The organism is Butyrivibrio sp. FCS006 (assembly GCF_000424525.1).
Taxonomy (GTDB): Bacteria; Bacillota; Clostridia; order Lachnospirales; family Lachnospiraceae; genus Butyrivibrio.
Genome location: NZ_AUKB01000013.1, coordinates 173,015 through 230,685 on the forward strand (window position 1 = coordinate 173,015; position 57,671 = coordinate 230,685).

Below are 57,671 nucleotides of genomic sequence, written 5' to 3' on the forward strand. Positions count from 1 at the left end.
ATCGGAAAATTTCTTTTGCGAAAAGCCTTTGAAAAAGATGAATTCATTCCAAGGTCGATCCTGATGAGAGAAAAAGCAGCTTTCTCCGATGCAGTCGGACATTCCCTCAGAGATGACCTCATGGAATATGCAGATAATACATATACTTACGCAGAGTATGAGACTAAGAGAAAAGCCTATACTCATGCGACACCATTTACAAAAGAGTCTCTCCTTTACAGAGAGATATTTGAGAAATACTACGAAGGCCAGTCACACATGGTTGTAGATTTCTGGATGCCAAACAAATCCTGGAAAGGATGTAATGTTAACGATCCATCCGCAAGAGTGCTGTCAAATTATGGCGCCAGCGGAGAGTAAATAAAAACGGAGGATAAGAAAATGGTAGAAGCGGGAAAACTTACAGAAGAATTTGGTTGTCTGGTCTTTAACGACAGAGTCATGAAGCAGCGCCTTCCAAAGGATATCTACAAGGCTGTTCACAAGACTATTGAGCAAGGTACACACCTTGAGCTGGATGTAGCAAATACGGTTGCTGCAGTCATGAAGGAATGGGCTGTTGAGAACGGAGCCACACACTTTACACACTGGTTCCAGCCTATGACAGGTCTTACAGCAGAGAAGCACGACAGCTTCATTTCACCAACTGATGACGGCTCGGTGATCATGGAGTTCTCAGGAAAAGAGCTTGTAAAGGGTGAACCTGATGCATCAAGCTTCCCTTCGGGAGGTCTTCGCGCAACCTTTGAGGCAAGAGGCTACACAGCCTGGGATCCTTCATCACCTGCATTTATTAAGGACGGATCCCTCTACATTCCTACAGCATTCTGCTCATACGGCGGAGAAGCCCTTGATAAAAAGACACCTCTTCTTCGTTCAATGGAGGCTCTTTCAGGGGAAGCTGTCAAGATGCTTCACCTTCTTGGATATGAGGATGTTAAGAGAGTAAATACAACAATCGGTTCAGAGCAGGAGTACTTCCTGATCGATAAGGACTACTACAAGAAGAGAAAAGACCTTCTGTTCACCGGAAGGACACTTATCGGCGCACCGGCTACCAAGGGCCAGGAGATGGAAGATCACTACTTTGGTGTAATTAAGCCCAAGGTATCAGCTTACATGCATGATCTTGACGAGGAGCTCTGGAAGCTTGGAATTCCTGCAAAGACCAAGCACAACGAGGTTGCTCCTTCGCAGCACGAGCTGGCGCCTGTATTTGAGACAGCAAACATCGCTGTAGATCACAACCAGCTCACTATGGAGGTTATGAAGAAGGTCGCAGACAAGCACAACTACGCATGTCTTCTTCATGAGAAGCCCTTCGAGGGAATCAACGGATCAGGAAAACATAACAACTGGTCTGTTTGCACAGATACAGGAATGAACCTTCTTGATCCCGGCAAAAAGCCCGGTGAGAACATTCCTTTCCTGGTATTCCTCATGGCAGTTATCGCAGCAGTTGATGAGTATGCACCGATCCTGAGACTCTCCGTAGCATCTGCAGGAAATGACCACAGACTCGGCGGAAACGAGGCACCACCTGCCATCATTTCAATTTTCGTCGGCGATGAGCTCGCAGGAGTACTTAAGAGTGTTGAGGAAGGCACAGCCTATGAGAGCCAGGGCAAGGTTCAGATGGCCATGGGAGCTACCGTTCTTCCGCACTTTACAAAGGACAACACAGACAGAAACAGAACATCACCTTTTGCTTTTACAGGCAACAAGTTCGAGTTCAGAATGCCCGGTTCAGCAGTTTCAGTAGCTAACGCAAACATCGTCCTCAACACAGCAGTTGCAGAGGAGATTGCCAAGATCTATGCAAAGCTTGAAGGAACACCTGCTGATGCTCTTAAAGAGAAGGTAATGGAGGTACTTAAGGAAGTGCTTTCAGCTCATAAGAAAGTTCTTTTCAACGGAAACGGATACACAGAGGAATGGGTCGCTGAGGCTGAAAAGAGAGGTCTTGCGAACCTCAAGTCACTTCCCGATGCAATGCCTTACTGGATCTCGGATGAGTCAATCGAGCTCTTTACAAAGCACGGAATCTTCACCAAGGAAGAGATCCACTCAAGATATGACATTCTTCTTGAGAACTACTCAAAGTCAATTCACATCGAGTCCCTGACAATGCAGGAGATGGTGAGAAAAGACCTGACAGAAGGAATCATCGCTTATGAGAAGGACCTTACAAAAGAGGTGATCCAGAAAAAGAGTGTTCTTGAGGGCGCAGCGTGTGAGCTGGAATGCGGACTTTTAAAGACCCTGGATGGAGCATCCGCAGGAATCAGCGGAGCGCTCAAGAAACTCTATGAGGACACCAAGAAAGCAGAAGGCATGGATGATCTTCTGGGACAGGCAAGCTTTTACCAGGAGACAATCCTTAAGGATATGGATGAGCTTAGAAAATATGCGGATGAAGCTGAGGCCGTTATCCCTGATGAATACTTAAGCTACCCTACATACGGCCAGATGCTCTTTTCACTTAGATAAAAAGACATAAAGAATACGATAGAGGTATAAAAGCAATGGAAAACTGGATGAACGAACATGATGCATGCGGAATAGGAGCGGTGATAAATATAAACGGAAAGCCTGATAACAAGGTGCTTGACGATGCCCTTTCCATCGTAGAAAAGCTTGAGCACAGAGCAGGAAAAGATGCCAGCGGAAAAGTCGGCGACGGCGTGGGAATTCTAGTTCAGATATCTCACAAGTTCTTTTCAAAAGAAGCCAAAAAGCTCGGGTTTAAGATTGGAGGCGCAGGGGACTACGGTATAGGAATGTTTTTCCTGCCGCAGGATTCCATGAAGCGCATGTTCGCAAAGCGAATGCTTGAAGTCATTGCAGAAAAAGAAAACCTTAAGGTCATCGGATGGAGGGATGTGGAAACACATCCCGAAATCCTTGGTGAGGTGGCAAGAAACTGCATGCCACACATCAGCCAGTGCTTCATTGAGAGGCCATCCGATGTGGAGAAGGGAATAGAGTTTGATAGAAAGTTATACTGCCTCAGAAGAGAGTACGAGAAATCTTCTGAGGATACTTATATTTGCTCATTTTCATCCAGAACCATTGTCTATAAAGGAATGTTTTTGGTGGGACAGCTCCGCAATTTCTACGAGGATCTGTTATCACCTGATTACCAGAGCGCTATCGCGCTGGTGCACAGCAGATTTTCCACTAATACCACACCTTCCTGGCAGAGGGCGCATCCATATCGCATGATCGCACACAACGGTGAGATCAATACCATAAAGGGTAACAGTGACAGGATGCTGGCCCGTGAGGAGACCATGTCGTCAGATGTATTTAAGGAGGAGCTTTCCAAGGTCTATCCCGTCATTGCATCCTCCGGATCTGATTCAGCCATGCTTGATAACACCTTGGAGTTCCTGTACATGAACGGCATGGATCTCCCTCTCGCCATGATGATCACAATACCTGAGCCCTGGAAGCACAACGATTTCATGTCTCAGGACAGAAAAGATTTTTATCACTACTACGCAACAATGATGGAGCCCTGGGACGGACCGGCTGCAGTTCCTTTCACGGACGGTGAGCTCTTTGGAGCAACGCTGGATCGTAACGGACTCAGACCATCAAGATATTATGTGACCAAGGATGGAAGACTGATTCTTGCATCCGAAGTTGGCGTTTTGGATATCCCGGAGGAGAATATCCTTGAGAAATCAAGGCTTTCACCGGGACACATGCTACTGGTCAATACAAAAGAAGGACGCATAATCTCCGACAAGGAGTGTAAGGACAGATATTCACTGGCAAAGCCCTATGGCGAGTGGCTCGACAGATATCTTCTGCACCTTAACAAGCTGTCGGTTCCAAATAAAAAGATACCTACCCATACCCAAGAGATGAGAGACAAGCTCTACAAGGTATTCGGGTATTCCTACGAGGACGTCAAACAGCAGATAATGCCAATGGCTACAAATGGCATAGAATCTACTGTTTCCATGGGAACTGACGTCCCTCTTGCCATGCTTTCAAAGCATCATCAGATGCTGTTTTGCTATTTCAAACAGCTCTTTGCCCAGGTTACTAATCCGCCAATCGACTCGCTTCGCGAGAAGGTAGTCACCGATACCACAGTTTATATCGGCTCTGACGGGAATCTCCTTGGGGAAAAGAGCGACAACTGCCGTGTTCTTGAGGTTAACAACCCGATCCTTACGGGCGTTGATCTCATGAAGATCGAAGCTCTGGATCAGCCGGGCTTTCATGTAAAAAAGATATCCCTTCTGTATTACAAGAACACTCCTATGGAGAGAGCTCTGGACCAGCTGAACATCTCAGTGGACAGGGCTACTGCAGAGGGCGTTAACATCATCGTTCTCTCAGACAGGGGTGTTGATGAAAACCACATGCCTATCCCTTCGCTCCTGGCTGTATCCAGCGTCGAGCAGCACCTGGTAAGGACCAAGCAGCGCACGGCAGTATCCCTTATTCTCGAGAGCGGAGAGCCGAGGGACGTCCATCAGATCGCAACACTTCTCGGTTTTGGTGCCCGTGCTATCCATCCGTATCTGGCTCATGAGTGCATCGCAGAGCTCATAGATATCGGAATCCTTGATAAGGATTATCACACAGCAATAGCTGACTACAACAAGGCGCTCCTGGGCGGAGTTGTTAAGATTGCAGCCAAGATGGGCATCTCAACCCTCCAGTCCTATCAGTCCGCCAAGATATTTGAGGCCATCGGCCTGTCAAAAGAGTTTGTTGATAAGTATTTCACCGGAACCACCAGCAGAGTGGGCGGAATCGGCATAAACGAGATCGGTGAGGATGTTGAGCTTCGTCACAACAAGGCCTTCGATCCCCTGGGACTTGCCACCGACACAAGCCTTGATTCCTTTGGATTCCACGGTCTTCGCAGCGGAAAAGACATGGAAGACCACATGTATAATCCAAAGACCATAGTTACTCTTCAGAGAGCTGTAAGGGAAGGGGACTACGAGAGATTTAAGGAATATACACAGCTTGTTGATGATGAGGACAGGCCACATACTCTGAGAGCTCTTTTATCCTTCGTTCCTGCAGGAGAGAAGGTGCCTCTTGAAGAGGTTGAGCCTGCTGAGGAGATCGTAAAACGCTTCCAGACGGGAGCTATGTCCTACGGTTCGCTTTCCAAGGAAGCCCATGAGACTCTTGCTACAGCCATGAACAGGCTTGGCGGAAAGAGTAACACCGGCGAAGGTGGAGAGGATATCGCAAGATTCGGAACAGAGAGAAACAGCGCAGTTAAGCAGGTTGCATCCGGAAGATTCGGCGTTACCAGCAGATATCTTCAGAGTGCAAAAGAGATACAGATAAAGATGGCACAGGGTGCAAAACCCGGTGAAGGCGGACATCTTCCGGGCAAAAAGGTTTACCCATGGGTTGCAAGTACACGTTTCTCAACCCCGGGCGTAGCCCTTATTTCACCGCCGCCTCACCATGACATCTACTCAATTGAGGACCTGGCACAGCTTATCTATGACCTTAAGAATGCCAACGACAAGGCAAGGATATCAGTAAAGCTGGTATCTGAGGCAGGTGTAGGTACCATCGCTTCAGGTGTTGCCAAGGCAGGAGCTCAGGTAATCCTGATCTCAGGCTACGATGGCGGAACAGGAGCAGCTCCATCGTCCTCTGTTCATCACGCAGGACTTCCCTGGGAGCTGGGAGTCAGTGAAGCTCATCAGTCTCTTCTGCATAACGGCCTTAGAAGCCGCGTAGTCCTTGAGACTGACGGTAAGCTCATGACAGGACGAGATGTTGCCATAGCAGCGCTTCTCGGAGCTGAGGAATTCGGATTCGCCACAGCGCCCCTTGTATGCATGGGCTGCATGATGATGCGTGTCTGCTCCAAGGATACATGCCCTGTGGGCATCGCAACCCAGAATGAGGAGCTCAGAAAGAGATTTAAGGGAAAACCCGAGCATGTCATGAACTTCATGCTCTTTGTAGCAAGGCAGCTTCGTGAGATCATGAGCGAGCTTGGCTTTAGAACTATCGAGGAGATGGTGGGAAGAACTGACTGCCTCAAGATGAGGACCATTCCGAATGCGCGCTGCAAGGATGCTGCGGACCTCTCAAGAATCCTTGATACAAGCTATGTGGGACAGGCCAAGAACCACTTTGATCCCAAGGATGTATATGATTTTGGTCTGGAAAAGACACTTGATCATAAGGCTCTTTTACCTGCATACGAGAAGTTTAAGAAAAAACCAGATACAAAGATGAGTGTAAAAGTGGATATTACCAGCACGGACAGAAGCTTTGGAACACTGCTTGGAAGCAGGGTAACGGAGGATTTTGCAGATTCACTTGCTGATGATTCCATCACTGTTGAGGCAACAGGAGGCGGCGGACAGTCATTTGGCGCATTCCTTCCAAAGGGAATAACGCTTAGGCTCTCAGGCGATGCCAACGATGGCTTCGGAAAGGGATTATCCGGCGGAAAGGTCATCGTTGCACCTCCTAAGGAAGCTACTTATAAGGCTCACGAGAACATCATCATCGGTAATGTTGCACTTTACGGCGCAACAGCAGGAAAAGCCTATGTTTGCGGAATAGCAGGAGAGAGGTTCTGTGTCAGAAATTCCGGTGCGCTGGCAGTTTCAGAGGGCTGCGGAGACCACGGCCTTGAGTATATGACCGGCGGAAGAGCAGTTATCCTTGGTATGACAGGCAAGAACTTTGCAGCGGGAATGAGCGGCGGAATCGCCTATGTTCTCGATAAGGAGCATACTCTTTACCTTCGCATGAACAAGGACATGGCAAGCCTTACCGAGCTCACAGAGAAATACGATATCGCTGAGCTTCAGACAATCCTTGAGGATTATGTAAAAGAGACAGGTTCACAGTTCGGAAAAGAGATCCTGGAAAACTTTGATAAATACATCCCTGATTTCAAGAAGATCGTGCCAAACGATTATCACCGTATGCTGTCGGCAATCAGCAAGTTTGAAGAACAGGGAATAGACCATGAAACCGCTGTATTAGAGGCTTTCAAGGAATTGGCATAACAAATGTTATCAATAATGGGAGAAGTTTAAGATGGGAAAAGAAACAGGATTTCTTGAATATAACAGGACAAATAATAAAGATGTTCCTCCAGAAGAAAGGATAAAAAACTTTGAGGAATTTCATGTTCCTCTTGATTCCGAAGAAAGGCGCAGACAGGCTTCAAGGTGTATGAACTGCGGAGTTCCATTCTGCCAGTCGGCCATGAACCTTGGCGGAATGGTTACAGGATGTCCCCTTCACAACCTCATTCCCGAGTGGAATGACGAGATCTACAGAGGACATGATAAACACGCATTTGCAAGGCTGCATAAGACCAGCAATTTCCCTGAGTTTACCGGAAGGGTCTGCCCAGCCCTTTGTGAAAAGGCCTGCATGTGCGGACAGAACGGAGACTCCGTGACCGTGCACGACAATGAGCTCTATCTTATAGAGCAGGCCTATGAAAAAGGATACATAACACCTGTTATACCGCAGATAAGAAGCGGTAAAAAGGTGGCAGTTATCGGAAGCGGACCATCAGGCCTTGCAGTTGCTGATGAGCTCAATCACAGAGGCCACAGCGTTGAGGTGTTTGAGAGGGAAGATGAGATCGGTGGTCTTCTCATGTACGGAATACCCAATATGAAGCTTGATAAGAGCGTTGTTCTTCGCAGAAAGCACCTTATGGAGCAGGAGGGAGTTGTTTTCCACACAGGAGTAAATATCGGACAGGACAAGCATTCCAAGGAATTTCTTGATAGTTTTGATGCAGTGGTTTTGTGCTGCGGAGCCAAGAAGGCAAGACCCCTTGCAGTTGCTGATCCCGGTAAGGTAAAGGGAGTGTATAATGCCGTTGATTTCCTTACAATGAATACAAAAGCTCTTTTAAAAGCAGGAGACAGGTCTGTAGCTGCTCTAAAAACTCAAAAAGGGTATATTGATGCAGAGGGCAGGAATGTTATTATAGTAGGTGGTGGCGATACGGGAAATGACTGTATCGGAACCGTTATAAGACATGGAGCAAAGAGCGTTACAGCTATCGAGATGATGCCAAAGCCGCCTGTAGAGAGGCTTTCTTCCAATCCGTGGCCTGAGTGGCCCAAGGTCCTTAAGACCGACTACGGCCATGAGGAAGCAATTTACCTCTATGGGGAGGATCCAAGAGTCTTTGAGACCACGATAAAGAGCGTAAAGACAGATAAAAAGGGACATATCAAGCAGGTGGAGACCGTGAAGGTACAGTTCAAGGACGGCAAACTTGTTGAAGTTCCCGGCACGGAGAAGACACTAAGGTGCGATCTTCTGCTTATTGCAGCCGGATTCATAGGATGTGAGAATTACGTGGCTGATGATTTTGGACTTGAGCTAAGCAAGAGAGGCACTGTAGTTACAGGCGCTGAGAGTTACCGTGTGGGTGAGAGCAAGGTCTTTTCCGCAGGTGATATGCACAGAGGCCAGTCGCTGGTTGTTTGGGCCATCTGCGAGGGCAGAGAGTGTGCAAAAGAGATAGATGAATATCTCATGGGATATACTAATCTTTGATTGGAGATAGAAACAATGGTTAAAGCTAATGAGAATTATTTAAAATTACCCGGAAATTACCTTTTTTCCACAATCGGAAAAAAGGTCAGGGATTTTCAGGACAAAAATCCTGAGGTTAAGGTGATAAGATTGGGAATCGGTGATGTGACACAGCCCATTGCACCTGCCATTATAAAGGCGCTTCATAGCGCGGTTGATGAGATGGGAAGCGCGGAGACTTTTAAGGGATATGCGCCTGATCTGGGCTACAGCTTCCTTAGAGAAAAGATTTCCGAGGTCGATTTTAAGGGCAGGGGATGCGATATTTCTCCCGATGAGATATTTGTTTCCGACGGCGCAAAGTGCGACTGCTCCAATATTCAGGAGATCTTCAGCCTTGATAACAAGGTTGCTGTCTGCGATCCGGTTTACCCGGTTTATGTGGATTCAAACGTTATGGCCGGAAGGACAGGAATTTATGATGAGATCGCACAGAGCTACAAAGATGTAGTATACATGCCTTGTACAGCAGATAATGGCTTCGTTCCCGAGTTTCCTGAGGAGACTCCGGACCTTATCTACCTGTGTTTTCCAAACAACCCTACAGGAGCTGTGATCAAAAAGGATCAGCTTCAGGCCTGGGTTGATTATGCAAACAAGAATAAGGCCATCATTCTCTATGATGCAGCCTATGAAGCATATATTTCGGAAGGAGACGTTCCACACAGCATCTATGAGTGCGAGGGAGCAAAAACCTGCGCTATCGAGTTCAGGTCTTTTTCCAAGACCGCAGGTTTCACTGGCTTAAGGCTCGGATTTACCGTTATTCCAAAAGAGCTTGAGGCAGGCGGCGTAAAGCTTTGGGACCTCTGGGCAAGAAGGCACGGAACAAAGTACAACGGAGCACCTTATATTGTTCAGAAGGCAGGAGAAGCTGTATATTCAGAAGAGGGAAGAGCGCAGATAAAGACCCAGATCGCATACTATATGGAGAATGCAAGATATATCTATGACGGTTTAAAGAGCGCCGGATACGAGGTATCAGGCGGTGTAAATGCGCCTTACATCTGGCTCCATACGCCGGATAACATGACCAGTTGGGAATTCTTTGATCATCTCCTTACAAAGGCTAATGTTGTAGGAACACCGGGATCGGGCTTTGGACCTCACGGTGAGCATTATTTCAGGCTTACAGCCTTTGGAAGCAGAGAGAATACATTAGAGGCAATAGAGAGAATAAAGAAGCTTTAAGGAGGACTCATGCAGTACACAGTTGAAGAGGTTCTTAAGTACGTTGAGGAGGAAGATGCCAAGTTTATCAGACTTGCGTTTTGCGATGCTTTTGGCGTGCAAAAAAATATTTCGGTAATGCCGGGGGAGCTCAAGAAGGCCTTTGAGGACGGGGCACCCATAAGTGCCAAGGAGATTGCGGGATTCAGGGGAAGCCCTTATGCCAAGCTGTACTTAAAGCCTGATCCTTCAACGCTGGCGGTTCTTCCATGGAGACCTGACAGCGGAAGAGTGCTGCGTATGTTCTGTGATGTTTATACCGCTGATGGAGAGGAGATTTTATCATCCACCAGAAATGTCCTCAAAAAGGCTGTCGATGCTGCCAAGGAAGCCGGAATTGAGTTCAGGTTCGGTTCTGAGACGGAGTTTTATCTCTTTAACAAGGATGAAAACGGAAATCCCACCAGAATTCCTTATGATACTGCAGGCTATATGGACATTGCTCCGGCTGACAGGTGTGAGAACATAAGGCGTGAGATCTGCCTCACCATAGAAAAGATGGGACTTACTCCTGAGAGAAGTCATCATGAGCATGGCCCGGGACAGAACGAGATAGATTTCCACTATGGAAAGCCCTTAAAGGCTGCAGATCAGATGACAACCTTCAAGATGGTAGTAAGTACCATAGCTGACAGATACGGACTGGTGTCGGATTTTTCGCCGGTACCACTTCCCGGAAAGCCCGGAAACGGCTATCATATCAACATTTATGCCGTTGATAAGGACGGCAATGATGTGGCAGGTTTTGCTGCGGCAGGAATAATGGAAAAGATAAGAGAGATCACTCTTTTCCTGAATCCAAGTAATGAATCCTATGCAAGATTTGGAAATAACATGGCTCCGGATAAAGTAAACTGGTCCGGTGCCGGAGAATCCGAGCTTATGTTTGTTGAGACCTACAAGGGCAGGACCCACGTGGAGCTGCGTTCACCGGATGCCTTAAGTAACCCCTATTTAGTGTATGCACTGCTGATAAGGGCAGGGCTTTACGGCATCAAAAATCGTATGGAATTGTCAGAGAAGACCAATGAGGAAGGACTTCTTTTGCCAAAGTCCAAGAAGGAAGCTGAAGAGCTTGCAAAGGAAAGCAGCTTTGTAAAAGAGTTTGTACCTGATGACCTGATGGGAGCGTACATGGGCCACTGATTGGAGGATTGTTATGCCGAGAAAGGATGACTTTCAACACTCCATATTAGTGGTGTCGGGCTCGGAGCAGTTTGACCCCGTGGTGAAAAGGTCGCTCCCGGAAGGGGACTACATGACGGTGGACTTCCTTAGGAGCGCAAGCTCGGCCAGAAGGAACATTTTAGAGAGGTATTACGACATTGTCGTTATAAATGCGCCTCTGCCGGATGATTCCGGAATTGATCTGGCTCTGGACATTGCCGAGGACACCAACATCAGCGTTCTGATCGTAACCACGCCGGATATATATGGAGATGTGCTGGAGAGAGTCACAGACATCGGGATTTTGGCTATTCAGAAGCCTTTTCAGAGAGGTCTTTTGAATAAATCCATAAGATACCTGATTTCTGTGCAGAATAAGCTGCAGAAGCTTTCAAAAGAGATTTTCCGGGCAAAAGAAAAGCTGGAGGAAATCAAGATAATAAGCCGTGCTAAAGTTCTTTTGATAGAAAAGAAGGGTATGACCGAGGATGAAGCCCACAGATTTATTGGAAGTGAGGCCATGAATGAGGGAATATCCAGGCGCAGAGCGGCAGAGAGAATAATGGACGACCTTGAATGAAGACATTTCGAGGGCGTCCATTTCTTAATTTATTCTAAACTGCAAGTTTGGGGCATTAATTGTGTTAAAATTTTATTGTCAAAAACAACCGCATGGGAGAAATAAAATTGCTAACAGCAGAAAACAGTGCTATTGACGTCTCACTAAGGCGCTATAAAAAAGAGCTCTCTACTTCGGGGGGTGGCTATATCCTTTTTGGAATATGGTCAGCCATCAAGGTTGTTATGAGCGTTTTTGTAGGGGAATTATCTGTCAAAAAAATCGTTGACACTTATGAAATAGAGCCGGAAGCTTTGGTGTTTTTCGAAGCCTTTTATTTCACCCTTATTGGTATTGCTGCTGTTGCTGTAGTTCTTTTGCATCTCTATGTAGGACTTGGAGCTATAAGAGCAAGCAGTGGAAGTAAGAAACGAGGATATCTCAGAGTGACGGTCGTTTTGTTGATCTTCGGCATAATCAATTCATTGGGATATGGTGGGCAGGCCGGAGATCTGTCGAATTTCAGCTTTGACGACACGACAATAGCAGCATTTATGGTTGATGTGACGGTAATCTTAATGCTGATTGGCATTTTGCGGTCAGCAAAAATGATAAAGAAACTGACTATGGAAAAAGAACAGGGGATTCAGGGCGCTTAAAGCCCTTTATATCTTACAGACAGGTAGAGTGAAAGAAGGAACAGTCCCAGGGTTTCAGTTATGTGATAGATAAGGGATGTCCACACTATGCCGATCTCTCTTCCCATCAGATATACAGTCTGCATCTGGATGGCCCCAAAAGAAACAAGGAACAGCAAAAGAATTGCCAGTGACCCCAGCTTGATATAGCGGTCATTTAAAAAAATACCGGTCATTACTACTCCGAGAAGTATGGCGGAGAGGATCTCCAGGTATTTAAAGCCGTGAGTCATGTTATAGAGCATGATAAAAGTACCATCGGTCATGCCTTCGCCTGAGGACAGGGCATCCATGAGCATTCCGATGAACCTTCTGTACATTATGGATGTAAACAGATAGATGAGCTCAGCGCCTACGAAAATAACGGCCCAGAGCTGAAGAAGCCTGTTTACTGAAGAAACAGACAAAGAAGCGATGTTATCGCCAAAAACTTCTTTCTGAAGATCGCCCATACTTCTGCGATCTTCCGGGGGAACAACGCTTACATAGCGATTGAGTCTGTCCCAGGTAACATAGAAAATAACTGCTGTTATTAAAATTTGAACTAAAGAAATCGCAAGCTGGCTGTGCCAGAGCTTAAGGTCCAGCATATCTGGGCTTGATGTATTGGCCCTTTGGATAAAGAAGCGCAAAACGCCTTCAACGACGGCGGCAATCAGCTTGATCACGGCCACGGACATTATTGCTTTAGATAAAATGTGTTTTTTGACACTTATATACATGTTAAGACTCCGAAAGTTCTTTTTCATTATCTTACCACAGTGTGACAAAACTGTGATAGAGCCTTTAGTAGAATAAAGTGAACCATGAAAATAACAGCTTAAAGAAGAGGTGGGAATTATGAAGAAAAGCGAGATTTTATTGAAGGTTTGTGCAGTGCTTTTAACTATCTGTTTTGTACTGACAAGCGCAACAGCAGTACAGATCGTAAAGGTCTTTGCTGAAGAAGATCAGAATGAGACATTTGAACAGGAAAGTACAGGTTTTGTAGTAGACCCTGATCCTGATATGAATCCTGAGCCGAATCCGGATCCCGATCCTGATCCCGATCCTGTACAGCCGGATCCTTTTGACTATAACCTTGTCTGTTACACTCCAAGTATAAATTTTGGCAAGGTAAATCAGGGTGATGTGGTTTATGCAAGACAGTTTGCAATCGTTAATATTGGAACCACAACATTCCCTCTTACATGGGAAGAAGTTGATCCCTACACAGCATTTGATGTTGGATCCATATCTCCAACCAATGTTATGAAACCTCAGGATTCAGTTCTTTTCTCGGTTTCACCAAATGAGGGACTTAAGCCCGGAACATATACAGCAAGATATACATTCTTTTCAGAGAACGACTATAGAAGACACCATACAGCAATTGTTGACGTAACAATCACAGTTGTTGACGCTGCGCCATATATCACAAGCGTTGACGTAGTTCCTGCTTCTGCTACAATTCCCGCAGGAAAGGGCTTTGACTTCGATGCAAATGTAAGCGGTGGAAATAATTATGATCCTTCCGTAATCTGGTCTTTGGCAGGAAATCAGAGCACCGGAACAACTGTTGACGGAAGCGGAACAGTATATGTAAGCCCCAATGAGACAGCATCTTCTTTCACAGTAGTTGCTACATCTGCTCAGGATCCTTCAAAATCTGACAGAGGAGTTATAACGGTAGCAACTGTTGATCACGTTATCAGCATTAAGGCAGATCCTGCTGAGGGCGGAGCAATTGCCGGAGGCGGAGCTGTAAGAGATGGCGGAAACTGCACAATTTCGGCTTCTCCTAATAACAACTATGTATTCAAGGGTTGGTACGAGGGTGGAAACCTTATTTCCAGCACCGGACAGACAACCATCAACAATATTACTTCAGATCACACTTTTGTTGCTAAGTTTGAGAGACAGTCCTGCTATGTAAAAACAGGCGTTAACAACGGCGACGGCGGAACGATCACAGCAAGTCAGAGCGTACCTTACGGCGGTAAAATAACCATCACAGCCAAGGCCAACAGTGGATACAGCTTTGCAGGATTTGTTGAGAACAACAAGACAATCAGCACCGCTTCTTCTATCGAGCTCAACAATATTACTACTGACAGAAACATAACAGCTGTTTTCAATCGTGAAAAGTGCACAGTTAACGTATCTGTATATCCTCAGGATACAGGTAAGTACGAAGGAGCCGGAACCTATAACAAGGGCGACAGGGTGGCTCTTACAGCAAAGGCCTATGACGGATACCAGTTTGTTGGATGGAGCGTTAACAGCCAGATAGTTTCAAAAGATGACAGGTATATAATTGAGCATATAAAGAGCGATCTCAACGTAGTTGCCAACTTTATGAAGATAAACACAACAACCTACAGGGTAACGGCAGGTATTGCAACTACAGGCGGAACAATCTCTCCAAGCGGTGATTTCAACATCCCCGAGGGAAGCAGTGTAACTTACAATATCATGGCTCAGGCAGGATACAGGATTACTGCAGTTATGGTAGACGGAAAGAACATCGGTGCTGTTACAAGCTACACCTTCAACAATGTAAGAGGCGGACACAGCATAACAGCAAGCTTTGAGAAGATTCCGGAAGCTCCTAAGAAATCAAATACATCCGGTCAGACCACCAAGAAGAACTCAGACAATAATCCGGCTGTAGCAGGGGCTCAGAAAAAGACTGAATTCAACGAAAAGACAGCAGCAGAAGGAGCCGTTACAGAGCAGAAAGTTGTTGAGGAGAAGATTCCTGAGCAGGTTGAGGTTCTTGATGATGAGCAGCATGCAGAAGATGTTTACACTGAGGCTACAGCGGCTGAAACTATGGAAGAGGCTTCAGAAGCAGTATCAAACAGCGTAATGGCAAAGCACAACATGGATGAGACTACACTTAGAATTCTCATCGAGGACGACGCTGTACTTCCGATGCTCAGAGAGGCATTTGAGGATGGAACTCTTCAGATCACAGTAAATAACACATATGCTGCAGATCAGCAGGAGACAGCAGTTCAGCTTTATTACAGCCAGCCGACACTTGTTAATTTTGAAGATGTAATTGCTGAGACTCTTACATCAGAGGAGAAATACCAGGTTCTCACAGGAACTCCTATTTCCTTCAATATCGACATTACTGAGAACACAGATACCGTTGATAAGGGAACAAAAGAGCTTATGCAGAAAAAGATCGGTTATAAGCCGGTAAGCTACTTTGACTTCCTCATCATGAAGACCAGCAATGGAACAACCACAGTGATCAACCAGACAAAGACAGATCTTGAAGTAGTAGTACCCATCCCTGAGCAGTACAAAAAGGATGGCAGAAAGTTCTTCGTGATTAGAAATCACAACGGCGTGGTTGATATTCTTGAAGATGTTGGAAATGACCCTGATACAATCACATTCAGAACAGACAGATTCTCTGAATATGCTATCGCTTATGAAGCAATAAATGTAAACAAGCTTGTACTCAGAGTTGTTATTGTGGCATTTATTTCATTTATTCTTGCGATAATTTGCTTCGTAAATCTTGTAAAATATAAGAGAAGAGCAAGAAGGGCAAACAGACCAAGAAGAGCATGATTTAAGTGTAGAAGAAATGATAAAAGAGATGTACAATTTAAAGTAAGTATCCATGTTAAGAGGAGGGGGAAATGCGTTTCGTTCAATCAGAGCAGATTAAAATTGCAAATCTCGAGTCTAAGATGGACGTAGCTCAGGAAGTTGTTGAGAACTACATCTTTGATACAGGGATAAAGGGCAAGGATGCCTTAAGACTTAAGCTTCTCTCGGAAGAAGTGCTTCGTCTGGCAAAATCAATAATAGGCTATGGAATCATGAATTTCTGGCTTGAGGGTAACTCAAGGGTAACCAAGATCTACCTCACAGCCGAGAACCATATGGATAAGAGCAAAGAGGATGAACTGATCTCTGTATCATCAACAGGAGAGAACAAGGTTGAACAGGGCTTCTTTGGAAAGCTCAGATCACTCTTTGTAGTAAATGCACCAACCACATCAAAGTGGTCACTGAAGGACTATCAGGAAGAGTTAAGGCGCAGGAAGGAAGAGGATAAATATTCTCAGGAAGCCTGGGATGATCTGGAGAGATCACTTGTAGCCAACCTTGCTGATGATATTGAAGTCGGTGTGGGCAAGGACAATATCGAGATGATAGTTACCAAGGACTTCTCAGAGGCTCTGGGAGCTATCGGATCAAGAGTTCCTGTTGCAAAGAGCGACTTTACCTTTGTTGACAGCAACAAGATCGATGAGGGCAAGGTATATGCAAGAGCAGACGAGCTCATCGAAGAGCTTGAAGTATCTGCCAAGGATGCAATTCACTTAAAACTCTTGTTTGAAGAGACCATCGGAATGCTCAAGGCAATGACAGCAGACTTCAGAGCAGAGCTCTGGTTTGAGAAATACAAGAACGTATGCTGCCTCAAGCTTACAGCCAAGACACTTATGGACGCAGGCAAGAAGAAAGACCTGATCCAGGTGGCTTCAGACAGAGACAACAGCGCTGTTAAGGGCTTTATGAGCAAGATCGGAGATGTCGTTGAGAACGGACTTTTGAACTACTCTGAGGTTATGAAGCTTCAACAGCAGTATGGAACCGGATATGTAAGCTTTGGTTCTATGGGTATTTATGGTATCATGGAAGGTAGCTCCGATCCCGGAGTTATGTGGTCACTGAGCGACTACAGGGAGTCACTTGGAAACGATCAGGAGAATGATCCCAGTGCAAAAGAGGCTTGGGATGAACTTGAAAAATCTATCGTTGCAAGTCTTGCCAAGGACGTACTTGTTGGCGTAAAAGGTGATAGAATAGATATTACAATGGTATATGGGCTCAATTCATGAGTTTCAAGAGAGGAGAAATAGCACAATGACAATTAACAAAGTAGCAAATGGAAAGGACCTCATTATTTCTTTAGCAGGAAGGCTTGATACTACAACCGCACCGCAGCTTGATGATGAGCTTAAGGGGGGGCTTGACGGAGTAGAGAAGCTTGAGTTCGATTTCACTGACCTCGAGTACATCTCATCTGCCGGACTCAGAGTGCTGCTTTCAGCTCAGAAGATCATGAATAAGCAGGGAAGCATGGTTATTAAGAACGTTAGCGAGGAGATCAACGAGATCTTTGAAGTAACAGGTTTCGTAGATATTCTTACAATCGAATAATTTTGTTGCATATGGTACAGGCAAAAGGCATGTTTATGCCTTTTGCCTATTTCTTATAGGATTACAATATGAAAGAAATCGTATTAGATGCAAAAGTCGATAACCTGCCTCAGGTCCTTTCATTTGTGGATGAGGAGCTTGAAAAAGCTGAATGTTCCATGAAGGGAATGATGCAGATTGATGTTGCCGTGGAGGAGATTTTCGTCAACGTTGCAAGCTATGCCTATGAAGGCAAAGAAGGCAACTGCAAGATTGAGGTGGATGCTGACCCTGGAAATCAGTATGTAACGATTACTTTTACCGATGAGGGAATCCCCTACAATCCTTTGGCAAAAGAGGATCCGGATGTAACCTTGTCCGCTGAGGAAAGAGAGATTGGCGGATTAGGTATATTTATCGTGAAAAAAAGTATGGACAAGACAGCCTATGAAAGAAAGGATAACAAGAATATCTTCAGCATGGGTTACTCTTGGGCATAAAGGGGGATAAAAAATGGCATCGATTGCAAAAGATCTTGATCCTAAGCTGTTTTATGATGCGATAGTTCACTTTGACGAGAGTGATGAAGCCAAAGAACTCTATTATCAAGTCATGGATACTCCGACCGGAAGGAAGAATAAGAGCGGAAGCGATGAGACTGTAAGAGACAGAATCTTAAAGGCTTACGGCGTTCTCTTTTGCGAAGAAGCAGGTCTTGAGCCCGGTGATAAAGCGGGGGTGGACGAGGTCGCTGATACAGCTGACAGGCTCTATATCGGAGGTACAGGCTACGATCCGGATCACTGGTATCGTATGAAGTACCATTTCCCGGTTATCGACGACGATAATTATGACAGATTCGCAGCACTGGTGCTGGCCGACATGAACTGTGGCCCGCTTCATGATGCTGCTCTTAATGATGGAGACACTCTGGTGGTTGGAGAGGCTGATCCTCTTCACATGACTGCTCAGCAGCGCAAGAACCAGAAGGTTAAATCAGTTTCATTTCCTTCAGGAGGTGCACAGTGACAATACTAGCAGTTGATGATGACAGCACCTCTTTAAAGAAGATCAAGGGTATTCTGGCCAAGGCTCTGCCCGAAGCTACATGTTATTTCTTCGACGAATCTCTGGCAGCGCTTGCCAAGGCTCGTGAGGAAGAGATAGATGTGGCTTTTTTGGATGTGGAAATGCCTGAGCTTTCAGGAATAGATCTCGGAAGGTATCTAAAAGAACTTAATCCTTATGTGAACCTGATATACCTCACTGAGGATACCAACTATGCGTATGAGGCTATGAAGCTTCATGCCAGTGGATACCTGAAAAAGCCCGGAAACGACAAGGATGTGAAGGGCGAGCTTGAATCCCTGCGTTATCCTGAGATGCGCAAGAAATTCAAGAGAGTTTTTGCTCAGACCTTCGGTAACTTTGAGTTTTTTGTTGATGGGCAGCCGGTAGAATTTAAGTATAAGAGGACAAAAGAGATTGTAGCGCTTCTTATCAACAATAGAGGAGCCCAGACCACAAACGGCGAGATCATCGCTTCCTTGTGGGAGGATGACGGTGATCCCGAAAAGAAACTTTCATACCTCTGCAATCTGCGTCAGGATCTTCAGAATACCTTTAATAAGCTTAAGCTTGACGGTATCCTTTTAAAGCAGCGCGGAAGCATGGCTATTGCCAAGGACAGGATAGAGTGCGATCTCTATGACTGGCTTGATAACGGCAATGATTCGAAATACAAATACATGGGTGATTACATGAACCAGTACAGCTGGTCGGAATTTTACCATGCTGAGCTGGATGAGATAAGCTACGACCTTGAAGAAGATGCTATGAAGTAAATGAACAGATTCTGCAAGCGTGGGGAGGATAAGAGATGGAAGGCTTATTAAGTTTAGCCGTATATGTAGTGATCATCGCTGTTGTGATCATAAGCAGGAAGAAAAAGTTTAATAAGATAAATACAAGTAACCCCGGCGCCATGCCCCATCAGCACAAGCCGGCCAATGTATATGAGACCTATAACAAGAAGTCTCCAAGAAATGATTCCGGTACAATGCCTCATAAGCATGAGAAGAATCATTATACTTCAATGGCTGATGCGTCCAAACTTCCAAAGGGATACATACTTCTTAACGGAGAACCTGTGAGAGTGGCTGATCTGGAGGGAAAATAAGGTGAGAGTTTGTCTTTTAAATGACTCTTTTCCGCCTATAATAGACGGAGTTGCAAACGTAGTAATGAATTATGCGAGGATAATGACAGAAAATCTGGGCGACCAGGTGATTGTCGGAACTCCGCGCTATCCGGATGTTGATTATACAGGCTACCCCTACGAGGTGGTAGCCTATTCTAGTGTAGATACCACTGATCTGGTAAAGGGCTATAGGACAGGAAATCCGCTTTCTGTAAGCGGAGTGGGCAGGCTTTCAGAATTTAAGCCGGAGATAATCCATACTCACTGTCCGGCTTCTTCTACAATCATGGCAAGAGTTCTTCAAAAAGAGCTGGATGTGCCGATTGTCTTTACTTACCACACAAAATTTGATGTTGATATCGCCAGAGCAGTGGGCGAAGGCTTTCTTAAGAAGGAGACCATAAAGGCTATGGTATCCAATATCTCTGCCTGCGATGATGTCTGGGTTGTTTCAAAAGGCGCCGGCGAGAATCTAAGATCCCTTGGCTATGAGGGCGATTACCGTGTTGTCTCCAACGGTGTGGATTTCCAGAAAGGAAAGACAAGTGATGCGCTGGTAAAAGAGACTACTGCCGGCTACGATCTCCCTGAGGGGGTTCCGGTATTTCTTTTCGTGGGAAGAATTATGAAATATAAGGGAATTCCCATTATCATCGACGCGCTGAAAGAGCTCTCGGATAAAGGCATAAAATATCGTATGGTATTTGTGGGAGGCGGAGCTGATGCGGAAGAGATGCAGGAGAAGGTATGCGAATATGGCATCTCGGACAGTGTCATTTTCACAGGTCCCATCCATGAGAGAGACAAACTAAGAGCCTGGAACACCAGGGCGGATCTGTTTCTGTTCCCTTCTGTCTATGACACCAACGGAATTGTTGTCAGAGAAGCTGCAGCCTGTGGTCTTGCTAGCGTCCTGATCAAGGATTCCTGCGCAGCCGAGGGCATAACACATGACAGAAACGGCTTTATCATCGAGGAAGATCCCCATTCCATGGCTGCATTACTGGAAGAGGCATCAAAAGACCTCTCTCACCTGGCTCAGGTCGGTCAAAACGCGATGGATGAGATCTATATTTCCTGGGATGAGAGTGTCAGGGATGCAAGAAACAGGTATGATGAGATCCTTCAGATGTTCAGGGACGGTAGTCTCCCAAGAAAGAAATGGTCCGGAACGGAGCTTCTTCTTGACTCTGCATCCAAGATAATAAGCGGAACAGGAGAGATATTTAACACCTCCAGAAGTATTCACGAGGGTATGAGAGAAAACTTTGAGGAATTCAAAGACGAAGTTCGGGATGGACTTCAGGAAATAAGGGAGAAGATCGATGAATTCATCGAAAGAGGTCAGGAATAGAGACTGGTATAAGAGAATGAGCTTCTATCAGATATGGATAAGGAGCTTTGCTGATGGTAACGGAGACGGTATTGGAGACCTGTACGGCGTATACGACAAGCTTGATTATATAAAGAGCCTGGGTGTGGACGGAATCTGGTTTTCGCCGATTTATCCTTCTCCCAATGCCGATTTTGGCTACGATATTTCAGACTACAAGAATATTCATCCGGAATACGGCGATCTGGATCAGTTTAAAAAGGTTCTGACAAGAGCCCATGAATTGGGACTTAAGGTAATAATGGACCTGGTGGTCAACCACACTTCCGATGAACATCCCTGGTTTATAGAAAGTCGCAAGGGTAAGGACAATCCCTACAGCGATTATTACATCTGGCGCGATAAGCCCAACAACTGGGACAGCCTCTTCGAGGGCGAAGCCTGGGAGTATGACAAGGTAAGAGGACAGTATTATCTGCATATTTTTGCCAAGAAGCAACCCGACCTGAACATGGATAATCCTAAGGTTAGGGAAGAAGTTAAATCTATAATGAAGTTCTGGCTGGACATGGGTGTTGATGGTTTCAGAGAGGATGTCATCAACTTCATTTCCAAAAAAGAGGGGCTTCCAAATGGTCTGCCATTTTTGCCGGCAGCAAAAGGTATGTCCCACTACAAAGATGGTCCTCATATCCATGAGTACCTTGCAGAGTTCAGAAAAGTCTGTGATGAGTATGATTGTTTCCAGCTTGGCGAAGGGCCAATGACAACTGTTAAATCTGCACTTAATTATTTGACGGGACCAACAAAGTCCCTCGACATGATGTTCTCATTTGACCATATGATGGCTGATTGTTTCTTTACAGAGTACATGCACAGGCCATTTTCATTGGTCAAACTAAAGAAAGCCTTTACCAAGTGGCAGAAAGCACTTGATGGAAAGGGCTGGAATGCGCTCTATATCGAGAATCACGATCATCCCAGGATCATCAGCCGCTACGGGAGCGAACACCACTGGCGTGAGAGCGGAACTATGCTGGCTGTGTCATATCTTTTCCAGCAGGGAACGCCCTTTATCTATCAGGGGCAGGAGATTGGAATGATGAACATCAGGCTGACCTCCATCGATCAGTACGTGGATGTTTCCAGCAAGACCAATTACAATACTTATCACTTAAAAGAGAGCGTAGAAAAGCGTCTTCAGAGGATCCATGTCTCCAGCAGAGACTCCTCAAGAACACCTATGCAATGGGATGACAGTCCACATGCCGGATTTTCTACAGTAGAGCCCTGGTTTTTTGTAAATTCCAACTATAAGAAGGTGAATGTTGCTGCAGAAGAAAAGGACGATGACAGCATCCTGAATTTCTACAGACGCTGCATCGCCCTCAGAAAGAGCTCTGAAACACTTATTTACGGTAAGTACAACGAGTACTTCCCTAAACACAAGGAGCTTTATACCTATGAGAGAGTTTTGGATAACGAGCGATATCTTATAATATGCTCATTTTCAAGGCTTCCGCACAGGATGAGGATCCCTGATTCCTACAAGGGATGCACCGGAGAGATGGTTCTTTGCAACTACTCCGATGAACCTCTTAAGGACAATTGGCTTAAACCCTACGAAGCGAGGGTCTATAAGTATTAACCGCCAAGCTTTGCCAAAAATGTATTTACAAAGCTGATACCAAGCTGGGTCAGGATGATTGTTCCGATCCAGTAGATAAAATACACTATCATTCCGGGATTGAGGACGGCAGTTTTAAATCTTTTGCCTTTCTCAATCTCTTCTTCGTGGTGATCAAACACAAACTTCTTATGCAGCAGAACTGTCAGGATCAGGCCTGTGAAAACGGCTATGATAACAAATAATCCTACAGTAGCCATGCCTGCCAGAGCAGCCAGATTCTCCTGAATAAAGTTCATATAGCCTTCTGTATCTCCGTTTAGAAGATATCCCTGCATCTCAGAGATGTTGACTCCGCTTAACATAAACTTGCTCAAATAGGTACTAAATCCGTTGACTATCATGTGTATTGCGATGGAATAGCCAATCTTGCCTGTTCTCATGTAAATGAAGGCGAAAAAGCAGCCTATTGCAAATGCGTAGGAGCACTGGGCCAGGTTCCCGTGATAGAGTCCGAACATAACACCGGACATCAGCATGGCTGTTACTTCGCCGTAGTTTATTACCCTGTCGATGAGGAATTTCCTAAACAGCAGCTCTTCCCATATCGGCGCAATGATTGCTGCAAAAAGTACCATCATGAACGGTGACATATTGTCCACTACATCCAAAAGCGGATTGACAGCGCCATTCCCCGTGGCGCCTCCTATAAGGGAGTTAAGTACCATTCCGACTACGTTGGCTGCGACCATAACAAAGTAAGTTATGAATACGCAGGCAATAAAGCCCCCGACTCCGAGTTTGTTTTTCTTTATTTCAAACTTGGGAAGCTTACTGATAGCAAGGAACATAAGCGGATATATAATGACAAATCTGATCAGGAAATAGATGATCATCTGAGTTTGTCCGCTAAGTGCACCCTCAGAAAATGCAACGTTTCTTATCAGCAGAAAAAGAGCTATGAACGCCACATATACCAGATAGAGGGCGGTATAACTGAATCCGAATCTTGAGTAAACCTTCTTTGCTGCTACTTCATTCATACTTTGACCTCCTTTTTCTCCATATTATGCTATTATAAAGTATATGTGTATGAAAGGGGAAGAACGGGATGTATTTTTTAATAAGAAACATACTGGAGGAATGCAGCGCAGAACAGTGTCACGATGCTGATTCCGCATTTGTGGCCGTACTTACTCCGGAACAGTGGGCAAGCGAGAGTGAAAACTTCGACATGGGCATTGACTTTGACCTCAACAATGACGAGGTCATGACCACCAAGGCTGAGGTTAACTATGATTCACTGACAGGAACCTTTGTGATTCCCACACAATCCTCAGGGGCGTCAGAACTGCAGAGATTCTCTTATGTTCTGGATGAAACTGGAATTGTCTTTATCGATCGGGGAGAAACCGTACTTAACATAATAAAGAAGATACAGAGATTCAAGAAGTGGAAAAAGCCATGTCTAGAGCGCTTTTTATACGACTTTTTGGAACTTATAATCCATAATGATCTCCAGATAATGCAAAAATACGAGCTGGAGCTTGATCAGATTGAGAAACAGATAATGAATGACGCTGAGGAAGCCCAGATACAGCGAAACAACGAGCTTCGAGGCGATATAAGAGACCTTCGTATCCACTATGAGCAGCTGCTGGACCTTGCTCAGGAGTTTGAGGAGAACGAGAACGGCTTCTTTAAGGAGGATAACCTCAGATACTTTAGCATGTTCTCGGGCCGTGTTGACAGGCTTTACAACACAGCCACTCACCTTCGTGACTACACTATTCAGCTGAACGACCTCTATCAGTCACAGCTTGATGTGCGTCAGAACCGCATAATGACTGTGCTTACCGTGGTTACCACAATCTTCATGCCTCTGACCCTCATCGTTGGCTGGTATGGAATGAACTTTAAATACATGCCTGAGCTGGAGTCTCAGCTCGGATATCCGATAGTTATCGGCCTGAGTATCCTTATTGTTGTTGGAAGCCTTACTTTCTTCAAGGTCAAGAAGATACTCTGATAAAGGAGAAACCTGATGGCTTTGTATGCCCTGGGAGATCTGCATCTGTCCTTTCAGTCCGACAAAAACATGGACATCTTTGGCAAAGTCTGGAGAAATCATGACAAGCAGATAGAAAAGAACTGTAACAAGCTCATAACAGACGACGATACCCTGGTCCTTGTGGGAGACCACACCTGGGGCAGAAGGCTTGAAGACTGCCGGCTGGACCTTCAGTTTATTGAAGACCTTCCGGGGAAAAAGGTGCTGATAAGGGGCAACCACGACACCTTCTGGCAGGCAAAAAAGACGAATCGCCTCAATGAAATGTACAAGGGGCGACTTTTCTTTTTACAGAACAACTACTTCCCCTACGGGGATTATGCAATCGTTGGCACCAAAGGCTATTGCTATGAGGGATTTGATACCCGCGAACATGCTGCCATGCTGGTTGAGCGTGAGGCGAAGCGGTTAAAAGAGTCCTTCGAGGCAGCAAGAGCCGACGGATATGAGAAATTTGTGATGTTTTTGCACTATCCGCCCACCGGAATCGGGGAAAAGACAAGCCGGTTTACCTTTATGGCATCGGCCTACGGGGTAGAGCAGGTGATTTATGCCCACTGTCACGGGGAAGAGAGATTCCATGACAGTCTTTTGGGGAAGGTAGGCGGCGTTAAGTACAGCCTGGTTTCCGGGGATTATCTGAAATTTAAGCCCATGAAGGTTATGGACTAAGTATATCTTCTATAATAAAGGACGTGATTTGAAATGACAATTGAAGCTTATATGAATCCTGATTTTACATGGCCCAAGAAGCTGATCTTCTTTATTGTGGCGGTTTTGGCCATAGTAGTTGGAAATCTTTTGATCCTGGCATGGAACAAGATAGCAGAGCCGGGCAAGGGAAAAGGGGCGGACAGACGCAGAAAAGACAATTACTACCGCATGTCTGAGTACTTTTATGAGCTGATAATCTCGGCTACTTCCGTTATGTCTTTTGCCTGTGCTTATGTGGTGCTAAACCACGTGTACAACCTGTACAACGGATCGTATCAGGCAGGGGCTTTGGGGACCTTTCTCTACGCATGGGAGAACTGGAAGGATTTTGTACTTCTTCTCATGATATGCCTCTCCTGTGTGCTGAATTCGTTGCTTGATAAATTCATCATACCTATCAAGGGCCTTACAAGAGACCAGATTGCATCTGTCAGGATGCTGGGTATGTTCTATGCGATCATAGTACTGTTGTATCTTAATGTTATTGGCGATGAGAGCGAGTACGCCCCTGTAATGATGTACTATCTGGGGCTTATGGTCGGTCGTTTTGTCTATTTTGATGCATCTTTCATGGATTTTATTACGGCAATGAAGAGAACTATAGTAAGAACACCGCTTCTGGTGCTGGGACTGGCGATTTCTGGAGGCCTTAGCTTTTTTGGATTTAGCGCCGGATTTCTGCTGGAGCGAAATTACTATATTGTTGGCGTGTTCTATACCCATGTATTCCTGCTGATCGCAGTGTTTGCGCTGCATCACGGACGCCAGATTTATCATATTATCAAGAAAAAGAAAGCTGATGGCGGAAGACGACATGAACATGATGAGAGTGAAGATTCCGGCGATTACGCTGATTTTGATTAAAGAGGTATATAAATGATTCAGGATATCGGTCCCTTACAGCTAAATAACCACTATGACCCGGCGATCAAGGCGGATGATGAGAGCCTTATTGTTGTTTTTAAGGGAAAAGACATTTTACTACATTTAAATGAAGAGACCGGAGAGATGGCATATCCGTGCCTTTCGGAGATAACGGGTACTAATTTAGAGGAACTTGTATACATCTTTGGGATAGGTGAAGAGAAGTTTTTCCTGTATCTTGGGGATGTGGGTGCTATTTCTTTTGATGAGGAGAAGTTTGCATTTGCCGGTTTTGCAGGGGTGAGGAGCAGGCTCTTTTCCCCAAAACACTATGTGTATGCGGCCTTCACAGCATATCAGCTCTCGGAATGGTACGATGTCACAAGGTTCTGCGGAAAATGTGGTGCAAGAAACGATAACGACAAGGTCGAGAGGGCAAGAGTATGCCCTAAGTGCGGGAACAAGATATATCCGAGGATAAATCCGGCGGTTATTATAGGAGTCACAGATAAAGAGAGCAACAGGCTGATCCTCACAAAGTACAGGACTGGATTTGGTCACAATGCACTGGTGGCGGGCTTTACGGAGATCGGAGAGACTCTTGAAGAGACTGTTCAACGCGAAGTTATGGAGGAAGTAGGCCTTAAGGTTAACAATATCAGGTATTACAAGTCTCAGCCCTGGGGAATAGCCAGTGACGTTTTGGCGGGATTCTTCTGTGATGTGACAGGGGATAAAGAGATAAAGATGGACAATCAGGAGCTGAAGTACGCTGAGTGGAATGCTCCTGAGGAGATAGTTCTGCAGCCCATGGATTACAGCTTGACCAACGAGATGATGAAGCTGTTTAAGGATAAGGGATATAAGGGGACTGTTTAATAACGGGCGATATTGGTGTGATGAGGGAACTACTGAATGAAATGCAGCAACTGTGGAAATGAAATTGAACCCGGAGCCAGATACTGCAACGTGTGTGGTTTCTTTATTGTGCCTGAAGATGAGAGCGTAGAGATTACAGAACCCGTGGTACCTAAACAGAGAAAAGGAGTCGTGCTACTTTTGGCGGCTCTATTTGTTTTGCTGGGATTATTGGTTACTGCGTATATCCTGCCTCAGATTATTAAATATATGATTGTGGAAAAGCAGTTTAAGTCTGAGATGAATGCTGTGGAAGTTCAGGATGAGGAGGATGAAGAGACAGAGGAGGAAGAATTCCAAGGCCTAAGTGCATTGGGAGAACCCGGCGATAAGCTCATGATGGTTGATGAGATCATCTACAATGATCAGGGCGGAGTGATTACAGGGATTTATGACGGAGAATCAAGGGTTGGAGATTTCTATGTCAATGAGGCCCAAAATGCCGGTGTGCTCTACGATTCAAGAAAAATTTGTCTTTACATAACTCCGGATCTGAATACGGTTCCGCTGGCTGAGAACGTATACGATGCAGGGCTTTCCTACAGCGGGGATTATGTCTTTTACAAAATAATAGATCAGAAATTTAATAAGTATCTCTACTTATATGATGTTAAAACGGGTGATGAATATAAAGTTGAGGAGACAGATACCACAGAAATGGTCATGTCTCCCAGCGGTGAGTATATTGCGTACATTAAGCATGATGAACTCGATTATAACAAAAAGCTCCTTACTATCAGCGGATGGGGCTTAAAGCCTGCGGTTCTGACGGGGGATGTGGACGAAATCTATGCTGTTTCCGATGATGGAAAGATGATCGTTTACAGTACTTATAAGGATGGGAGCAGGACTCTGTTTTGCTGGGATGATGGCAATATCGTGCAGCTGGCGGATGACTATGTTGTCTCTATGCATTTTAACAGGGATTGCAGTTTCTTCTTATATGAAGGAGAAAATGGAGTGTACTGCTTTGAACCCGGGATGGATGAGCCTATGCAGCTGATTGGTGGAATGGCTTTAAGTGTTCGCATAGACGGGAAAAGGCAGAAAGTATCCCCCAGGCATGTGAATAGATTTCTTTACGCATCGAAGACTCTGACCGGTGCTATGATCAAAACTACAGATGGTCTGTATATGTTAAAAGACAATATGGAGTTAATGCGCGCTGATGATGATGCTTATGGCGCTCTTCTTATAAACAGGCTGGAAGATAAGGATATCTGTGTGTATTACGATGGTCACGGGCTTGCTTATAATATTGTGGGCTTTGATGGAAGTATAACTACCATAAATCCTATTGGCGAAGGCTTTCCGGGCGGATATGCCATAAATGATGACGGATCAGTTCTGTGGTATTACGACAGTAATGAAGAGCAGGTCTATATGGTAGATATGACAACCGGCAGTATGAGCACTGTATTCGGAAAGGTGACTGAAAAGGGAACGATTTCTCTTTTGTATGATTCTTATACCCAGAGATGTTTCTTTATATCAGAGGACGGATGCTGCTATGGAGCGTCTGCAGACGGCGATATACTTGAGTTTGCCACGGATTGCGCCGAGCCTTATACAAGCTACAGGTATGACGATATGGTGGGTTATAAAGAAAAAAGTCGTGAAGGTTATAATCATATTTTGGTTTTTGGACGTTTCGTAGAGCTCTCAAACTAATCAAATTCTAAAATTTATAAACAGACTGTCAGAATCTGTTTCCAAAAAATATCCTAATTCTAAAACAATCATAAAAACAACCCCAAATCACAAAAATCACACTATTTTATGACTCTTTTGTGACTGTCACAGATGTAATGTGTTCTCATCGGTTTACGAAACATGTTCACTCACGGATGAGGACCTAGTAAAGGAGAACACATTATGAAGTATTTATCATCAAACGGTAGAGAAGAGTCAAGAACAAATAAGGGAAGAACCAGCAAGCTTACATTCGCATATATACTTGCTGCTTTCTTCCTTTCATTTGGTCTTATGTTTGCAGGATCAGTTACATCTTACGCGACTGAGGACGAAGATGATTTAACTCCTCCAACAACAGGAACAGAAACACCTGGAACAACAGAAACAATGACAGACGAAGAGCGAGCTGCAGCAGAAGAGGCAGCAAGGATTGCAGCGGAGCAGGCTGAGGCAGCAAGGATTGCAGCGGAGCAAGCTGAAGCAGAAAGACTTGCAGCAGCGCAGGCAGAAGCAGAAAGGCTTGCAGCAGCGCAGGCAGAAGCAGAAAGACTTGCAGCAGCGCAGGCAGAAGCAGAGGAAGCAGCAAGGCTCGCAGCAGAGGAAGCGGCAAGGCTCGCAGCAGAGCAGGCTGCAGCAGCGCAGGCAGAATTAGATAGGGTTTTGGCAGAGCAGGCTGCAGCAGCGCAGGCAGAAGCAGAAAGGCTTGCTGCAGAGAAAGCTGCAACACCAAAGATCACATTTGCATGGGATAACACTGTAGAATCCGGAGCAACAGTAAGTGACGGAACACAAGGAACAGGCAGACTTGAAGGTTATTCAACAACAGTTAATCATTACACATCAACAACAGGCGATGATATAACAACTATTTTTCTTCATACCAATGATGGTTCAAATATAACTCTTAAAGAGGAAGACTTCGATCTTTCAGGGATTGGAGAAGGCTATACAGTAGAATATGACCTTGATTGCGGAATTGTCAATATTGTAAAAGTCAAGGAAAAACCAGCAACATCAAGTACAACAGAAACAACTGAGACCACAAATACAACAACAGGTCCAAAGACAACAGTATATTATCAGTTTACAGAAGTGCATGAGATTGATACATCTTCAGCAAACGAATATTATTTTGTGCCTTATACATATGGCGCATTAACTGGTGACAACGCTATGATAGGTGTTCCAATAGGAACAGCTACACTTTTTACAGATATGTCTCTTGCTCCTGAAGGTAAAACATATAACACGGGAAAGCTCGGAACTCAGAATTCCTATGCGTTTGACCAGCTAGTTACATATAATAATCTTGAAAATACTGAAGCAAATAAAGCCAAAATACTAAACAATGTTTTTGTAGCAGAGAAAGGCAATGGTTTTGACAGCTGTAAAGAAGGAGCACTATATTATCTTGATTGGGGTGAGAGTGGTAGTTTTAAGGTAACTACTGATGGTAAGGAATATGAAATTAATCAGTTAATGGGATATTGGTGTGGATACGGTGGTGCACAAGCCTTCTATGGTTACTATGGCAATATCTTTGGAAGAGTATATACATATCTTAAGGCTGAAGTAACAGCAGATAGTTTAACAGCAAAAGCTAAAGAAGGTGCTTTTGACAATGTTGGATTAGATGGCTTAAAGCTTACAGATAAAGACATCGCGTCATATCTGGATGTTAGTCTTCAAATTGGAGAAAAGGACTATTTAGTAGGTGGATGTACCGTTGAGGACGGAACTCTTGATTATTTAAAGGGTGACGATACAATATCCATCAAGTTCGGAAATACAACAAAGACTATTAAGGTTGACTTATCAAGTCTTGGTAAGCAGGTTTGGGAAAGAGATCACAAGGGCATGCGTGAGGCTGCTTCAGTAAGTGGTAGCGACGTTGCAGCGCTTCAGAGAGCAATCGCAGAAGGTCTTGCAAATGAATTAGTTGGTGCAAACAACGAAGATCTTCAGGCTCTTAGCGAAAAGCTTGCAGCAGCAATCTGGCAGCAAAACAACCAGGAAGCTCTTGCGTTAGATGCAAATGATCCTTTCAACTATGATGCTATAACAAAAGCAAGTGCTAACTATGCTAAAGTTGATAATAATGTTAAGAAGTATATGAATACTACTTCTAAGGGCATCTCTGACAGATGGGTAATTGTTGAGAGGAAAGTTAATGACGAAGCAGATAAGTTTATGGCAGCAAGACTTAAGGATGCCAAGACTAATCCTTCAGATGAAGATACAAATCCTTATGCAGATGCAACAGCAGATAACACAGATAAGATTCTTGCTTCAAAGGGTGATTATGACAAGCTTGCACCGGCAATCAAGAGATTTATTGATGAAAAGTACACAAAAGCTAACACAGGTACAGAAAATGCAGCTCTTACATATGCAGAAATCTATGAGAGAGCACTTAACATCAAGACAACAGCAGACGCTTTCGTTGAGAAGTACGCTTCAATCCTTGTAAAGAAGGATAACGAAGAGGACCCAGACCAGAGAGAAACATACAACAGAACAAATACATCTAACTATGCACAGATCATAAGCGGAGCAAACGCTTGGAAGAACCTCACAGAGGAAGAGCGTAAGTATATCAACAAGGCCCTTAACCTTGGAAATGGCGAAGTTGGCGCAGAGGGTGGAGTTCTTACAAATGAGATCACATTCGAAAAGCTCCTTGCAGACGCATATGCTCTTAGAGAGTTACTTAACAGACCAGCTCCTGAAGCTTTTGATCCATACGATGGACCAGAGGAAGTGTACCCTGTATTCCTTCCTAAGAAAGAAGTTAAGAAGGAAGAGCCTGTAGTAGTAGAGACAAAGACAGAACACAACACAAAGAAGCATTCAACAGGCAATTCAACAAAGAAGACAACTGACGACTCTAAGCTTCGCAAAGAGAATGATAATGCATTAGAGAAAATATTCAACAACCTTACAAAGAAAGAAAACGAGAAGACAGACGTTCTCGCAATGCTTGAGAAGACTGTAAACCAGATTGCTTCATCTATTACAGAGACAGCAAAGGCTACATTTGGTAACGGCGCAATCCTCATCAACGTTCAGTCATGGCTTGCAAACACAGAGTCAGGCGAGGGAATGTGGACAGATTCAAGTGCAAGAAATAAGCACCTTGAAGCAAATCAGTCACAGGTTAGCTACACACTTGAGAATGCAGACAGACTTGCTGCATCAGTTCTTACAACATCAGAGCTCAACGACGTAAACAACGGCGATACAATGGAGATCAGACTTCGTATCAATCCTAACGAGGATAAGGTTTCCAAAGAGCACAAGAACCAGTTTGACGATGCAATGGTAGCAGTTCAGGACAGCTTTGTAGGACTTACAAAGGGCGAATACCTTGACATTTCACTTGAGAAGCGTCGTAACAACGGTGCTTGGCAGTACATTCCTGAGACAGAGGATGCAGTAAGAATCGCAATCGATGTACCTGCAAACCTTGTACAGAGCGGAAGAACATTCTTCATCATCAGAAACCATGATGGTGAGTGCACAATCCTTAGAGACCTTGATGACAACGATGAGACACTGACAATCGAGACAGACAGATTCTCAGATTACCTTGTTATCTACGATGATAACTTTGCAGAGTCTGCTAAGAATGCAGCATCAGGAACACTTTACGGATCAGCAGCAGGAACAACACCTACATATAACAATGGAAATACAAACGTAGTAATGTATGTAGTTACATTCCTTGCAATCCTCTTCATGGTAATCGTAGTTATCTCTATGAGAAGAAGAGATGAAGAGAGATAATTCAAAGTAAATAAAAAACTTCGGCAGGAGACCGAAAGGTCTCCTGTTTATTTTGAATCGAAAAGACGATATAATATATATGAAGTGTTTGCAATTTCAAAAAACCGTCTGTATTCGATTTTGCGAGGTGATTTATTGAATATAATAGCTTTGGATGACGAAAAACTCGCTATGGAGGGTATCTGTAATACAATCCGTAAAGTTTCGCCGGATGCTGAAGTAAACGGCTTCGTTTTGGTGGAGCCTGCCATAGCATATGCCAAAGACAATCAGGTGGATGTAGCATTTCTTGACATCGAAATGTACGACACCAATGGAATCGAAGTTGCCAAGCAGTTAAAAGAAATCCATCCGGATATCAACATTATCTTTTCCACAGGTTATAAAGAGTATATGGAAGAAGCCTTCGCTTTGTATGCAAGCGGATATATAACCAAGCCTGCCACTGAGGACAAGGTCAGGGAGCAGCTTGCAAATCTAAGGCGTCCGATTGAAGAAGATGGCAATGGCGTTGTCATAAAGACCTTTGGCAAGTTCGAGATCTTTGTCGATGACCTGCCACTTAAGTTTGCGTACAGCAAGAGTAAAGAGCTTCTGGCTATCCTTGTGGACAAGGAAGGCAGGATGTGTACTGTAGGTGAGCTCATGAGTGTGCTCTGGGAGGATGAGGATGATCTTGTTTCCCGTACTTCATATATGAGAAACCTTCAGTCTGACCTTACAAACACCCTAAAGAAAAGCGGTGCTGAAGATGTGCTTGTCAAGCAGCGCGGAATGCTTGGTGTTGATGTAAGCAAGGTGAAATGCGATCTCTACGATTTCCAAAAAGGTGGAGCAGCTGCCAAAAGCTCGTTCCACGGTGAATATATGTCACAATACAGCTGGGGAGAAGATAGGATCTCTGTTTTGGAGGAAGAAAAGTGCCGGAAATAAAGTATTTTTATACTTGTCTGGAATTATGGGGTAGTTTTTTTGCTAATGCTGTAGCAATCTACCTCTACCTCAGTAAATCGGTAATACGCAAACAGTATCGCACGCTTGGAGCGCTGGAACTGATAGTTGGTGTGATGCTCTTTTTTGATGCGGCTGCATGGTTTTTCAGGGGAGTTCCCGGCCCGGTTGTCCATTCTATTCTTATTGCTTCAAACTATATCACAATTCTGTGTAACGCTTTTTTGCCTGTGGCAGTCATGGCTTATACTGTCTATTCTGTTGAAAAAGAGTACAGAACCCACCGAATGCTTATGGTGGTCACCGGTATAGGCGCCTTCAATGGTCTGTTCTACATGATCGCCCAATCAAGGAATTTTATTTTCAGTATTGATCCGGTCACAAACCTCTATCACAGAGGAGCCGGATTCGGGATATGGTCCGCGCTGATATTGCTGGAAACTGCAGGAACCATCGTCTATCTGACAATAAAAAGGGAACACATAGAGAAAAGGCGTTTTATAGTCATTATGAGTTTTGTGATTCTCCCTCTTATCGCGTCCGTTCTTCAGATCTTCATATATGGCTTCTCTCTTTCAAACATAGCTATTATCATAGCTTCTGCCATATTGTTTGGGCAGGCTGTCAATTCCAATACAAAGCTTATGGTGGAACAGAGTCTTTTTATCGAAAATCAGGAAAAGATTCTGGAAGATCTCAGAACAAAAATTGCTCTATCCCAGATAAAACCTCACTTTCTATACAATGCACTGAATTCCATCTATGTTCTGTGTGATCAGGATCCTCCAAAAGCAAAGAAACTTATCAACAATCTTTCTGAGTATTTGAGAACCGATATTGGGTCTATCGAGTCGGGTAAGACAATATCATTTGAAAAAGAGCTTGACCATACCAATGTTTATCTTGAAATTGAGAAGGCACGCTTTGGTGACAGATTTGTCGTAGAGTATGACATTGAAGTCGCTGACTTCAATATTCCGCCTCTGACAATTCAGCCGCTTGTTGAAAATGCAGTAAAACACGGCGTTTGCAAGAAAAGTCCTAGTGACCCTGGCGTCATTGCCATTAGAACTGAACAGGGCTATGGATTTGTCAAAATAATCATAGCTGACAATGGTGTTGGATTTGATCTGGCGAAATATAACGCCATGGATAAATCATCGACCGATAAGATTGGCATCGCAAACGTAAGAGACAGGCTGAAGATTTTGGAAAATTCAGAGATGAATGTCTTTTCCGAACCCGGAAAGGGCACTACGGTTGAAATAATCATTCCCAATAAAGACAAATAAGGGGTATTTATATGGCTCATGTAAACATGTATATACAGCTTTATGCAGCTGTAGTACTTGCGATTATTCTGGTAGGCAATCTGCAAGTCAACCGAGATGTAAGAGACAGGAGCGTAAAGGTCTTTTACGTAATGATTTTTCTTGGTGTGATCATGCTCTTTGTCGGAGGTTGGGACAGCTATCTGCTGATTCCGATGCACAAGCTAAATCCCGGTTTGGAGTCATTGGCAGCCGGAATCAGCGATCTTGCCTATTTCCTGATAATTGGCCATTTCACCCTATATCTTGATCTGTATGACAGAGAAAAAGGCTACAAGGCAAGTATTCTTGCAAAAGCAGCGATGATCATCAGCTTTATATACGGAGTATTCTGGTTTATTTCCGATTTCACCGGAAGCATATATACTCAGAATGCAGAAGCTGTGAGCCACGGACCTATGTATTACCTGGGGCAGGTCGGTGGATATGTGACCACTCTTATAACAGTTATCATATTGATCAAAAGGGTCAAGAGTTTCAGGAAGCGTGAAACCATAGCGTTTATCTTGTTTATCGCAGGTCCGCTAATAGGCTCTCTTATTAGAGGTTTCTTAAAAGACATTACTCTGATGCCCCTTATGATATCGCTATCCCTTATCATCATTCAGGTATTTGTTCAGAATGCAAAAGAGATGCTCTTTAGGCAGAAGATGGTAGAGATGTCAGAGCTTCGGACGGATCTTCTCATGAGCAGGATGAAGCCCCATTTTATCTACAACGTATTAAACTCTATCTATGTGCTTTGCGATCACTCGGTTGATGAGGCTAAAAGAGCTATCGCACTCTTTGCACAGTATCTCAGGACAAGCCTTGTTGACCTGGATAGTCACAAACTGATACCTTTCGAAGAAGAGATACAATATGTCAAAAACTACGTAGAGATTGAGAAAATACGCTTTGGAGACAGGCTGGAGGTAGAGTACGACATTGAAGCAACTGACTTTTCTGTTCCGCCGCTGTGCATTCAGGCAATCGTTGAAAATGCCGTAAAACACGGTATCGAGAAGAAGGTCGGAGGAGGAATAATTAAGGTTTCTTCCAGAGAAGGAGGAGGGAACATTATTATTACCGTTGTGGACAACGGGGTAGGTTTTAGCGATGATGATGCTGCCAAAAACGAAAGGAAAAACGGTAAGCGAAAACACGTTGGAATCTACGCTGCAACTTATAGGCTTGAAAACCTGTGCGGTGGAAAGCTTGAATATAACAGTAAAAGAGGCGAAGGAACCACAGCGACCATCACGATGCCGAAAATTTAATAAACAAATCATAAAGAGCCTGGAATTAAAATTTCAGGCTCTTTTTATGCTTATTTTAGAGTTGAGATGCCGTATTTTAGAGATTTGTGACGCTTTTGTGACCGGCCGGTCGGTATCATCTTAGAAGGGAGGGGAGCACTATGTCTTGCATCGGAAGGTAGGAATTATGAGAAAAAACACATTTTCAAGGATGATGGCAATCGGTCTTAGCGCAGTTCTTACGTTTACCAACGTAGATATTAGAGCTTTTGCTGAGATTGGTGATGAAGGGCCAAGGAAGACCATAACAAATATACAGGAGATTGATGAGGAGATTGCTCGTCAAACTCTTTATATTGGCGCCTCCGAAGAGGATATCATATTCCCTGATACTCTGGATGTCACTGTGACATATCAGGAGGAAATAGAGACAAAGAGAAAGATTGAGAAGGATGATGAGATAGAGCCTGCAGGAGATTCATCAACTGAGGCTACTACCGAAGAGATTGATGAAGACCTTCCCGAGGATATAGATCCTGACGCTGATCCGGAGCAGAACCCGGAGATAACACCAGAGCCCGGAACGCCGGAGCCTGGGACACCAGACCCCGAAAATCCTGTGCCTGAAGTTCCGGAAGTAGAACCTGAACCGGAGCCTGCGTCCGAACCTGCACCTGAAGAGACTTCTGAGCCTGCGGATAATGCATCAGAGGAGTCCGGAGAGGACCTCATCGGCATGATCTTCCCTGCTATCAAGGCTTATGCAGCTTCTGACGAAGCGGATCTTGATAAGAGTGAAGAGATCGAAGAACCTAAGACAGAGCCTGAGGCGGATCCTGAGAATAAGGAAGGTGAGCCTGAAGAAGAACAGTACGAGATCGTAAAAGAGATCGTTACAATAACCGAAGACGTCACAATTGAAAATGTTAAGTGGGAACTGGATAAAGAGAACAGCTCTTTTGACAAATTCTCATCTGATGAAGCAGGGGCTGAGTTTGTTTATGTGCCTGCTATTTCTGATTTATATGAGGTAGAAGCTCTTTTACCTACTATCACAGTTAAAATCCTGAAGGAAGAAGTGCCCCTTGAGTACATGGTACTTGAGGCTGAGGGCGTTAGAGTAGAGGGTAATCTCCCTGTTGGAAGTACTCTGCAGGTAACACCAATTGACATATCCGAAGCTGAGAGTCTTTTGGATGATCCTAGCAGGGTTGTGCTGTATGCGCTGGATGTATGCATAATGCTGGACGGAGAAGAGATAGAACCCGATGAGTCTGTAAAGGTGACTTTGACTCCTCCTGCAGATATCGAGACAGAAGTTCTTGAAAATGAGACATTTGAGCTTGTTCATTTCCCGGATGAGAGCGAAAAGGAAGTTGTAGAGACACAGGTCAACGATCAGGGAGAGCTTGAGTTTGAAATGGATAGTTTTTCACCTATCGCATTAACAGCGTTAAAGGGAACCGGCGAAACTGATAATGTTGAACCTGCAACAGGACTTACATTTAATCAGGCTGTAACTGTTAAATTTGCTGACGCTTCACTTATCACAGAAGGCACATCAAAGATAAAGCTGACTCTGTACGGCAATATCGCAAATATGAACGTCAAAGAAGGCGGAAATGCCAGCACTGAGGCTTTCATAATTGGTGAGGCCAAGGAAATAGTTATTACTGAAGTTGATGATCCCGGTACAGGTAAGACAAGTGCAACCATTTCTACCAGCTTTGACTCAATCCCTGTTTATATCCAGGAGGGAACAGGTGATAAGACAGCCGGTGGAGAGGGCACATATAAGATACCTGAGGGCTTTTACGGAATCAAGATTGAGACTGTAGATGGTTATACACCTGAGAGTCTACCGGAGCCCGGCTATTATGCATTAAATCCCAAAAAGGATGACAATGATAAGATTTGGAGCACATCTACTATTACCATAAACAATAAGATCATGGAGCTCACAAGCCCCACTTTTAATCTTGAGTGGCAGGATAACAGAAACTATGCGGATAATCGTCCCTATTCCACTAAAGATGAGATCAATACTGGAGATGTGCCAACTATTCTGAGTAAGATTGATGTCTATTATCAGGACGGAGGTTCTTATGTCAAGGTAGATGGCGCACATCCAACATCTGTAAGCAGAACCTCTTTTAGTACCTGGAATGTAGCATTTAAAAACCTTCCTAAGAAGAACGAAGCAGGTGTAGCATACAGCTACTATGCAAAACTTGCTGATGGGTTCTATCCTGTGCAGTATTATCAGGCTTCAGGGGAATATGTAGCTCTTTCTGAAGGCACTACAGCAAAGCTTACGCTTACATATACGGATGCTATCACGGGAACTATTGTATGGCGAGCTGAGAGTGCAGTAGAGCTGCCTGAAATGATAAACAGTGGATTGTTTACCGATGCAGGAATGAAACTGTATAAGGCAGTTGGAAGTGCTGATCCGGCAGAGGTTACCGAAGGCTATACAGTCAGCTGGACAAAAGGTCAGAAAACCGATGGGCTTGATACACATGTTACCTGGCAATATTCAATCAGTGGACTTCCTTTATATGCAGCTAACGGTGATGCCATTGTGTACTATACAAAGATGGCTGAGACCTATACATACAGCGGAGCGACTAATCCGCCTACATTTAAATTCACCTATGATAACGGAACAGCATCAACAGACACAGATAAGTGTCTTTCCGGAGAGTTCATTTATGCCACTGTTATAGGTGACGCCGAATTCTCTTTTGACAAAGTATGGTACGACGGCAATGATACAGAGAGCGTAAACAGAAGAAGCCTTGCTATTACAAGAGGCATTACTCTGTACCTTTGGAGATATCCTATCAACAAGGAAATGAAGGACGGAGCTCCTGTTACTCATAATGCTGTTCAGTACATATATAAGTTAAAGGCTGCAGATGCAGGAAGTGAGAGCGTAAATGCGATTAACATTGAGCTCTCTCGTTTTGCTGTCTCCGGTGAGAAGTTCCCAAGCTACGACGAGATGGGATATAAATACGTATATTATGTGACTGAGGTTTCAAATTCAGAGCTGTACAAGACTGTTTACTGGAATCAGACCGGTGACTTTACAGGCAGTTCAAGTTATAAGGCTGTTAAGAATGGCGGAAAACTCTGCAATGTAAGAAACGGAAAGATTGCGCCTACAGTTACTAAGAACTGGAAAGTATCTGCAATATCAGATTATGTATCTTCAACCTGTGTATTTGAGCTTCAGAAGAAGGTTGATGGTAACTGGGTGGATGTAGCAAAGCATACTCTGACGGGATTCTCATCATCCAAGAAGAAGGTTACAGGAACATTCCAGTCTCAGGAGCTTTACAATGAACTGGGAAGAAGATATGAATATAGAGTTATTGAGAAGTCTGTTCAATCTGGAAATGGCGCGTATGCTGTATTTAACGGCGATGGTTGGCAGGAAGAGGGAACAGATGCGCTTAGCGCAATCTATGAGCTGAACAATTATACTTACAAGGCTACTACTAAGTATCAGGCTACAGTTGATGAGAACGGTGTTGAGTCAGCTGAAGCTACTGTAGTCAACAAGCTGTATGGTACTAAGAATGTCTATATCAGAAAACAGTGGTCCGGTGATTGGGATATAGGTGATGCAGATAAAGACAGTAAAACGGGTAATGTAACAATAGCGCTTAAGCGTGATGGTGCAGCCTATGCAACAATAGTGCTTGAAAAGCCTGCAAGCAAAACGGATGAAAAAGGCAGTGCCGGAACGTTTACACTGGATTGCAGTGATCCACTGGTTATTGCTGAGAATCAGACATATACCACATCTGCAGACGGTGCATATTGGGAAACTAAAGCTATAGTTGTTCCTGCCTATGATGAAGAAGGAAGACAGTACAACTATACAATCGAAGAGACAGGCGTTGTTACTGAGCAGACTTACGGTAAAGAGTACGACAGAAGTATTACCGGTAAGGAAATAAGACTCTATGTAAGGAACTACACCGGAAGTCAGACATCATCCATAAGAATCGATGTAAGCAAGACATGGAAGGACGACTCTGATTATTCTCAGAGAGGAGACGTTCTTATTGAGATTGGAACCTATGATGGTTCAACCTTTGTGCCATCAGAATACAGTATGACACTTACGGCCGGAAATGATTATCAGAGTCATGAATGGGTAGATCCGACAAAGTTTATGACGGCATCTGAGCGTGAGACCTATAATAATACAACTGATGAGAATACAAAAAAGGCCCTTAGGGCGAAAGCTATCCAGGATCATCTGAATATCCAGGCTACATTGAAAAACGGCACTGAAGTAAGAGAGATTAAGAAACAGGTTACTGAAGGTAATATAACTGACGGTGTAATTGAAGCTCTTGTTGATGAGAGCAGCAATTATTTCAGGCCCGGATATAAGGTTAACATTGTAAGGAATACAGCCGGAACCAGCTATACTATCACAAATACAAGGGTTGCCGGAAGGTCTTTTACCTTCACAAAGGTATGGCAAGATTCAGCAAACGCATTAAAGAGCAGAGGAGATTTCCTTAGGGTTGCTCTGTTCAGAGAAGTTAGCGGTGTTGAGACTGAGGTTGCCTATAGGGATATTCCTACTTATGTTTCTGGAGACGTACTAAACACTGATCTTACTGTTAAATTTGAGAGCTATTATCCTGCTTACGATGATAACGGAAATAACTATACTTATAGCGTTAAAGAGTATATCTGCAAGGGTACGCCTGCAACCGGAGAGATGCAGTGTGAAAACGGAAAGGAGAAGGATACACCTACTTCTAAGATACTCGTGGATGTAAATTCCACTAAGGATACAACAAAATCTGGTTACGTTGTAACTGTAGATCCTGTAACTACTGTATATAAATCAGTGGAGGGATCGGCGGATCTTGGTTACAGCGATGTGAACAGTGTGCGCATTGAAGATAACTATAAGTACACAAACCAGGCATCCGGTGCAAGAAGTGAAGTTGATTTCTATGTAATATGGCATGACAAGGCTAAGAGTGACCAGAGACCTGATATGTATCTCACGCTTTATTACAGCGTTAATGGAAGTACTCCGGCTCTTTATAACAGCTCGGTTATGGGCGAGTACACGGAGCGCTGGGAGAGCGTTATTGATGGAGATAAATATATTCAGAAGGCTATTTTCAGCGGACTTCCGATTGCTGATGCCGATGGTAATGTTTATACATACTATGTATCAGAGACCTTGAATAATGCGACATCGGACTATGATACGGATCACTATACTCAGCCTCTCTTTGATGAGGATGGGTTTAATGACTTTGCTGTTACGGAAGTGGATGTCGGCGATGACGTCCAGCTTCAGGCGTTAAGTACGCTTATACCTGATAGTGTAAAAGCTGAAGACGGAACAACTCCACTCACTCAGGAGGAGAGCTTTACCGTTACCGGCATTACGGACACGATTCAGATTGAGGGACGTAAGCTTTGGCAGGGCGTTCCTGAGGGTATTGATAAAGATAAGCTGCCAAATGCGTATATTTACCTGTTTAGATATAGTGAACATGATGATTCTAATAAAGCTCCTGTAGTAGCGGATACTGCGACCCAAACAGAGAAAATGGATGCTTACGATGAAAAAGCTGTAGCTGGTAATGAGACAGATGGTTCCAAATCTCCTCGCCAACTTAATCCGGCGAAGGCAATGTATGCGTTTGGAATCTACAGTGGCGATGGAGTGGCATCATATGCTCAGTTCCCTAAATATGATGATCTTGGATATCAATACAAGTACAGCGTCCGTGAAGTTATTTACAATACCTATGAGCATGAGCTTCCGGCGGATATCATGTATCCGATTTATTCGCTGTCTGATAACAATTCTGATCTGGTAAACCAGTATGTTCCACATACGCATAACATAAGAAGCTTTGAGATAACCAAGGAGTGGGATGTAACGAGTAGTTATGCAATTAAACCGGCAAAGGCAACATTCAGGCTTTACAGAAAAGAGCTTGATTCTGACGGCTATGGATATACTAATGACAATTATGCCAAAAACGACTTGGATTCCTCAGAAGAAGGAGCGGCAGCATATGCAGCAAACAATTTTGATATAGATAACGATGAGCTTGTTGCTACTCAAATCGTATATCGTCAGAATGATGAGACTACTACTAATACAATCTCCTGGGATAATTGCAAGATTTTTGCCCCAAGTGGAAAGCTATATTCCTACTATGTTGTTGAGATGATCGACGATATGCCGGGATATACGTCTACGGTCACAGGTACAGGAAATAATGCGATAATAACCCCTAAAACGGGCCAAGAAGGCATGTATATAGGTGTTGCCTTTGAAAATCATGGAATAGGACTCAGAGATACAGATGCACAAAACAAGAGAACAGAAACTTTCAGAAACAAATACAAATCAACAGAAAATATCCAGACCATTACATTCAGCAAGCAGTGGAACGTTGGAAATGCCCCAGCTGAAACGAAAACATCACTTGTCCCTTCTGTAGATATTGAGAATGGAACAAATGCTACAGTTAAGGCGCTGAACATAAAACTCTACGCCAAGGCAGTTACTCAGTCAGGAAAAGAAAATGATGATACGCTGAACTTTGTTGCGGGCACAGATTATACAATTTCCGTCGCAGTGGATTCTCAGGATCCAACGAAATGGAATTATACCATTACATTTAATGCAAATAAGGATGCGCCTGTATATTCTGCTAATGGTAATCTCTACAAATATTATGTAGAAGAGACCTTGAATTCTGAGTTTGTTAAGGCAAACTATACAGCAAGCAGGTCGGTCATCTCCAAGACAGCTACGGCAGGAGAACATTCCCTTGCTATTGGAACACTTTCAAATTCCCTTAAGGGAAGCTTTACTGTTCAAAAGAGATGGGATGACTTTAACAACGACTATGGCATGAGAGAAGGCTCTGTACAGTTTGATGTTTATTACAGCGTTGATGGAGGCACAAGCTGGACTAAATGCCGTGAGAATGTAGAGCTCAAGAGCGCAAACGGATGGAAGACTACATTCAGCGGACTTCCTATAACTGCTAATAATGACGGAGCTAAAGGCGCTGTTTATCAGTACAAGGTAGTTGAGACCAAGATTGTAACAGGAGATCAGACAATTACGGTTTCTGTACCTACCGGCACAATGGATGCTACATGGACTCCTCATGGAGAATCGGCAGATAGTGATGTCTTTTTCCAGCCTGTAGAAGCAGGAAACTACAAGGTTTATAATCCGGCAATCATTGAGACAATTGCAGGCGGAGCAACTAAGAAGATTGTAAACCAGCTGGATACAGATAATGCTACAACAAGTCTGACAGTTACCAAGATATGGAATGATGACTCCGATAAGTATGGTATAAGACCAACTAATCTTACTTTGAGGATTGATAAGTCAACCGATGGAAATACCTGGAGTGAAGTAACCAGAAGAACTCTTAGCAGCTCTAATTTCACAGTAAGCGGAAATACCTGGACATATAAATTTGATAACCTTCCTAAGTACTACGGAAGTGGCACAAGCAATGCATATCAGTACAGAGTTGTTGAAATTGCAATTGGTGGTACAGCTACCACCCTCGATAGCTCTTTTGCCGGAAAAGGCGGATCCTACAGTATTGCACACATTAATGGCTCTTCGGATGGCGCTTATACAACACAGATCATCAATACACTTATAACTAAGACCGGATCGATTCACGTTAAGAAGATCTGGAACAGTTCCGAGGCAGAGCGTCAGAATGTGGACGTGACTCTGTACAGTGCTAACTTTGAGGGTGGTGCAAATGGAGTTGTTACCAGTGAGAGCAGCCTTAAGCCCGTTACCTTTACCGGAAGCGTTAATACTCTTGGACATGGAGGCGAGTGCGAATATGCCGGCCTTCCAATGTACAACAAAGACGGCGCAACAATCGTCTATTATGTAAAAGAGACATCTACAGGCAGTTACAAGACACAGTATGCGTCAGGAGCAAACGCTTATCCTGCAGACGGCGCAGCCGTCGTTGATGCACTTCAACACACTACGGGAACCTCTGATGATTCTCTTTATGTAAAAGTGGTAAATACACCACTCACCAAGATCACCGGAACCAAGGTCTGGTCTGATGAAAACAATAAGTATTCACTTCGCCCTGCAAACGTTGTGCTTACTCTTCAGAGAAGGGTCGGCGAGGGAGCGTGGGAGAATGTTTCAGCCGATGAGCTTCACAAGACCAATGCAAGTGCGAGCCCTACAGTAACGGTAAAAGGTACTGCATGGAATGGCTCTATTGATAAGCTTCCGTTGTACGCACTTTCAGATGGTTCAAACCCTGCTAAATATCAGTACAGACTTGCTGAGCTTACTATTCCTAATGCGTATACCAGGAAGGTGAATACTGAGGTTTCGGCGCTTACACCTGAAGATGGCTATGCATATGGCGGATCTGATACAGCTCAGACCAGCACTGTTACCAACTATCTCATAACAAGAGGCGATATCACAGTAAACAAGGTTTGGAATACAAATAGCGAAGCAGATAAGCACGATGTATACGTTAAGCTATATTCCAAGAACCTTGAAAACGGAACAGATACAGGCGCAAATGCAGATGTTCCGGGCGCTACAGCTACACTTTCAGGGAGCAACTTAATCAAGACTTTCACAGGACTTCCTGCAGTAAACAAGGATGGCAACGAGATTGTTTACTACGTAGAAGAGACTGCAGATCCAAGATATGACACAGCTTACTACGTTCAGGATGGCACAGGCTTTGCCAAAGTGGAAAAGGCAAATGCAAAGAGCAGTGGAACAGGATCCTTTGAGTTTAAGATCGTAAATACACCACTTACCAAGATCACCGGAAGAAAGTTTTGGGAAGATGACAATAATGGATTTGGCTTAAGACCTGATGAACTGACTCTTACACTTCAGAGAAGGATTGGAAGCGGAGAGTGGGCAGATGTATCTGAGGATGAGCTTCACAATACAAATGCAACTGCAAGCCCTGTTGTTACTATTGAAGCAGGCTCCTGGGAAGCAACAATCGATAAGCTTCCACTGTACGTACTTTCTGATGGTGCAAATCCTGCGAAGTATCAGTATAGACTTGCAGAGCCGGTTTCCATCAGCGCTTATACAAGAGATAGGGCAAAAGAGATAACAGAGCTCTTACCGGATGATGGCTATGTATACGCTGGTTCTGATATGGAGCAGACCAGTGAAGTAACTAACTATCTTGTACTTAGAGACCAGGCAATAGAAGTAGAGAAGATCTGGAACACCGATAATGATTTACAGAAGAATGCTGTAGTGGTTAAGCTTCTTTCAAGGAATTTTGAGACCGGTACAGATGATGGAACAAGAGCTCTTTCTGTAGTAAAGAAGAACGGCGCCGAGTACATCAGAAACCTCAATGCAGGTGTTAACTGGAAGGCAGTGATTGAAGATCTTCCGCTTAAGAACAAGAGCGGCGAGTTCATCGTTTACTACATTTCTGAGACAACCGTGGACGGGGCTGCGACAGAATACTACTTATACAACGGTACGGACTTCGAAAAAGTACAGGAACAGCAGGTAAAGAGCGACGCGGAGAAAGCTCTTTTAACAAAGATAATCAATACCCCTTATACTACTGCAAGCGTAGAGAAGGTCTGGAGCGATGATTCAAACAAGTTCGGCACAAGGCCGGAGAGCACATTTGTAAAGCTTCAGAGAAAGGCTACGGCTGAGGAGAACTGGACTGATGTAACCGGACAGGCAGTTATAGAGCTCAATGAGACTAACAGCTGGAGAGCTTCTGTTGATAATCTGCCACTTTACGTGGAATACGCTGCAGGAGTTGATCCTGTAAGATATGAGTACAGATTCCTTGAGACCAATGCAGGCGGAATCCCATTCGTTCCTCTCGGATACAGTCTTGCTTCAGCAGATGCTGAGTATGCTCAGACCAACGACGGAACTGAGGCAGGTTACGTTACTACTTATGAATCAGACGCATATAAGACTGTTATTACCAATACGCTGATCACCAAGAGTATTACAGCAGTTAAGATCTGGGATGATAACTCTGATTCTCAGAAGATCAGACCGGCGGAGATTACTCTTTTCGTAGATGAAGCTGCAGGTTACGTTAAGTACGAAAATGCTCCTATCACAAACAAGAACCTCAATGTGACACCTACAAAGAGCAGCGACGGAAATACCTGGACATACGTATTTACAGGACTTCCTAAGTACGCGTATGGCACAGGCGCAAGCGCAGCAAATCCTACAGAGATTACTTATACGATCACTGAGGATGTTGAAACACCTTATGCGAACGGATTTATAATTCAGAATTACTATCAGACCACTTATGGCGTTGACGAGATCGCAACAACCATTACCAATACCGCGATGGAGAGTGATGGTGTGCTGCTGATTGAGAAGAAGATAGAGAAGAGAACTGATAGTGAGACAGTTACAACTTATGCATTCCCGTTCAAGGTAAGCTTTACAAGACCGGATAATACAGTAGTTCCTTATACCGGCAAGTACTACCTGTATGATGCTTCTATCGGCGATGAGGACCTTAGGACTGATGCTAAGGCTTCTGAGCCGGCATATGACAGGATTGAGCTGTCATCATCGGATGGAACTATCAGGATCCCTTCGGGCAAGGTTGCTGCGCTGGTTGGCATCAATACAATGTATCAGTACACAGTTACCGAGAATCCTAATCATGCGGGATATGAGGTAAAAGGGATTTCTGTTACCGATGGAAGTGCTACATCAGGTACTGAAGAAGATACGGCTGTTGGAGGAATCTACGGATATGCACAGGGTAAAGTGCCCACGGCTTCTGACGCTGCAGTAAGAGTGACAGTCACTAACTGGCTTCTGTATCTAACGGGTAAAAACTACCTTAAGGTTGAGAACACAACTGATGTAGTAACAAACAGCAAGGGCGAAGTTCTTACCGGCGGTGAAGTTAAGGTATATAAGAAGCGAATCGTTGTAGATGATCCGGAAAAAATCGGTCACGATGATTATGGTTATGTAAACGACGAGACTCCATATATTGAAGAGGCTATGTCAGTTGAGTTTGAGCCTGATGCAGCCAATGGTTATACATATTCCAACACCCTGACGATCAGCTGGTGGGCAGAAGGTGAAGACGGTGGAGCCGGAGCACCTCACCATGTAAGTATTTCGGGATATGTTTATACTGACGCAGCCGGAATTCAGCATCCATACACCGGCAGGATTGAAAAGAATGGCAATGTCATTTCTTCTGAAAGTGATTATGCGGAGTTTGAAGCTGTTTGGAGTCCTCTGCTCAGTGGCGATGCACCATTTAAGCATGTCACAGTGCTTGAAGGTTCAGTAGTCGTTACGCTGGCAAGTGCAGCAACCGAGATGCCTGCTAAGACTCTGGTACAGGTTGAGTTTAATGCGCCTCCAAAGCCTGCTCCTGCACCATCAGGTGGCGGTTCTGACAACAGTAGTAGCAGCGATAGCAACAGTGATAGCAATAGCAGCAGTAAAGCAGCTACAACAGTGGCTGTTGTGGCTACTGACAACAAAGTTCAGGATCAGATCACTCGCGATGGTTCAATACAGGGTGTAAGAACCGGCGACGATACACCGCTTACAGCGCTGATAATGCTCTTTATTGCCTTTGCACTTTGCTTCTCAGCAGTATTTGGCAAGTATATGCGCATTAAACCCGGCAAGAAATAATGATTTGAGGCTAATATGACCAGATTAAAAGTGCTTATGGGTCTTTTCCTCATAGGAATGGTTCTGACCGGCGTGATCCTTGCATACTTTGTAAAGGGATATTACGACGACAGGATAGAGGCCGATAACATCAGGGAAATTGCATATGGTACGGTTTCGGAGAATCAGGTAAAAGAGCCTGGAGAGTCCGGGACAGCTGCCGAAGAGGTGGCAGATAAAGGCGTTAGCATTGATTTCGCATCCCTCATAGAGATCAATTCTGATACAATGGGATGGCTACAGGCCTGCGATGGAGAAATCGACGGGCCTGTGGTCCAGACCACAGATAACAGCTTTTATCTGGATCACAGATTTGACGGCTCTTCAGGGAGCGTTGGATGCTTCTTTGCAGATGCAGAGCTTCCGGATGCGTTTGATGCACCTCTGACCGTGGTCTACGGCCACAACCGTAAGGACGGCAGCATGTTCCATCCGCTGCTGAACTACAAGGATGAACAGTATTTTAAACAGCATCCGACATTTGTGGTTTGGACCGAGGATGAGGAGATTACCTACAGGGTTTTCTCAGCGTTTTTTGCAGATAATAACGTGGTTTATGGCGATACATTTATGAATGCTGTAAATAACGGAGAAGAGGGCGATGCACTCAAACTGCTCTTTGAGGAAGCAAAGGAGAAATCTTTATACGACGCAGGAGAGGACCTGAAGCTGGATAATATCGTAATTCTCAGCACTTGCGAGTATTCCGGAGCCAACAACAGAATGGTGGTATTCGGAGTCAAAGTTAAATAAAATATATAACATATATAGTATATAAAAACACCTGTCTCCCGGCAGGTGTTTTTTGAGCCCTAGGGACGGAGTCAAGGGCTCATTTTTGAGCCCTGGGGACGGAGTCAGTGGCTCATTTTCAGAATTGTGTTGCAATTTTGAAACGGATAGGATATAGTAGTGTTTGTTACGGAAAACGTTTTCCGAAAGGAGATACCCATGTTTTTAAGTGCTATTTATCATCGAATGTCAGAACAGTACTGCTATCCACTGGATTCAGAGCAGCTAATAATCAATATCAAAACCGGATATGATGTGGACAAAGTCTTTATATACTACGGAGACCCCTATGATGCCGGAATAATGGGCGGAAACGAGCGCTGGAGCGGAAAGAAGGAAGAAATCTGCTTCAAGAAAAGGCTCAAGGATCACATCTGGTGGACCACCACACTTCGCCCGGAATATAAGAGATGCAAGTATTATTTTGAGCTCCACGCCGGAGATGAGGTTATGTACTTCTTCGAGGATGGTTTTTACACCGAAGAAGAGATGAATACTGAAGGAAAGGTGCTTTCTTACTTTATCATGCCTTGGATGAATCCTGCTGATGTGTGCAAAACTCCCGCCTGGGTCAACGATACGGTGTGGTACCAGATCTTTCCCGAGAGATTCTGCAATGGCGATAAGAGCATAGATCCCGAGGGTGTTTTGCCCTGGCAGACCGGGGAAGTTGGCTTTAAGGACTACTATGGTGGTGATATCAGAGGAATTCGTGACAGATTGCCATATCTTAAGGACCTTGGAATTACCGGAATATACTTAAATCCTATATTTGAAGCGCACAGTAACCACAAGTACAACACTAAGGACTACAAGAAAGTTGACCCTCAGTTTGGCACCAATGAGGACCTCAGAGCGCTGGTGGACGAGGCTCATGCGCTGGGCATCAGAGTTATGCTGGATGCGGTTTTTAACCACACCGGAATTGACCATCCTATGTGGGAGGACATTGTGGAGAAGGGCCAGGCATCTGAATATGCCGACTGGTACATGATCAATAAGTGGCCACTTGAGAAGGGCAGGGATACAAGGGACGGAAGGTATTACTCTTTTGCATTCGCAGAGTACATGCCAAAGCTCAACACCAATAACCCCAAGGTTCAGGACTATCTGCTGGATATTGTCAGGTTCTGGATTGAGACCTTTGACATAGACGGACTGAGGTTTGACGTAGGAAATGAGGTTTCACACTCATTCCTTAAGGCTTTGAGGTATATGACCTGCCATATGAAGGAGGACTTCTACCTTCTTGGTGAGATCTGGCATGATTCGATCTCATGGCTGCGTGGAGATGAGTATGATTCTGTCATGAACTATCCGCTTACTACGGCAATTTCGGACTTCTGGGTATACAAGAACAGAGGAAGAGAGTCTTTTGAATACGACATAAACAGATGCTTTACCATGTATTATGCTCAGGTAAACGATGTTTTGTTCAATCTCCTGGATTCTCATGATACCAACAGGCTTTTGGATAAAGCAGGGCACAACATAGATATCTTTTACCAGCAGCTTGCTGTTCTGTTCACTATGCCGGGAAGCCCCTGTATCTACTACGGTACAGAGGTGGCTATGGATGGATCCTATGATCCTGACTGCAGACGCTGTATGCCCTGGGATGAGATTGACGCCGGCCTTAAAGATGGCGAGATTTCAGAGATGAAGCGCCTCATCGAGATGAGAAAGACTCTGCAGTCCTGCAAGAGCAGAAACTTCCACTTCCCGAATGATATTGAGGAGAAGAGGGTTATCTCTTTTACCAAGATTGGGGAAAATGAGAGCATTCAGATTTACCTTAACTGTGAGGAGAATGCGGTGGATATCGATGTTAGCGGATTTGAGGGCGTTGTTTACTCACGCAAATGGAGTGATGGTAAGCTTGAGCCTAACGGGGTGCTGATACTAAAGAAGTAAGGTGATTCAAAATGAGAAAAAGTGAAACGTCCCCGGTGACTCAAAATGAGTCAAAGTGAAACGTCCCCAGTGACTCACTGTGATACAATGTTAAAGGAAACCAAAACCGGACTCAAAGGGGGTATTTATGGCAACTTACGCGGTTTCAGATATCCATGGATGTTACGACGAACTGATGGAGCTTGTGAAGCTCATTGGTTTCTCTGATGAAGATACGCTATATGTGCTTGGAGACTGCGTTGATCGTGGGCCTAAGCCGGTGGAGGTTCTGGCTTGGATGATGAATAAGCCAAATGTCATCCCCATCGCCGGAAACCACGAGAATATGATGCTTAAAGTTCTTTTACCCGGATTAAAAGAGGTAAATTCTGAGGAAGCAGTGGAAAAGACACTTACCATGGACTTCATCACGGATACAAACCTTTGGTTTCTTAGTGAAAATGGTGGTAAGATAACTTCTGATGCATTCAGGCGGCTTTCGGCGTATGACCGGGAAGCTCTTGTGGAGTATGTTCAGGAGTTCTCTCTTTATGAGGAAGTTACGGTTAACGGGCAGAGATTTGTGCTTGTTCACACTATCGGCAAGAACATCCACAGCCTTGAAGACCTTGAGAATGCTGATCTGTCATCGATTGAGGAATCTCTGTATGACAGGCCAGATTTCGAGGAAGACTGGGATAGGGGCGATGACATATTCATTATCGGCCACACTCCGACCTGGTTTCTCGGCAAGAAGGACAATCGCGTTTTCAGGAACGGAAATCTTTTAGACATAGATTGTGGCTGTGTCATGGGAGGGAATCTTGTGGCGATATGCCTGGAGACTATGGAAGAGTTTTATGTTAAGGGGCACTGACAGATGGTTCTGGTTCAGCAGATGATCGTTTTATTCATAATGATGGGGATCGGGTTTTTTTGTGGGAAAAAGAGCTTTCTCACCGACAGTGGCTGTAAGACCCTCTCGTGGATTGTGTTAAATATTGCAACGCCGGCCTTGATCCTGTCGGCGGGAATGAATGAGGAAAGTACCATAAGGGGAAGCTCCCTGTTATTTGGATTTCTTGTTACATTGGCAGTGTATGCTTTTTTGATCGTGATATCTTTCATTATTCTGCCAATTCTAAGGGTACAGAGCGATGACAAAAGTATATACCGCGTCATGACGATCTTTTCCAATGTAGGGTTTATGGGGCTTCCCATCTTACAGGCTGCGTATGGTCCGGAAGCAGTGCTGTACGGGGCGCTTTTTCAGTTCCCCTATAATTTTCTCATGTACACATACGGAATCGCAGCAATTAAGGGTGATAATCCGCTTAAAGGCGGAAGTCCGCTCAAAAAGATCTTGAACATTGGCGTCATTTCCTGCATCATTTCGATCACTATATACGTTTCCGGTATTCATATGCCGTCTTTTATCACTTCATCTGCCAAGCACCTAAGCAGCATCGCTGCGCCTCTTAGCATGATGGTAATCGGCCAGTCCATGACTTCCATAAAAATCAAGGAGCTGTTTGGTGATGTTAAGCTCCTGTTGTTCTCGCTGATAAAGCTGATAGCAGTACCAATTCTTGGAGTTCTGCTCCTTGGCTTATTCATCGATGACAAGCTGATTTTGCAGGTGTGCTATGTGATGCTGGCAACTCCGATTGGCTCCATGACAGCAATGGTTGCGCAGCAATATGGGGGCAATTACGCCTTGGCTTCTAAGGGAGTGGCATTATCTACGCTTTTGTCAGTAGCTACCATTCCGCTGATATCTCTTTTGCTCCAATTATGATGAGCAGTGGCTGGATCAGAGCATCCTCTGAAGGTCATTTCTAATGCTTGTAACCTGATTTATTGCGTTTTCGCACTCGCGCTTTGCCTTGCCAATCTGGGACTGTACAATGACATCCATCAAAAATCCATCGCAGAAGAGGTCTCCGAATGTAAGGAATCCGTTGATGTGCACTGATGAATAGCCGTTTACGTCTCTAAGCTCTTTTGAGAATTTTTCAAGCGCCTGCTTTGCCTGGTTAATTTCATGCTCAGCATCGCTCATTTTGCTGTGTTTAATAAGGCCGCTGATAAATCCTCCGCCGAGGGTATCGAATAATCCCCATCCGCTGGCACTTGAAAGGCTTCTTCTGGCTCTTTCAAGGTGATCGAGTGCAACATCTGCTGCAGAAATGGCTTCCTGTATTTCTCTTGTTCTCATATCAAACATGGTATTTCCTCCGTATAAATCAAACAAAATAGTGTTTTAGATAATACGATAATAAGACTAAGGGACGCATAGTTACATGGCCGATGCAGCGTAATAGCAGAGTTTAATTCCCCTTTTTTGGAAAAAGATTAATTCTGTATTGGAGTTTACAATAGCTTTTTATCCAAATTAGCACTCTCGGTTGACGAGTGCTAATAGTGGTGTTATAGTGATTATAGAACAAAGGAACAGAGAAGACCGTTAGGACTTAACTTTCCTAAGATCTAAACCCTCCGTCCCATTGCTCAATAACAGTTAACCAATTGTTTTTGTGCAAAGGAGGTAAGCATTATGTTAACACCTAGTATTTTTGAAGAGAATTTCATAGACGATCTGTTTGGATTCCCTTACATGAAGGAATTCGACGACATGAGTCGAGGCATGGAGCGTAAGCTCTACGGAAGAAAGGCAGCAAGGATGATGAAGACCGATATCCGTGAGAAGGACGACAACTATGAGGTTTCAATAGATCTTCCGGGCTTCAAGAAAGAAGACATCACAGTAGAACTGAACGACGGTTACATCACAATAAGCGCATCCAAGAACCTTGACAGAGATGAAGACAAGAAAGGCAAACTGATCCGTCAGGAGAGGTACGCCGGATCCATGACCAGGAGCTTCTATGTAGGTGAAAATGTCGAGAAAGGCGACATTGAAGCCAACTACAGACACGGCGTTCTGAATCTGACAATTCCTAAAAAAGCCATGGACAAGAAGATTCCGGAAAAGAATCTGATAGCTATCGAAGGATAACCGATGCCTGATATGTAAGTGTTTGAGCCTCCGCATTACGCGGAGGCTCTTTTTTGTCTCCGAAAAATGAGCCCCTGACTCCGTCCCCGGGGCTCATTTTTGAGCCCTAGGGACGGAGTCAGGGGCTCAAAATTTATATTCTTTTTGGAATTTTGGTGCATAATTACCGTTATAATGGTAAATAAGAGAATTGTTGAGGTTTCTAATGACACAGTTACGAGAGGAGTAGGACTGATGAAGAAAAGACCGACGATTGTTGTGACTTCGCTGGTGATGGCCTTTGTCCTAACGGCTTGCGCTGCTGCTTCCAGTGGGACGGCAGAAAGCTTTCAGGATCGTCTTAATTCTGCGCTGAGCAAAGGGTGGGTTGACTCCGACCTTTATGATTCAGTGAAGGCGGATAAGGAGTATCGCCCGCAGGATGATTTCGCAGCGGCCAAAAACAAAGAGTGGAAGCTGGAAATGGGCAATGAATACAGCGGTGTATTTCAGGACGTTTCGGATGCGGTTCTGGAAAAGATGAAAAAAGCTGCTACAGATGAATCACTACCCGGAGAAGAGGCGGAGGTACTCAGAAAGTACTATGCGCTTTCATCAGACTGGGATTATAGAAATAGTCAGGGCGTAGAACCTCTAAAGCCCTATATAGCAGACATTGAATCCATAAGCAGCATGGATGAATTGTATGCTTTCTTTGGAGATCTTGAGAGAAACCCACTTGCGCTTGCGCCGATAACGGTGGACGTAATGGATTCATATCATATTGAAGAGTATCCCGATATTAACCTAACAATAGTAGATACCCCGAAGCTTTCCCTGCAGGCCCCGAATGGGAAGTTTTATTATGACAAGCTGAATTCAGCATCGACACTTGAGATGTATGAACAGGTAGAAAACAAGGTGCTGTACATGTTAGAGGCCCTTGGCTATCCGAAGAACGATGCGAAAAAGATCTTTAAGAACTGCCTTAAGTGGGAGAAAGCAGTTGCTTCTTCAACAGTGGACATGACTTTAGAAGACGTGGCAAAGAGCACAAAAACCAGGGATGAGGCAGCAAATATCGCAGGAAAATTCCCGCTTATCAAACTTTTGGATGACTGGGGATTTTCAAACGCTGAATATTTGGTTATTTCCGAGTTTTACACAAAGAGGCTCGCAGGGCTGTGCAAGAAGAGCAATCTGGACGAGATGAAGGACTATCTGATAGTCAATTATTGCCTGGACAGTGCAATGTGCCTTGACAGGGACACACTGGATAAAATGAGTGAATTCTCGAAATCCAAGACCCAGCAGCCTATGGACTTCGGTAAGTCAGAGCAGCAGCGCGAAGACTCTCTGCAGTTCGAGTATTTCATAGGCCATACAGCAATGCTCGGAGCTCTCAACAAAACCTATGTTGAGAACTATTTCGATGATGCAACCACAGCAGAGCTTACAAAAATGACAGAGGACATTATTGACGCATATAATGTGATCTTTGCCGAAGAGCCCTGGCTGTCTGACGAGGGCAAGGCAGCATGCCTTGATAAGCTTAATAATATAGGTATCCATATAGCCTATCAGAATTTTGAGGTCCTTGATTACAGCAAGACTCCATTCAAATCCAAAGAAGAGGGCGGAAGCTTTTTGGATGCCTATTATGCTATGCAGAGATATTCGGTTAATCACAGAGCTTTCCTTGCAGGCGAGAAATTCAGGAAAGATTATTGGGATCCGCTTGGAAAAGACACATCTACTACAACTACAAACGCATTCTATAACCCGGCAACCAACGGAATATATATCTGTGCCGGAATATGCGAACCTAACAGCTATTCACCTGATATGACATATGAAGAGAAGCTTGGGGGACTCAGCGCCATAATCGGTCACGAGATCACTCACGGCTTTGACAGTGGCGGATCTCTTTACGACAAAAACGGTATAAAGAGTTCCTGGCTGCCCTACAAAGATCAGGTGGCATTTGTCGATCTCAACGACAAGGTTGCTTCATATTATTCAACTTTAACGCCATTTCCGGGATCAGGCCTTTATAACGGAGCAAACCTCACCGGAGAAGCAACAGCCGACATGGGCGGGCTGAAGGCAAATCTTTATCTGGCCTCCAAGGTTCCTGACTTTGACTATGATCTGTTCTTTACCTCCTATGCACGGCTTTGGAGGGTAAACATGCCTTTGGAAGCGGAAAAGAGCTATTTCTCCGGTGATTCTCATCCTCTTGCTTTTTACAGAGTAAATGTTGGATTGCAGCAGTTTGATGAGTTTTACGAGACATACGGAATAGTAGAAGGCGATGGCATGTACCTCGAACCTGAAAAAAGGATCGCGGTTTGGTGATAGGGAGGAAATAAGATGAGCGAAGCGGTAATTAAACTTGAAAATGTAAATAAATCCTATGGCAAGCACGAAGTGCTTAAAAATGTAAATATGCAGGTAAACAAGGGCGATATCTACGGCCTTGTGGGCAGAAACGGCGCAGGTAAGACCACAATATTTAAGATGATCCTGGGCCTGTCTGAGGTAAATTCAGGTAACGTATCAATTGTGGGTTCTACGACCAAGAAGGAGCTCCTTAAGAACAGAAGCAAGATAGGCTTCCTTGTTGGCTGCAGATTCTATAATTACCTCAATGCTGAAAAGAACCTTAAGTACTTTGCAACTGTAAAGGGAATTCCCAGAAAAGATCGCAAGCAGGAGATTGCAAGGGTTCTTGAGATAGTTGGCCTTAAAGGCGTCAATAAGCCTGTAAAATCCTTCTCTCTTGGTATGCAGCAGAGACTTGGAATAGCAAATGCTATCCTTGGAAATCCCGATATTCTCATCCTGGACGAGCCCACCAACGGACTTGATCCACAGGGTATTGCCGATATCCGTAATTTGGTCAAGAAGCTCAGGGATGAGTTTGGCATGACGGTTATCATTTCATCCCACATTCTGGGTGAACTTGAGCATACAGCAGACAGATTTGGAATCGTCAATGAAGGCTATGTGGTAAAAGAGATCACTCAGCAGGATCTTCAGGAGAACCAGCCGGCAGTTGAGATCGCAGTGGATGACATTGAAAAAGCCAAGAAAGTGCTGGAAGAGAACGGAATCAAGATCATGCGTGAGGTCACAGAGAAATCTTCTCTCGAGGATGTTTATTTCCGACTGATCGGAGGTTCAAATCAATGAATAGACTGATGAAAGCAGATTTAAAAAGAATAATAGCCAAGCCGTCGATGTACGTGATCGTGCTGATACTGGTGCTGTTTATACTGTTTAAGGATGCTGCCAGTACAGCTGCCGGACAGATGGAGTTGTACAAGTCTATGTTCGGTAATATTGGACTCATATTCCTTAGTATTCCAATTTTTCTCTCAGTCTATTCCGATGAGATAAAGAGCGGAATCATGATAAGCATGATCGGAATGGGAATGGAGCGCAAAAACATAGTGTTTTCCAAGCTTAAGGACTCATTCGTATTATACTGCGGAACATATCTTATCCTGTATGTTGCGGCACTGATAAAGAATACTGTTTCAGACCTTCCGATATCTCCCAAACAGAACGCGTTTCTGCTTCTGTTTTGCGCATTCAGTGTCATCAGGGGACTTGGAATAATGGCACTGGCATCACTGGTTCTTTTCCTGACCATGAGTGCAGCCGGAGGCATGCTGGTGCTGGTGCTGGCAGGCGCTATTGGGACGGGCCTTCTAAAGGCGGTTCAGGATAGATTTAAACTTCCTGTTTATGACATAAGCTTTATGGGCCTTCTGGATTCTTCCTTTGCGGAATTCCAGGCGGGAAACTTTGGCTATACGATCATACCGGCACTTGTTTATCTGGCTATCGTAGTCGCAATTAATATTGCGACATTTGACAGAAGGGAGATGGATCTATGAGAAGACTACTTGAAGCTGATCTTAAGCGTGTCCTTGTAAAATTACTCCCTTGGATACTGCTTGTAGCATGGTTCGTATTCGATACTGTATCCATTGCAACCTCAATTGGCAAAGCACCTGACAGAAGCTTTAGCGTACTTAGCAAGCTTGTGGGACTTCATTCTTTTGCAATGAAGATCATTGGCTTTGCAGCG

Annotated in this window: 39 protein-coding genes (2 of these 39 running past the window's edge); 36 read left to right on the forward strand and 3 right to left on the reverse strand. The window is 44.4% G+C overall.

Going from position 1 to position 57,671, the window contains the following annotated elements:
* From asnB to G633_RS0105600, 8 genes are all read left to right on the forward strand, one after another.
* On the forward strand, window positions 1-360 hold the 3' end of the coding sequence (gene asnB, locus G633_RS0105565; protein ID WP_022767697.1) for an asparagine synthase B. The gene continues 1,224 nt to the left of window position 1, outside the view; only the last 360 of its 1,584 coding nucleotides appear in the window; its start codon lies off the left edge, out of view; the stop codon is at window positions 358-360.
* Between the two features lie 21 nt (window positions 361-381).
* A complete protein-coding gene (locus G633_RS0105570) occupies window positions 382-2,490 on the forward strand; it encodes a glutamine synthetase III family protein (protein WP_022767698.1) in 2,109 nt (702 codons plus the stop codon).
* A gap of 35 nt (window positions 2,491-2,525) precedes the next feature.
* Entirely contained in the window at window positions 2,526-7,025 is a 4,500-nt protein-coding gene (gene gltB, locus G633_RS0105575) for a glutamate synthase large subunit (protein ID WP_035770769.1), read from the forward strand.
* Window positions 7,026-7,056: 31 nt separating this feature from the next.
* Window positions 7,057-8,547 carry a glutamate synthase subunit beta gene (locus G633_RS0105580; protein WP_022767700.1) on the forward strand — a complete coding sequence of 497 codons (1,491 nt, stop codon included), beginning with the start codon at window positions 7,057-7,059 and terminating at the stop codon, window positions 8,545-8,547.
* Between the two features lie 15 nt (window positions 8,548-8,562).
* Entirely contained in the window at window positions 8,563-9,777 is a 1,215-nt protein-coding gene (locus tag G633_RS0105585) for an LL-diaminopimelate aminotransferase (RefSeq protein WP_022767701.1), read from the forward strand.
* A 9-nt stretch (window positions 9,778-9,786) separates the two neighbouring features.
* A complete protein-coding gene (locus tag G633_RS0105590; RefSeq protein ID WP_022767702.1) occupies window positions 9,787-10,962 on the forward strand; it encodes a glutamine synthetase family protein in 1,176 nt (391 codons plus the stop codon).
* A gap of 13 nt (window positions 10,963-10,975) precedes the next feature.
* Window positions 10,976-11,563: an ANTAR domain-containing response regulator gene (locus G633_RS0105595; protein WP_022767703.1), complete on the forward strand. Its 588-nt coding sequence runs from the start codon at window positions 10,976-10,978 to the stop codon at window positions 11,561-11,563.
* 92 nt (window positions 11,564-11,655) lie between these two features.
* The gene (locus tag G633_RS0105600) at window positions 11,656-12,201 is read left to right on the forward strand and encodes a hypothetical protein (RefSeq protein ID WP_155834917.1); all 546 of its coding nucleotides are present in this window, start codon (window positions 11,656-11,658) and stop codon (window positions 12,199-12,201) included.
* On the opposite strand, the gene G633_RS0105605 is transcribed toward G633_RS0105600, so the two are convergent.
* Window positions 12,198-12,830 (reverse strand): hypothetical protein, encoded by a 633-nt coding sequence (locus G633_RS0105605; protein ID WP_207638101.1) that lies wholly within the window; start codon window positions 12,828-12,830, stop codon window positions 12,198-12,200. The two genes, G633_RS0105600 and G633_RS0105605, sit on opposite strands and share 4 nt — an antisense overlap.
* A 250-nt stretch (window positions 12,831-13,080) precedes the next feature.
* On the opposite strand from G633_RS0105605, the gene G633_RS0105610 reads away from it, so the two are divergent.
* From G633_RS0105610 to G633_RS0105650, 9 genes are all read left to right on the forward strand, one after another.
* Complete coding sequence (locus G633_RS0105610) at window positions 13,081-15,810, forward strand: InlB B-repeat-containing protein (RefSeq protein WP_026519318.1); 2,730 nt, start codon at window positions 13,081-13,083, stop codon at window positions 15,808-15,810.
* Between the two features lie 71 nt (window positions 15,811-15,881).
* Entirely contained in the window at window positions 15,882-17,093 is a 1,212-nt protein-coding gene (locus G633_RS0105615; protein ID WP_022767707.1) for a hypothetical protein, read from the forward strand.
* Between the two features lie 25 nt (window positions 17,094-17,118).
* Complete coding sequence (locus G633_RS0105620) at window positions 17,119-17,415, forward strand: STAS domain-containing protein (protein ID WP_022767708.1); 297 nt, start codon at window positions 17,119-17,121, stop codon at window positions 17,413-17,415.
* Between the two features lie 68 nt (window positions 17,416-17,483).
* Window positions 17,484-17,894: an ATP-binding protein gene (locus G633_RS0105625; protein WP_022767709.1), complete on the forward strand. Its 411-nt coding sequence runs from the start codon at window positions 17,484-17,486 to the stop codon at window positions 17,892-17,894.
* 13 nt (window positions 17,895-17,907) lie between these two features.
* On the forward strand, window positions 17,908-18,423 hold the full coding sequence (locus tag G633_RS0105630) for a hypothetical protein (protein ID WP_026519319.1): 516 nt from the start codon (window positions 17,908-17,910) through the stop codon (window positions 18,421-18,423).
* Window positions 18,420-19,238, forward strand: coding sequence for a response regulator (locus tag G633_RS0105635; protein WP_026519320.1), 819 nt, complete (start codon window positions 18,420-18,422; stop codon window positions 19,236-19,238). The genes G633_RS0105630 and G633_RS0105635 overlap by 4 nt, the downstream gene beginning before the upstream one ends.
* A 35-nt stretch (window positions 19,239-19,273) precedes the next feature.
* A complete protein-coding gene (locus G633_RS0105640) occupies window positions 19,274-19,573 on the forward strand; it encodes a hypothetical protein (protein WP_022767712.1) in 300 nt (99 codons plus the stop codon).
* 1 nt (window position 19,574) lies between these two features.
* Complete coding sequence (locus G633_RS17505; RefSeq protein ID WP_051199984.1) at window positions 19,575-20,948, forward strand: glycosyltransferase; 1,374 nt, start codon at window positions 19,575-19,577, stop codon at window positions 20,946-20,948.
* Complete coding sequence (locus G633_RS0105650) at window positions 20,920-22,575, forward strand: alpha-glucosidase (protein WP_022767714.1); 1,656 nt, start codon at window positions 20,920-20,922, stop codon at window positions 22,573-22,575. Before G633_RS17505 ends, G633_RS0105650 begins: the two co-directional genes overlap by 29 nt.
* Here the strand turns inward: G633_RS0105650 and G633_RS0105655 are convergent.
* On the reverse strand, window positions 22,572-23,597 hold the full coding sequence (locus G633_RS0105655) for a CPBP family intramembrane glutamic endopeptidase (protein ID WP_022767715.1): 1,026 nt from the start codon (window positions 23,595-23,597) through the stop codon (window positions 22,572-22,574). The two genes, G633_RS0105650 and G633_RS0105655, sit on opposite strands and share 4 nt — an antisense overlap.
* A 68-nt stretch (window positions 23,598-23,665) precedes the next feature.
* On the opposite strand from G633_RS0105655, the gene G633_RS0105660 reads away from it, so the two are divergent.
* From G633_RS0105660 to G633_RS0105725, 14 genes are all read left to right on the forward strand, one after another.
* A complete protein-coding gene (locus G633_RS0105660) occupies window positions 23,666-24,583 on the forward strand; it encodes a magnesium transporter CorA family protein (RefSeq protein ID WP_026519321.1) in 918 nt (305 codons plus the stop codon).
* 15 nt (window positions 24,584-24,598) lie between these two features.
* Entirely contained in the window at window positions 24,599-25,297 is a 699-nt protein-coding gene (locus G633_RS0105665) for a metallophosphoesterase (protein ID WP_022767717.1), read from the forward strand.
* A gap of 33 nt (window positions 25,298-25,330) precedes the next feature.
* On the forward strand, window positions 25,331-26,203 hold the full coding sequence (locus G633_RS0105670; protein ID WP_022767718.1) for a hypothetical protein: 873 nt from the start codon (window positions 25,331-25,333) through the stop codon (window positions 26,201-26,203).
* Window positions 26,204-26,215: 12 nt separating this feature from the next.
* A complete protein-coding gene (gene nudC, locus G633_RS0105675) occupies window positions 26,216-27,082 on the forward strand; it encodes an NAD(+) diphosphatase (RefSeq protein WP_022767719.1) in 867 nt (288 codons plus the stop codon).
* 36 nt (window positions 27,083-27,118) lie between these two features.
* Window positions 27,119-28,792 (forward strand): zinc-ribbon domain-containing protein, encoded by a 1,674-nt coding sequence (locus G633_RS0105680; RefSeq protein WP_022767720.1) that lies wholly within the window; start codon window positions 27,119-27,121, stop codon window positions 28,790-28,792.
* A gap of 204 nt (window positions 28,793-28,996) precedes the next feature.
* Window positions 28,997-32,602: a hypothetical protein gene (locus tag G633_RS20080; RefSeq protein WP_022767721.1), complete on the forward strand. Its 3,606-nt coding sequence runs from the start codon at window positions 28,997-28,999 to the stop codon at window positions 32,600-32,602.
* A 135-nt stretch (window positions 32,603-32,737) separates the two neighbouring features.
* Window positions 32,738-33,535, forward strand: coding sequence for a response regulator (locus G633_RS0105690; RefSeq protein ID WP_026519322.1), 798 nt, complete (start codon window positions 32,738-32,740; stop codon window positions 33,533-33,535).
* Window positions 33,523-34,845 (forward strand): sensor histidine kinase, encoded by a 1,323-nt coding sequence (locus G633_RS19130; RefSeq protein ID WP_051199986.1) that lies wholly within the window; start codon window positions 33,523-33,525, stop codon window positions 34,843-34,845. Before G633_RS0105690 ends, G633_RS19130 begins: the two co-directional genes overlap by 13 nt.
* An 11-nt stretch (window positions 34,846-34,856) precedes the next feature.
* Complete coding sequence (locus tag G633_RS19135) at window positions 34,857-36,143, forward strand: sensor histidine kinase (protein WP_051199988.1); 1,287 nt, start codon at window positions 34,857-34,859, stop codon at window positions 36,141-36,143.
* Between the two features lie 166 nt (window positions 36,144-36,309).
* Complete coding sequence (locus G633_RS0105705) at window positions 36,310-47,850, forward strand: Cna B-type domain-containing protein (RefSeq protein WP_026519323.1); 11,541 nt, start codon at window positions 36,310-36,312, stop codon at window positions 47,848-47,850.
* Window positions 47,851-47,865: 15 nt separating this feature from the next.
* The gene (locus G633_RS0105710) at window positions 47,866-48,642 is read left to right on the forward strand and encodes a class B sortase (RefSeq protein ID WP_026519324.1); all 777 of its coding nucleotides are present in this window, start codon (window positions 47,866-47,868) and stop codon (window positions 48,640-48,642) included.
* A gap of 198 nt (window positions 48,643-48,840) precedes the next feature.
* Entirely contained in the window at window positions 48,841-50,595 is a 1,755-nt protein-coding gene (locus G633_RS0105715) for a glycoside hydrolase family 13 protein (protein ID WP_026519325.1), read from the forward strand.
* A 127-nt stretch (window positions 50,596-50,722) separates the two neighbouring features.
* On the forward strand, window positions 50,723-51,451 hold the full coding sequence (locus G633_RS0105720) for a metallophosphoesterase (RefSeq protein ID WP_026519326.1): 729 nt from the start codon (window positions 50,723-50,725) through the stop codon (window positions 51,449-51,451).
* Window positions 51,452-51,493: 42 nt separating this feature from the next.
* The gene (locus G633_RS0105725; RefSeq protein ID WP_242838836.1) at window positions 51,494-52,372 is read left to right on the forward strand and encodes an AEC family transporter; all 879 of its coding nucleotides are present in this window, start codon (window positions 51,494-51,496) and stop codon (window positions 52,370-52,372) included.
* A gap of 15 nt (window positions 52,373-52,387) precedes the next feature.
* Here the strand turns inward: G633_RS0105725 and G633_RS0105730 are convergent, their stop codons facing one another.
* The gene (locus G633_RS0105730) at window positions 52,388-52,801 is read right to left on the reverse strand and encodes a hypothetical protein (RefSeq protein ID WP_026519328.1); all 414 of its coding nucleotides are present in this window, start codon (window positions 52,799-52,801) and stop codon (window positions 52,388-52,390) included.
* Window positions 52,802-53,131: 330 nt separating this feature from the next.
* Here G633_RS0105730 and G633_RS0105735 point away from each other — a divergent pair, with 330 nt between their 5' ends.
* From G633_RS0105735 to G633_RS0105755, 5 genes are all read left to right on the forward strand, one after another.
* A complete protein-coding gene (locus G633_RS0105735; protein WP_026519329.1) occupies window positions 53,132-53,593 on the forward strand; it encodes an Hsp20/alpha crystallin family protein in 462 nt (153 codons plus the stop codon).
* A gap of 234 nt (window positions 53,594-53,827) precedes the next feature.
* Window positions 53,828-55,930: a M13 family metallopeptidase gene (locus G633_RS0105740; RefSeq protein ID WP_026519330.1), complete on the forward strand. Its 2,103-nt coding sequence runs from the start codon at window positions 53,828-53,830 to the stop codon at window positions 55,928-55,930.
* A 15-nt stretch (window positions 55,931-55,945) separates the two neighbouring features.
* Complete coding sequence (locus G633_RS0105745; protein WP_026519331.1) at window positions 55,946-56,767, forward strand: ABC transporter ATP-binding protein; 822 nt, start codon at window positions 55,946-55,948, stop codon at window positions 56,765-56,767.
* Window positions 56,764-57,477 carry a hypothetical protein gene (locus G633_RS0105750; RefSeq protein WP_026519332.1) on the forward strand — a complete coding sequence of 238 codons (714 nt, stop codon included), beginning with the start codon at window positions 56,764-56,766 and terminating at the stop codon, window positions 57,475-57,477. The genes G633_RS0105745 and G633_RS0105750 overlap by 4 nt, the downstream gene beginning before the upstream one ends.
* On the forward strand, window positions 57,474-57,671 hold the 5' end (the start) of the coding sequence (locus G633_RS0105755; RefSeq protein ID WP_026519333.1) for a hypothetical protein. 552 nt of this gene lie beyond the right edge of the window; 198 of the gene's 750 nt are visible here — the first part of the coding sequence; it begins with the start codon at window positions 57,474-57,476; the stop codon falls past the right edge of the window. The genes G633_RS0105750 and G633_RS0105755 overlap by 4 nt, the downstream gene beginning before the upstream one ends.

Coding starts and splice junctions, on each gene's coding strand:
- G633_RS0105660 (WP_026519321.1), top strand. CDS start 23,666: ATGTATTTTTTAATAAGAAACATACTGGAGGAATGCAGCGCAGAACAG.
- G633_RS0105615 (WP_022767707.1), top strand. CDS start 15,882: ATGCGTTTCGTTCAATCAGAGCAGATTAAAATTGCAAATCTCGAGTCT.
- G633_RS20080 (WP_022767721.1), top strand. CDS start 28,997: ATGAAGTATTTATCATCAAACGGTAGAGAAGAGTCAAGAACAAATAAG.
- G633_RS0105720 (WP_026519326.1), top strand. CDS start 50,723: ATGGCAACTTACGCGGTTTCAGATATCCATGGATGTTACGACGAACTG.
- G633_RS0105750 (WP_026519332.1), top strand. CDS start 56,764: ATGAATAGACTGATGAAAGCAGATTTAAAAAGAATAATAGCCAAGCCG.
- G633_RS0105655 (WP_022767715.1), bottom strand. CDS start 23,597: ATGAATGAAGTAGCAGCAAAGAAGGTTTACTCAAGATTCGGATTCAGT.
- gltB (WP_035770769.1), top strand. CDS start 2,526: ATGGAAAACTGGATGAACGAACATGATGCATGCGGAATAGGAGCGGTG.
- G633_RS0105740 (WP_026519330.1), top strand. CDS start 53,828: ATGAAGAAAAGACCGACGATTGTTGTGACTTCGCTGGTGATGGCCTTT.
- G633_RS0105570 (WP_022767698.1), top strand. CDS start 382: ATGGTAGAAGCGGGAAAACTTACAGAAGAATTTGGTTGTCTGGTCTTT.
- G633_RS0105705 (WP_026519323.1), top strand. CDS start 36,310: ATGAGAAAAAACACATTTTCAAGGATGATGGCAATCGGTCTTAGCGCA.
- nudC (WP_022767719.1), top strand. CDS start 26,216: ATGATTCAGGATATCGGTCCCTTACAGCTAAATAACCACTATGACCCG.
- G633_RS0105585 (WP_022767701.1), top strand. CDS start 8,563: ATGGTTAAAGCTAATGAGAATTATTTAAAATTACCCGGAAATTACCTT.
- G633_RS0105590 (WP_022767702.1), top strand. CDS start 9,787: ATGCAGTACACAGTTGAAGAGGTTCTTAAGTACGTTGAGGAGGAAGAT.
- G633_RS0105600 (WP_155834917.1), top strand. CDS start 11,656: ATGGGAGAAATAAAATTGCTAACAGCAGAAAACAGTGCTATTGACGTC.
- G633_RS0105730 (WP_026519328.1), bottom strand. CDS start 52,801: ATGTTTGATATGAGAACAAGAGAAATACAGGAAGCCATTTCTGCAGCA.
- G633_RS0105580 (WP_022767700.1), top strand. CDS start 7,057: ATGGGAAAAGAAACAGGATTTCTTGAATATAACAGGACAAATAATAAA.
- G633_RS0105715 (WP_026519325.1), top strand. CDS start 48,841: ATGTTTTTAAGTGCTATTTATCATCGAATGTCAGAACAGTACTGCTAT.
- G633_RS0105605 (WP_207638101.1), bottom strand. CDS start 12,830: ATGCTGGACCTTAAGCTCTGGCACAGCCAGCTTGCGATTTCTTTAGTT.
- G633_RS0105595 (WP_022767703.1), top strand. CDS start 10,976: ATGCCGAGAAAGGATGACTTTCAACACTCCATATTAGTGGTGTCGGGC.
- G633_RS0105640 (WP_022767712.1), top strand. CDS start 19,274: ATGGAAGGCTTATTAAGTTTAGCCGTATATGTAGTGATCATCGCTGTT.
- G633_RS0105735 (WP_026519329.1), top strand. CDS start 53,132: ATGTTAACACCTAGTATTTTTGAAGAGAATTTCATAGACGATCTGTTT.
- G633_RS0105630 (WP_026519319.1), top strand. CDS start 17,908: ATGGCATCGATTGCAAAAGATCTTGATCCTAAGCTGTTTTATGATGCG.
- G633_RS19135 (WP_051199988.1), top strand. CDS start 34,857: ATGGCTCATGTAAACATGTATATACAGCTTTATGCAGCTGTAGTACTT.
- G633_RS0105725 (WP_242838836.1), top strand. CDS start 51,494: ATGGGGATCGGGTTTTTTTGTGGGAAAAAGAGCTTTCTCACCGACAGT.
- G633_RS0105625 (WP_022767709.1), top strand. CDS start 17,484: ATGAAAGAAATCGTATTAGATGCAAAAGTCGATAACCTGCCTCAGGTC.
- G633_RS0105610 (WP_026519318.1), top strand. CDS start 13,081: ATGAAGAAAAGCGAGATTTTATTGAAGGTTTGTGCAGTGCTTTTAACT.
- G633_RS0105665 (WP_022767717.1), top strand. CDS start 24,599: ATGGCTTTGTATGCCCTGGGAGATCTGCATCTGTCCTTTCAGTCCGAC.
- G633_RS0105650 (WP_022767714.1), top strand. CDS start 20,920: ATGAATTCATCGAAAGAGGTCAGGAATAGAGACTGGTATAAGAGAATG.
- G633_RS0105745 (WP_026519331.1), top strand. CDS start 55,946: ATGAGCGAAGCGGTAATTAAACTTGAAAATGTAAATAAATCCTATGGC.
- G633_RS0105670 (WP_022767718.1), top strand. CDS start 25,331: ATGACAATTGAAGCTTATATGAATCCTGATTTTACATGGCCCAAGAAG.
- G633_RS0105620 (WP_022767708.1), top strand. CDS start 17,119: ATGACAATTAACAAAGTAGCAAATGGAAAGGACCTCATTATTTCTTTA.
- G633_RS0105710 (WP_026519324.1), top strand. CDS start 47,866: ATGACCAGATTAAAAGTGCTTATGGGTCTTTTCCTCATAGGAATGGTT.
- G633_RS0105680 (WP_022767720.1), top strand. CDS start 27,119: ATGAAATGCAGCAACTGTGGAAATGAAATTGAACCCGGAGCCAGATAC.